The organism is Kineococcus gynurae, from assembly GCF_042433995.1.
GTDB lineage: Bacteria > Actinomycetota > Actinomycetes > Actinomycetales > Kineococcaceae > Kineococcus > Kineococcus gynurae.
Genome location: NZ_JBHLUI010000010.1, coordinates 168,756 through 226,426, shown reverse-complemented (window position 1 = coordinate 226,426; position 57,671 = coordinate 168,756). Strand labels below are relative to the sequence as shown.

General features: G+C 73.8%; 54 protein-coding genes (2 of these 54 cut by a window edge). 16 read left to right on the top strand and 38 right to left on the bottom strand.

Translation table 11 applies throughout. The annotated features are described in order from the left end of the window. The 8 genes from ACFFKU_RS14740 to ACFFKU_RS14705 all read right to left on the bottom strand — a co-directional run. On the bottom strand, positions 1-382 hold the start of the coding sequence (locus ACFFKU_RS14740) for a glutamyl-tRNA reductase (protein ID WP_380139363.1). The gene continues 935 nt to the left of window position 1, outside the view; the window shows 382 of its 1,317 coding nt (coding positions 1-382); it begins with the start codon at positions 380-382; the stop codon falls past the left edge of the window. 9 nt (positions 383-391) lie between these two features. Continuing rightward, positions 392-1,231 carry a redox-sensing transcriptional repressor Rex gene (locus ACFFKU_RS14735; RefSeq protein ID WP_380139063.1) on the bottom strand — a complete coding sequence of 280 codons (840 nt, stop codon included), beginning with the start codon at positions 1,229-1,231 and terminating at the stop codon, positions 392-394. A 226-nt stretch (positions 1,232-1,457) separates the two neighbouring features. Next, on the bottom strand, positions 1,458-1,739 hold the full coding sequence (locus tag ACFFKU_RS14730) for a glutaredoxin family protein (protein ID WP_380139061.1): 282 nt from the start codon (positions 1,737-1,739) through the stop codon (positions 1,458-1,460). Between the two features lie 130 nt (positions 1,740-1,869). Continuing rightward, positions 1,870-1,968, bottom strand: a complete 99-nt coding sequence (locus ACFFKU_RS14725) for a 30S ribosomal protein bS22 (RefSeq protein WP_012085056.1) — start codon at positions 1,966-1,968, stop codon at positions 1,870-1,872. A 137-nt stretch (positions 1,969-2,105) separates the two neighbouring features. Further along, on the bottom strand, positions 2,106-2,306 hold the full coding sequence (locus ACFFKU_RS14720) for a helix-turn-helix domain-containing protein (RefSeq protein ID WP_380139059.1): 201 nt from the start codon (positions 2,304-2,306) through the stop codon (positions 2,106-2,108). Positions 2,307-2,541: 235 nt separating this feature from the next. After that, entirely contained in the window at positions 2,542-3,726 is a 1,185-nt protein-coding gene (locus ACFFKU_RS14715) for an acetoin utilization protein AcuC (RefSeq protein ID WP_380139361.1), read from the bottom strand. Between the two features lie 188 nt (positions 3,727-3,914). Further along, positions 3,915-4,682 carry a pyrroline-5-carboxylate reductase gene (proC, locus tag ACFFKU_RS14710; protein ID WP_380139359.1) on the bottom strand — a complete coding sequence of 256 codons (768 nt, stop codon included), beginning with the start codon at positions 4,680-4,682 and terminating at the stop codon, positions 3,915-3,917. Positions 4,683-4,726: 44 nt separating this feature from the next. Continuing rightward, positions 4,727-5,692 carry a Ppx/GppA family phosphatase gene (locus tag ACFFKU_RS14705; protein ID WP_380139058.1) on the bottom strand — a complete coding sequence of 322 codons (966 nt, stop codon included), beginning with the start codon at positions 5,690-5,692 and terminating at the stop codon, positions 4,727-4,729. A 73-nt stretch (positions 5,693-5,765) separates the two neighbouring features. Here ACFFKU_RS14705 and ACFFKU_RS14700 point away from each other — a divergent pair, with 73 nt between their 5' ends. From ACFFKU_RS14700 to disA, 5 genes are all read left to right on the top strand, one after another. Beyond that, positions 5,766-6,614, top strand: coding sequence for a DUF3109 family protein (locus tag ACFFKU_RS14700; RefSeq protein WP_380139057.1), 849 nt, complete (start codon positions 5,766-5,768; stop codon positions 6,612-6,614). Beyond that, positions 6,611-7,327, top strand: a complete 717-nt coding sequence (locus ACFFKU_RS14695) for a class I SAM-dependent methyltransferase (protein WP_380139056.1) — start codon at positions 6,611-6,613, stop codon at positions 7,325-7,327. The genes ACFFKU_RS14700 and ACFFKU_RS14695 overlap by 4 nt, the downstream gene beginning before the upstream one ends. Positions 7,328-7,432: 105 nt before the next feature. Further along, complete coding sequence (locus tag ACFFKU_RS14690; RefSeq protein ID WP_380139054.1) at positions 7,433-7,798, top strand: hypothetical protein; 366 nt, start codon at positions 7,433-7,435, stop codon at positions 7,796-7,798. Positions 7,799-7,878: 80 nt separating this feature from the next. Next, complete coding sequence (radA, locus tag ACFFKU_RS14685) at positions 7,879-9,252, top strand: DNA repair protein RadA (RefSeq protein ID WP_380139053.1); 1,374 nt, start codon at positions 7,879-7,881, stop codon at positions 9,250-9,252. A gap of 73 nt (positions 9,253-9,325) precedes the next feature. Further along, complete coding sequence (disA, locus tag ACFFKU_RS14680) at positions 9,326-10,456, top strand: DNA integrity scanning diadenylate cyclase DisA (RefSeq protein ID WP_380139051.1); 1,131 nt, start codon at positions 9,326-9,328, stop codon at positions 10,454-10,456. 7 nt (positions 10,457-10,463) lie between these two features. Here the strand turns inward: disA and ACFFKU_RS14675 are convergent, their stop codons facing one another. Beyond that, entirely contained in the window at positions 10,464-11,165 is a 702-nt protein-coding gene (locus ACFFKU_RS14675) for a hypothetical protein (RefSeq protein WP_380139049.1), read from the bottom strand. Between the two features lie 192 nt (positions 11,166-11,357). Here ACFFKU_RS14675 and ACFFKU_RS14670 point away from each other — a divergent pair, with 192 nt between their 5' ends. Continuing rightward, positions 11,358-12,278, top strand: coding sequence for an iron-sulfur binding domain-containing protein (locus ACFFKU_RS14670; RefSeq protein WP_380139048.1), 921 nt, complete (start codon positions 11,358-11,360; stop codon positions 12,276-12,278). A 1-nt stretch (position 12,279) separates the two neighbouring features. Here ACFFKU_RS14670 and ACFFKU_RS14665 read toward each other — a convergent pair whose 3' ends face one another. From ACFFKU_RS14665 to ACFFKU_RS14575, 19 genes are all read right to left on the bottom strand, one after another. Then, positions 12,280-12,756, bottom strand: coding sequence for a gluconokinase (locus ACFFKU_RS14665; RefSeq protein WP_380139357.1), 477 nt, complete (start codon positions 12,754-12,756; stop codon positions 12,280-12,282). A gap of 23 nt (positions 12,757-12,779) precedes the next feature. Then, entirely contained in the window at positions 12,780-13,376 is a 597-nt protein-coding gene (locus ACFFKU_RS14660) for an amino-acid N-acetyltransferase (protein WP_380139047.1), read from the bottom strand. Between the two features lie 107 nt (positions 13,377-13,483). After that, positions 13,484-15,985 (bottom strand): ATP-dependent Clp protease ATP-binding subunit, encoded by a 2,502-nt coding sequence (locus ACFFKU_RS14655; RefSeq protein WP_380139046.1) that lies wholly within the window; start codon positions 15,983-15,985, stop codon positions 13,484-13,486. Between the two features lie 133 nt (positions 15,986-16,118). Continuing rightward, the gene (locus ACFFKU_RS14650; RefSeq protein ID WP_380139045.1) at positions 16,119-16,982 is read right to left on the bottom strand and encodes an oxygenase MpaB family protein; all 864 of its coding nucleotides are present in this window, start codon (positions 16,980-16,982) and stop codon (positions 16,119-16,121) included. Between the two features lie 139 nt (positions 16,983-17,121). Beyond that, complete coding sequence (locus ACFFKU_RS14645) at positions 17,122-18,534, bottom strand: FAD-binding oxidoreductase (protein ID WP_380139044.1); 1,413 nt, start codon at positions 18,532-18,534, stop codon at positions 17,122-17,124. Between the two features lie 132 nt (positions 18,535-18,666). After that, complete coding sequence (locus tag ACFFKU_RS14640; protein ID WP_380139043.1) at positions 18,667-22,209, bottom strand: ATP-binding protein; 3,543 nt, start codon at positions 22,207-22,209, stop codon at positions 18,667-18,669. 40 nt (positions 22,210-22,249) lie between these two features. Beyond that, entirely contained in the window at positions 22,250-23,704 is a 1,455-nt protein-coding gene (locus tag ACFFKU_RS14635) for an FAD-binding protein (RefSeq protein ID WP_380139042.1), read from the bottom strand. A 170-nt stretch (positions 23,705-23,874) separates the two neighbouring features. Then, complete coding sequence (locus ACFFKU_RS14630) at positions 23,875-24,702, bottom strand: ABC-2 transporter permease (RefSeq protein ID WP_380139040.1); 828 nt, start codon at positions 24,700-24,702, stop codon at positions 23,875-23,877. Then, a complete protein-coding gene (locus ACFFKU_RS14625) occupies positions 24,699-25,682 on the bottom strand; it encodes an ATP-binding cassette domain-containing protein (RefSeq protein WP_380139039.1) in 984 nt (327 codons plus the stop codon). Before ACFFKU_RS14625 ends, ACFFKU_RS14630 begins: the two co-directional genes overlap by 4 nt. 126 nt (positions 25,683-25,808) lie before the next feature. Next, positions 25,809-26,153 (bottom strand): histone-like nucleoid-structuring protein Lsr2, encoded by a 345-nt coding sequence (locus tag ACFFKU_RS14620; protein ID WP_380139037.1) that lies wholly within the window; start codon positions 26,151-26,153, stop codon positions 25,809-25,811. A gap of 78 nt (positions 26,154-26,231) precedes the next feature. Next, positions 26,232-26,405 carry a hypothetical protein gene (locus ACFFKU_RS14615; protein WP_380139036.1) on the bottom strand — a complete coding sequence of 58 codons (174 nt, stop codon included), beginning with the start codon at positions 26,403-26,405 and terminating at the stop codon, positions 26,232-26,234. Positions 26,406-26,449: 44 nt separating this feature from the next. Next, the gene (gene lysS / locus ACFFKU_RS14610) at positions 26,450-27,982 is read right to left on the bottom strand and encodes a lysine--tRNA ligase (protein ID WP_380139355.1); all 1,533 of its coding nucleotides are present in this window, start codon (positions 27,980-27,982) and stop codon (positions 26,450-26,452) included. A gap of 51 nt (positions 27,983-28,033) precedes the next feature. Beyond that, a complete protein-coding gene (gene panC / locus ACFFKU_RS14605; protein ID WP_380139035.1) occupies positions 28,034-28,885 on the bottom strand; it encodes a pantoate--beta-alanine ligase in 852 nt (283 codons plus the stop codon). Beyond that, positions 28,882-29,805: a Rossmann-like and DUF2520 domain-containing protein gene (locus tag ACFFKU_RS14600; RefSeq protein ID WP_380139034.1), complete on the bottom strand. Its 924-nt coding sequence runs from the start codon at positions 29,803-29,805 to the stop codon at positions 28,882-28,884. Before ACFFKU_RS14600 ends, panC begins: the two co-directional genes overlap by 4 nt. A gap of 99 nt (positions 29,806-29,904) precedes the next feature. Beyond that, positions 29,905-31,194 (bottom strand): NAD(P)H-dependent oxidoreductase, encoded by a 1,290-nt coding sequence (locus ACFFKU_RS14595; RefSeq protein ID WP_380139032.1) that lies wholly within the window; start codon positions 31,192-31,194, stop codon positions 29,905-29,907. Continuing rightward, positions 31,191-31,745, bottom strand: coding sequence for a dTDP-4-dehydrorhamnose 3,5-epimerase (rfbC, locus tag ACFFKU_RS14590; RefSeq protein ID WP_380139030.1), 555 nt, complete (start codon positions 31,743-31,745; stop codon positions 31,191-31,193). The genes ACFFKU_RS14595 and rfbC overlap by 4 nt, the downstream gene beginning before the upstream one ends. Next, entirely contained in the window at positions 31,745-32,788 is a 1,044-nt protein-coding gene (locus ACFFKU_RS14585) for an NAD-dependent epimerase/dehydratase family protein (RefSeq protein ID WP_380139028.1), read from the bottom strand. Before ACFFKU_RS14585 ends, rfbC begins: the two co-directional genes overlap by 1 nt. 48 nt (positions 32,789-32,836) lie before the next feature. After that, entirely contained in the window at positions 32,837-33,649 is an 813-nt protein-coding gene (gene rfbF / locus ACFFKU_RS14580; RefSeq protein ID WP_380139026.1) for a glucose-1-phosphate cytidylyltransferase, read from the bottom strand. Positions 33,650-33,853: 204 nt separating this feature from the next. Next, a complete protein-coding gene (locus ACFFKU_RS14575; protein ID WP_380139024.1) occupies positions 33,854-35,077 on the bottom strand; it encodes a glycosyltransferase family 4 protein in 1,224 nt (407 codons plus the stop codon). Between the two features lie 105 nt (positions 35,078-35,182). Here ACFFKU_RS14575 and ACFFKU_RS14570 point away from each other — a divergent pair, with 105 nt between their 5' ends. After that, on the top strand, positions 35,183-36,115 hold the full coding sequence (locus ACFFKU_RS14570) for a glycosyltransferase family 2 protein (protein WP_380139022.1): 933 nt from the start codon (positions 35,183-35,185) through the stop codon (positions 36,113-36,115). A 98-nt stretch (positions 36,116-36,213) separates the two neighbouring features. On the opposite strand, the gene ACFFKU_RS14565 is transcribed toward ACFFKU_RS14570, so the two are convergent. Continuing rightward, positions 36,214-37,344 (bottom strand): glycosyltransferase, encoded by a 1,131-nt coding sequence (locus ACFFKU_RS14565; RefSeq protein ID WP_380139020.1) that lies wholly within the window; start codon positions 37,342-37,344, stop codon positions 36,214-36,216. Positions 37,345-37,683: 339 nt separating this feature from the next. Next, positions 37,684-39,216 carry a malectin domain-containing carbohydrate-binding protein gene (locus ACFFKU_RS14560; protein ID WP_380139019.1) on the bottom strand — a complete coding sequence of 511 codons (1,533 nt, stop codon included), beginning with the start codon at positions 39,214-39,216 and terminating at the stop codon, positions 37,684-37,686. A 530-nt stretch (positions 39,217-39,746) separates the two neighbouring features. On the opposite strand from ACFFKU_RS14560, the gene ACFFKU_RS14555 reads away from it, so the two are divergent. Beyond that, entirely contained in the window at positions 39,747-41,060 is a 1,314-nt protein-coding gene (locus tag ACFFKU_RS14555) for an MATE family efflux transporter (RefSeq protein WP_380139018.1), read from the top strand. Positions 41,061-41,262: 202 nt separating this feature from the next. On the opposite strand, the gene ACFFKU_RS14550 is transcribed toward ACFFKU_RS14555, so the two are convergent. Together ACFFKU_RS14550 and ACFFKU_RS14545 are read right to left on the bottom strand one after the other, a co-directional pair. Further along, positions 41,263-41,391, bottom strand: a complete 129-nt coding sequence (locus ACFFKU_RS14550; RefSeq protein ID WP_380139016.1) for a hypothetical protein — start codon at positions 41,389-41,391, stop codon at positions 41,263-41,265. Positions 41,392-41,457: 66 nt separating this feature from the next. Beyond that, the gene (locus tag ACFFKU_RS14545) at positions 41,458-42,942 is read right to left on the bottom strand and encodes a Wzz/FepE/Etk N-terminal domain-containing protein (RefSeq protein WP_380139014.1); all 1,485 of its coding nucleotides are present in this window, start codon (positions 42,940-42,942) and stop codon (positions 41,458-41,460) included. Positions 42,943-43,276: 334 nt separating this feature from the next. Here ACFFKU_RS14545 and ACFFKU_RS14540 point away from each other — a divergent pair, with 334 nt between their 5' ends. After that, positions 43,277-44,692 carry a hypothetical protein gene (locus ACFFKU_RS14540; RefSeq protein WP_380139013.1) on the top strand — a complete coding sequence of 472 codons (1,416 nt, stop codon included), beginning with the start codon at positions 43,277-43,279 and terminating at the stop codon, positions 44,690-44,692. A 6-nt stretch (positions 44,693-44,698) separates the two neighbouring features. On the opposite strand, the gene ACFFKU_RS14535 is transcribed toward ACFFKU_RS14540, so the two are convergent. After that, complete coding sequence (locus tag ACFFKU_RS14535) at positions 44,699-45,865, bottom strand: glycosyl hydrolase (protein WP_380139011.1); 1,167 nt, start codon at positions 45,863-45,865, stop codon at positions 44,699-44,701. Between the two features lie 228 nt (positions 45,866-46,093). On the opposite strand from ACFFKU_RS14535, the gene ACFFKU_RS14530 reads away from it, so the two are divergent. Then, positions 46,094-46,831 carry a methyltransferase domain-containing protein gene (locus tag ACFFKU_RS14530; protein ID WP_380139010.1) on the top strand — a complete coding sequence of 246 codons (738 nt, stop codon included), beginning with the start codon at positions 46,094-46,096 and terminating at the stop codon, positions 46,829-46,831. A 7-nt stretch (positions 46,832-46,838) separates the two neighbouring features. Beyond that, complete coding sequence (locus tag ACFFKU_RS14525) at positions 46,839-47,015, top strand: hypothetical protein (protein ID WP_380139008.1); 177 nt, start codon at positions 46,839-46,841, stop codon at positions 47,013-47,015. Positions 47,016-47,018: 3 nt separating this feature from the next. Here ACFFKU_RS14525 and ACFFKU_RS14520 read toward each other — a convergent pair whose 3' ends face one another. The 5 genes from ACFFKU_RS14520 to ACFFKU_RS14500 form a co-directional block, all read right to left on the bottom strand. After that, a complete protein-coding gene (locus ACFFKU_RS14520) occupies positions 47,019-48,554 on the bottom strand; it encodes a PH domain-containing protein (RefSeq protein ID WP_380139007.1) in 1,536 nt (511 codons plus the stop codon). Continuing rightward, positions 48,551-49,039 carry a PH domain-containing protein gene (locus ACFFKU_RS14515; RefSeq protein ID WP_380139006.1) on the bottom strand — a complete coding sequence of 163 codons (489 nt, stop codon included), beginning with the start codon at positions 49,037-49,039 and terminating at the stop codon, positions 48,551-48,553. The genes ACFFKU_RS14520 and ACFFKU_RS14515 overlap by 4 nt, the downstream gene beginning before the upstream one ends. Positions 49,040-49,088: 49 nt before the next feature. Beyond that, positions 49,089-50,051, bottom strand: a complete 963-nt coding sequence (locus ACFFKU_RS14510) for an ABC transporter substrate-binding protein (RefSeq protein WP_380139005.1) — start codon at positions 50,049-50,051, stop codon at positions 49,089-49,091. Positions 50,052-50,137: 86 nt separating this feature from the next. Then, positions 50,138-50,890, bottom strand: coding sequence for an ABC transporter permease (locus tag ACFFKU_RS14505; RefSeq protein WP_380139003.1), 753 nt, complete (start codon positions 50,888-50,890; stop codon positions 50,138-50,140). Next, positions 50,890-51,576, bottom strand: coding sequence for an ABC transporter permease (locus ACFFKU_RS14500; RefSeq protein WP_380139353.1), 687 nt, complete (start codon positions 51,574-51,576; stop codon positions 50,890-50,892). Before ACFFKU_RS14500 ends, ACFFKU_RS14505 begins: the two co-directional genes overlap by 1 nt. A gap of 24 nt (positions 51,577-51,600) precedes the next feature. Between ACFFKU_RS14500 and ACFFKU_RS14495 the strand changes: the two genes are divergently transcribed. From ACFFKU_RS14495 to ACFFKU_RS14475, 5 genes are all read left to right on the top strand, one after another. Further along, positions 51,601-52,818 (top strand): ABC transporter ATP-binding protein, encoded by a 1,218-nt coding sequence (locus ACFFKU_RS14495; protein ID WP_380139001.1) that lies wholly within the window; start codon positions 51,601-51,603, stop codon positions 52,816-52,818. Between the two features lie 77 nt (positions 52,819-52,895). After that, on the top strand, positions 52,896-53,984 hold the full coding sequence (locus ACFFKU_RS14490) for an endonuclease/exonuclease/phosphatase family protein (protein ID WP_380138999.1): 1,089 nt from the start codon (positions 52,896-52,898) through the stop codon (positions 53,982-53,984). Positions 53,985-54,187: 203 nt separating this feature from the next. Then, complete coding sequence (locus ACFFKU_RS14485; protein ID WP_380138998.1) at positions 54,188-55,750, top strand: HNH endonuclease; 1,563 nt, start codon at positions 54,188-54,190, stop codon at positions 55,748-55,750. 648 nt (positions 55,751-56,398) lie between these two features. Then, positions 56,399-57,310, top strand: a complete 912-nt coding sequence (locus tag ACFFKU_RS14480; RefSeq protein WP_380138996.1) for an NAD-dependent epimerase/dehydratase family protein — start codon at positions 56,399-56,401, stop codon at positions 57,308-57,310. 16 nt (positions 57,311-57,326) lie between these two features. Continuing rightward, positions 57,327-57,671, top strand: partial view of a dihydrofolate reductase family protein gene (locus ACFFKU_RS14475; protein ID WP_380138994.1) — the 5' portion only. 219 nt of this gene lie beyond the right edge of the window; 345 of the gene's 564 nt are visible here — the first part of the coding sequence; it begins with the start codon at positions 57,327-57,329; its stop codon lies beyond the right edge, outside the window.

Genomic DNA, 57,671 nt, shown 5'->3' with positions numbered 1-57,671 from the left:
CGGCCTGCAGGTCGTGCAGGGAGGTCCGCAGCTGCCCGAGGATCTGGCTCTCGCCGACGGCCATCGAGTCCAGGCCGCAGGCGACCCGGAACAGGTGCTCGACCCCGGCGTCCTCGTAGTGGACGTAGAGCTGGTCGCCCAGGTCCTCCAGGGGCAGCCCGATCCGGCGGGCCAGGCTGTCACCGATGTCGGCGACCGCCCCGTGGAACCGGCTGACCTCGCAGTAGAGCTCCACCCGGTTGCAGGTGGACAGCACGAAGGCGTCGTCGACGTGCGGCGACGCCGCCAGCTCGGCGAGCACCTCCGCCCGCGCGGTCTCGTCCAGGGCGGCCCGTTCGAGCACTTCCAGCGCCGCGGTGCGGTGCGACAGACCCACGACCATCAGGGCCACTCAGACGACCTCCTCGACCAACCGCGGGGCTGGTCCTGGTGCTGCGACCGTCGACCGGGCGCGCGGGGCGGACCCCGCGGTCGGACCCGACCCGACGGCCTCGGTTGCCCGGTCCCGACGACGGGAGCGGAAGGACAGGATCTGCAGCTCCGAGGCGAGGTCGACCCGACGCACGTCGACGTCGGCTCCGACCCGCAGAGCCACGGGGGCGAAGTTCAGCACGCTGCGCACCCCGGCCGCGACCAGTTCGTCGCACGCGGTCTGCGCGGCCCAACCGGGCACGGCGAGCACCCCGATCGTGGCCCCGAGCTCGGCGACGGCGGCGCCGAGGCGGGAGACCGGCTCGACCCGCAACCCGGTGACGACCGTGCCGACGACGTCGGGGGCGTCGTCGAAGAGTCCGACCACGCGGAACCCGCGGGAGGCGAACCCGCCGTAACCGGCCAGCGCGTGGCCCAGGTTGCCGATCCCGACGATGACGACCCGCCGACCGGCGCGGTCACCCAGGCGACCGGCGAGCTGCGCGTGCAGCGTCGCGATGTCGTAGCCGACCCCCCGGGTGCCGTAGCTGCCGAGGTGGGAGAGATCCTTGCGGAGGGTCGCGGAGCCGACGCCCGCGGCGGCGGCCAACGCGTCGGAGGAGACCGTGCTGCGGCCCGACTCGGCCAGGGCCGAGAGGGCGTCGAGGTACTGCGGCAGCCGTCCGACGGTCGCGTCGGGCAGGTCGGCGAGCGTGGCGGCGTCCTCGGCCGGGTCCCGGGGGGTGCGCGGGGCCGGGTCAGGGGTGAGCAGACTGGCCGGGGCGTGCCCCCGGCCGGCGACCACTGCGTCATCAACCACGATTGCGGACCCGGCACCTCTCCGCGGGCGACGCCCCTCGGCGCGCGCGCTCCTCGACCTGCTCCTCGCCGACGGCAGCACCCGGCTCCCGCGGCGTTCGCCCCAGCAGCGTAGGCGCTTGTGAAGGCCCGCACAAAGTCGCCGAGGCCCGTCGTGACGGACATCTCCTCGACCCGGCGGGACGCACCTGACCTGCGGTGATGCGACCCTTCAGGTCAGGGTCGCCTCACCTCACCCGGGCCCGCTGCCACCACCGGCGGCCCTGCAGCGCCCGGCGCAACCGCTCCTCGTCCAACCAGCCGAAATCACGTTCGGCACCGTCGACCAGGACGACCGGCACCCGGTCGGTGAAGCGGCGGCGGAGCTCCGGGTCGGTGTCCACGTCGACCTCGACCCAGCCCACGTCCTCGGCGGCCGCGACCCGCTCGACCACCGCCCGCCCCTGCTCGCACAGGTGGCAGCCCTCGCGCGAGACGAGGGTGAGTCGGGGGGCGGTGCCGGCGGCCATGCCCGATGTCTACACCCCGCCCCCGACACGAAGCCCCACCCGAGCCCACCGCCGGGCCCATCACCGCGACGGGGGACGCAGAACGGCGGGCACCCCCACGGGGTGCCCGCCGTCCCGGCGGAGCGTCAGCTCACTTCTTGTTACGACGCTGGTGACGCGTACGACGGAGCAGCTTGCGGTGCTTCTTCTTCGCCATGCGCTTGCGACGCTTCTTGATGACAGAGCCCACGGGGGTCCTCGCTCACTCGACAGTGCTTCCGGTGCGTGCGCGTCGACGACGGCCCACGCGGAGGGATGAGTCTACCCGGCGGCACGACCTCCGCCGGACGCCCGGCGGACCCCACCCCGCCCGGGAGGCGGGCGGTCTCAGGCGGTGTCGATGAAGGACTGGCGCAGGTACTCGTGGACGGCGTCCTCGGGGACGCGGAAGGACCGTCCGACGCGGACCGCCGGCAGCTCACCGTTGTGCACGAGGCGGTACACGGTCATCTTCGACACACGCATCATCGCTGCGACCTCGGCCACGGTCAGGAACCGGACGTCGGACAGCGGGCGGTCCTCAGGCATCGCGGAAGCACCCTTCGGTAGCGCGCCAGCGACCCGCCGCCCCGGCGGACGATCTTCCTGGACGCGTTCTGTGTCCACTGTAGGGGCTGGCGAGACGTCTGTGGAAGATCTCCGCAACCGAATAATCACAGAGAGTCACAAATCAGAGCGTAGCGGATGCTCACGGAATGCAACGTCGGTCGCGTCGGGCGCCCGTCCGGGGCGGCCCGGGGAGCCGGTGGGACGCGGTGGCGCGTCAGTCGAACTCGGGGTCCAGCCCGTGCAGCGGGAAGGCCGCCCGCCGGGTCGCCAGGACCGCCCGGTCGACCGGATCGGCCGGGTCGTACCCACCCGACCACGGCTCGTACCCGGCGCTCACGCCGTCGGACATGGTGCGGGGGGCCGGTCGCCCGGTGAGCTCCTCGACGTGCCGGCGCCAGGACTCGGGGACGGCGCGACCGCGCTCCAGCGGCTGCCGGACGGCGATCGCCACCAGCTGCGCCCAGGTGCGCGGCACGACGTCGACCACCTCGTACCCGCCGCCGCCCAGGGCGAGCCAGCGGCCCTCGGACACCTCGTGCGCGAGGTCGTGCACCAGCGCGGCCGCGACCGCCTGCGCGTCCACCGAGACCGTGAGGTTGCCCAGCGGGTCCAGCGCGTGGGTGTCGCAGCCGTGCTGGGTGATGAGCACCTGCGGGGCGAACGCGCGGACCAGGGGCGGGGCGACCGCGGCGACCGCCCGCAGCCAGCCCGCGTCGCCGATGCCGGCGGGCAGGGCGAGGTTGACCGCGCTGCCCTCGGCGCCGGGACCGCCCAGCTCGTCGGGATAGCCCGTGCCGGGGAACAACGTCCGTCCCGACTCGTGCACGCTCAGCGTCAGCACCCGCGGGTCGTCCCAGAACGCCGCCTCGGTGCCGTCGCCGTGGTGGACGTCGAGGTCGATGTAGGCGACGCGCTCGCACCCCTGGTCCAGCAAGGCCTGGATGGCGACCGCGGCGTCGTTGTACACGCAGAACCCGGCCGCGGTGTCGCGCTTGGCGTGGTGCATGCCCCCGCAGAAGTTCACCCCGTGCCGGGCCTCGCCGCGCCAGATCGCGAGCGCCGTGTCGACCGTCCCCCCGACGATGCGGGCCGCCGCCTCGTGCATCCCGCGGAAGGCCGGGTCGTCGTCGGTGCCGAGCCCGTACTGCTCGTCGGCGCGGTGGGGGTCGGCCGAGGCGGTCTTCACCGCGGCCACGTACTCCTCGCCGTGCACGGTGCGCAGCAGGTCGTCGGAGGCCGGGGCGGCCGAGACGACGTCGACGTCGTCCAGCGCGAACAACCCCAGGTCGGAGCACAGCCTCGCGGTGAGCTCGAGGCGGACCGGCGACATCGGGTGCCACCGTCCGAAGTCGTAGCGGGTGAAGGACGGGTCCCACACGACCCGCGTCCGCTCGCTCACCGCGACCCCGCCCACGGAGACCTCCGGGGCCACCCCGGCGACCGCGGTCCCGGCGTCGGACCGGCAGTCGGCAAGGGCCTCGGCGCGCATGCGGGCACGCTAGCCGTTCGGGCCGTCGCTGGACATCGCATCACCCGAACTGCCGCCCGCCGGCCCCGGGCGACCACCCACCTGCCCCCGACCCCGCCTCAGCCGCCGGACAGCTCGCGCGAGCGGGCGTGGGCGGCCTCGACCGCCGAGACGAACGCGGCCCGCACCCCGGCGTCGTCGAGCCGGCGCAGGGCGGCGGCCGTCGTGCCCGCCGGGGAGGTGACCTGCTCGCGCAGGACCGTCGGGTGCTGCCCGGTCTCGCGCAGCATCGCCCCCGCCCCGACCAGGGTCTGCACGACCAGCTCGGTGGCGGTGGCCCGGGGCAGGCCGAGCAGCACGCCCGCCTCGACCATGGCCTCCACCACGTAGAAGAGGTAGGCGGGGCCGGACCCGGAGAGCGCGGTGACCGCGTCGAGGTGCTTCTCGGCCAGCACGACGGCGTGCCCGCACGAGCGCATGAGCTCCTCGGCCAGGGCCAGGTTCTCGTCGCTGCAGGCCGACCCCGCCGCGAGCGCCGCCATGCCCTCGTCGACCAGCGAGGGGGTGTTGGGCATGACCCGCACGACGGCCGTCCCGGGCGCCAACCGGGACTCGATGGCCGCCGTGGTCACCCCGGCGGCCAGCGAGACGACGAGCGCCTCGGGGTCCAGGTGGGGGGCGAGGGAGTCCAGCAGCCCGGCCAGGTCCTGCGGCTTCACCGCGAGGACGACGGTCGTGGCGTCGTGCACGGCGGTCGGGTCGTCGACGACGGTCACCCCGAAGCGTCGTCGCAGCTCCTCGCCCCGCCCCGAACGACGGTCGACCACGGTGACGCTGCCCGGGTCGCGTCCGGCGCGCAGCAGCCCGCCGAGCAGCGTCTGCCCCATGACCCCGGCCCCGACGAGGGCCAGCCGACCGGCCTGGTGGGCGCTCACCGGGAGATCCCCAGGGAGGGCAGCGAGGTCGACTCGGCCCCGATGGCGTCGAGCCGGCGCAGGATCAGCCCCTCGCGCAGGGCCCACGGGCAGATGAGGGCCTCCTCGACACCGAGCAGCTCCAGCGCGGCCTCGGCGACCATGGCCCCGGCCAGCAGCTGCGGGGCGCGCTCGACCGAGACCCCGGGCAGCCGGGTCCGGCCGGCCACGTCGAGCTTCGCCAGCTCGGGGATGCGGTCGGACAGGGCCCGCCGGTTCAGCACCCGGCGGACGGTGGGGCCCTCGGCGCTCGGGGCGGCGCCCAGCAGCCGGGCCAGGCTGCGGAAGGTCTTGCTGGTGGCGACGACGAGATCGGGCGTCCCCGCCCGGGACACGCTGCGCACGCAGCTCGCGACCTGCTGGCGCACGTAGCGGCGGACGTCGCGGATCGCCTCGGGGCTCGGCGGGTCGCCCGGCAGCCGGTCGCGGGTCAGCCGACCGGCACCGACCGGGATCGAGCAGGACACGTCGGGGACCTCGTCCAACCCGGCCGCGACCTCCAGCGACCCTCCCCCGATGTCGAGGACGAGCAGCCGGCCGGCCGACCAGCCGTACCAGCGCCGCACGGCGAGGAAGGTGACGTCGGCCTCCTCGTTGCCGGTCAGCACCTCCAGGCGCACGCCCGTCCGTCGCTCGACGGTGTCGAGGACCTCCTGACCGTTGGTGGCCTCGCGGACCGCCGAGGTCGCGAAGGCGAGCATCTCCTCGGCCCCGGCGTCCTCGGCGACCTCGACCGCGTCGGCCACGGCGTCGACCAGGACCTCCACGCCGACCGGCGTGATGGCCCCGTCGTCGTCGAGGTGCTCGGCCAGCCGGAGCAGGGTCTTGGTGGAGCTGGCCGGGATGGGCCGGGCCCCGGGGTGGGCGTCGACGACCAGCAGGTGGACGGTGTTCGAGCCCACGTCGAGCACTCCGAGACGCATGCGCGAAACCTACCCTCGCCCGGGCCGCCCCACGCCGGGATCCCGGGCCCCGGTCGCCACCTAGAGTTCCAGGGTGAGTGCCGAGACCCCGTTGGACTCCGCCCGCCTGTGGGTGGAGTTCCCCGAACCCGAGGACGTGGCCGACGACCCGCGGGCCACCCCGGAGACCGTCTACCGGGTCGACCTGACCTGGTTGACCTCGGACTGGACGTGCATCTTCGGAGCCGGTTGCCCCGGGATCTACGAGGACAGCCCCGACGTCGGGTGCTGCGCGCTGGGGGCGCACTTCACCCAGGACGCCGACGAGGACCGGGTCGCCGCGGCCGTCGACCGCCTGGACGCCTCGACGTGGCAGTTCGCCGCCGAGGCGGTCGAGGCGGGGTGGACCGAGATCGAGGACGGGGCCACCAAGACCCGCGTCGTGGCGGGCGGCTGCATCTTCGCCAACCGACCCGGGTTCTCCGGGGGGACGGGCTGCGCCCTGCACGGGCTGGCGTTGCGCGAGGGCCGGGAACCGCTCGAGCTGAAACCCGACGTGTGCTGGCAGCTGCCGGTGAAGCGCAGCTACCGCACGGTGACCCGGGGCGACGACACGACCTACCTGGAGGTGTCCCTCGCCGAGTACGACCGCCGCGGGTGGGGCGCCGGCGGGCACGACCTGGACTGGTACTGCACCGGGAACCCCGCCGCCCACGTCGGGACCCGGCCGGTGTTCCGGAGCATGGAACCCGAGCTGCGCGAGATGATCGGCGACCCGGCCTTCGAGGAGCTGGCCCGGCACTGCGAGTCGCTGCTGGCCCGATCCGGGCGCTCGCGCGCGACGGCCCACCGCCGGCTGCTCCCGCTGACCGTCCACCCGGCCGACCCGAGCCGGGCCCGTCCCGGCGGCGGGGTGGAGCCGAAGTACCGCGAACTGCCGTGACCCCGACGGGGGTCGTGCCGAGCCCCAACATCTGGGAGTTCCCCGCCGACTACGAGACCGAGAACCGGGCCCTCGACCCCGACGGGGCCATCGACGCGGCGCTGCGCGCGGTGCACGACTGGGCCGGCACCGACGTGCTCGACGTCGGCTGCGGCACCGGGTTCCACCTCCCCCGCCTCGCCGCGACGGCCCGGTCGGTGACCGGGGTCGAACCGCACCCGCCGCTGGTCCGGGCCGCGCGTCGCCGGGTCGCGGCGCTGGGGCCGACCCCGGCCGAGGTCCGCGTGGTGCACGCGGGCGCCGAGGCCCTCCCCCGCCCCGACGCCTCGGTCGACGTCGTCCACGCCCGCTTCGCCTACTTCTTCGGCCCCGGCTGCGAGCCGGGGCTCGCCGAGCTGGGACGGGTCCTGCGGCGCGGCGGGACCGCCTTCGTCGTCGACAACGACGCGTCCACGTCGACCTTCGGCGGGTGGTTCCGCCGCTTCCTGCCCCGCTACGACCCGGCCGCCGTCGACCGGTTCTTCGCCCGGCACGGCTTCGCGCGCACCGCGGTGCCCACCCGCTTCGTCTTCGCCGACCGCGCCGGGTTGGCCGCGGTCCTGCGCATCGAGTTCGGCCCGGAGCTCGGGGCCCGGTTCCTGGCCGAGCACGAGGCCGCCGGCGGTGGGCTGGAGATCGACCACGCGGTGGTCGTCCGGCACCGACGCGCCTGACCGCCCGTTCCGACCGGGACCCGGCGGAGGACCCCACGGAGGGCGCGAGGTGACGTGCCGCACCCGGTGTGGCCGATCACGGGCGGTTGCGTGGATGATGGGCCCATGAGCACGCACGCGCCGTCGCCGGCCCCCGCGCACGAAGAACGGGCCATCGCGCCCATCCGGTGGTCCCGACCCAACCGTGGCGTGGTCGTGGCCCTCCTGATCTGGCTGGTCGGCTTCCTGATCTCCTTCGTCGTCCCGCTGCTGCTGCTGGGCTCGGACCCCTACGAGGCGGCTCCCGGCGGGCGCATCGCCCTGGGGCTGGTGGCGACGCTCGTCGGCGCACTGGTGATGGTGTTCTCCGCCTACCTGCTCTACCGCAAGTCCAACAGCATCGGCGCGGCGATCCTGGCCTTCGTGCCCAGCTTCACCATGGCGACCTTCGGGATCCTCATGACCACGATGAAGTCGCTCTACGGCAGCTGAGCGCACCGCCGCCCCGACCGGGCGGCCCAGGTCGTCCTCGGGGGCGGGTCCGTGTCGGACCCGCCCTCTACGTTTCCCCCATGCCCCGGACCACCACCTCCCGCACCCGCCCCGGCTTCGTCTGCGCCGAGTGCGGCTGGCAGACGACGAAGTGGACGGGGCGCTGCGGGGAGTGCCAGGCCTGGGGCACGGTGGCCGAGGCCGGGGCCCCCACCGTGCGGACGACCACGGCGGCCGCCGTCCGCGAACCGGCCCGCCCGATCGCCGAGATCGACGTGGAGGCCGCCCGGGCCACCCCGACCGGGGTGGACGAGTTCGACCGGGTGCTCGGCGGCGGGCTCGTCCCCGGCGCCGTCGTGCTCATGGCCGGCGAGCCCGGGGTGGGCAAGTCGACGCTGCTGCTGGACACCGCCTCCCGGGCCGCCGCGCACGGTCGGACCGTCCTCTACGTCACCGCCGAGGAGTCCGCGGCCCAGGTTCGGCTCCGGGCCGAGCGGATCGGGGCGCTGCGGCCGCGGCTGCTGCTGGCCGCCGAGACCGACCTGGCGACCGTCCTGGGCCACGTGGAAGCCTCGGCCCCGGACCTGCTGGTGCTCGACTCGGTCCAGACGATCGCGTCGGGGGAGGTCGAGGGAGCCGCGGGCGGGGTCGCCCAGGTCCGCGAGGTCGCCGGGGCGGTCATCGCCGCGGCCAAGCGCCGGGGCCTCGCCACCCTGCTGGTCGGGCACGTCACCAAGGACGGCTCGATCGCGGGCCCGCGCACGCTCGAGCACCTGGTCGACGTCGTGTGCCAGTTCGAGGGCGACCGGCACTCCCGGCTGCGGCTGCTGCGGGCCGTCAAGAACCGCTACGGGCCGACCGACGAGGTCGGCTGCTTCGAGCTGGGCGAGGACGGCATCGTCGGGCTGGCCGACCCGAGCGGGCTGTTCGTCTCCCGCACCCCGGAACCGGTCCCCGGCACCTGCGTCACGGTGACCCTGGAGGGCCGCCGCCCGCTGATGGCCGAGCTGCAGTCGCTCGTCTCGCCCTCCCCCGCCCAGGGCAGCGCCCGACGGGTGACCTCGGGCCTGGAGTCGAGCCGCATCGCGATGATCCTCGCCGTGCTCGAACGCCGGCTGGGGTTGCCGGTGGCCAACCGGGACACCTACGTCGCCACGGTCGGCGGGGTCCGGCTGGCCGAACCCTCCGTCGACCTCGCGGTGGCGCTCGCCGTCACCAGCGCCGCGGTCGACCGTCCGCTGGCCCGGGGTCTGGTCGCCTTCGGGGAGGTCGGGCTGGCCGGTGAGGTGCGCCGGGTCGACGGGGTCCCCCGCCGGCTGCAGGAGGCGGGACGGCTCGGGGTGCGCGCCGCCATCGTGCCCGCCGGCTCGGCCGCCGGGGCCCCGGCCGGCATGACGGTGCTGGAGGCCGCCACCCTGGCCGACGCCGTCCGGCACGCCCGGCTGGACCCGTGAGCCGGGAGCCGCACCCCGCCGCCAGGTTGCGCCTGACCGCGCCGGGGTGGACCGATAGCATCCGCTCGACGGCGTGACACCGACCGGTTCCGGGGCGGGCGCGTCGGCGAGGGGAGTACCGGTGGCGACAGAACGCAGTCCCGAGGAGTTGCTCCGGGCCACCCTGGCCGCGGTCGCCCCGGGCACCGAACTCCGTGACGGCCTGGAGCGCATCCTGCGCGGGCGCACCGGTGCCCTCATCGTCCTGGGTTTCGACAAGACGGTCGACAGCCTCTCCACCGGGGGTTTCAGCCTCGACGTCGAGTTCTCCGCCACACGCCTGCGCGAACTGGCGAAGATGGACGGGGCGATCGTCTGCGACCGCGAGTGCGGACGGATCCTGCGCGCCGCCGTGCAGCTGGTCCCCGACTCCTCGATCGAGACCTCTGAGTCCGGGACCCGGCACCGCACCGCCGAGCGCGTGGCCAAGCAGACGGGTTTCCCGGTCATCTCGGTGTCGCAGTCCATGCGCATCGTCGCGGTCTACCTGAACTCCCGCCGGTACGTGCTGGAGGGTTCCGACGCGATCCTCGGCCGCGCGAACCAGGCGCTCGCCACCCTGGAGCGCTACCGCGCCCGGTTGGACGAGGTGACCGGGACCCTGTCGGCGTTGGAGATCGAGGACCTGGTCACGGTCCGCGACGTCAGCGCGGTCGTGCAGCGCATCGAGATGGTGCGTCGCATCGCCGACGAGATCGCGGGGTACGTGGTCGAGCTCGGCGTCGACGGCCGGCTGCTGTCCCTGCAGCTCGACGAACTGGTGGGCGGGGTCAGCCCGGACCGGGAGCTCGTGGTCCGCGACTACCTGGAGTCCACCCGGCACGAGGGGCCCCTGGAACAGGTCCTGGCCGATCTCGCCGACCTGGGTTCCACCGATCTCGTGGACCTGACCCAGGTGGCCCGCGTCCTCGGGTTCTCGGTCGGCGGTGACTCCCTGGACTCCGCGGTCTCGCCGCGCGGGTTCCGTCTGCTGCACCGCATCCCGCGCCTGCCGGGGGCGATCGTCGAACGTCTCGTCGACCAGTTCGGGGACCTGCAGAAACTCCTCGCCGCCGGCATCGACGACCTGATGACCGTCGACGGCGTGGGCGAGCAGCGGGCCCGGGCGGTGCGCGAGGGGCTGTCCCGGCTCGCCGAGTCCAGCATCCTCGAACGCTACGTCTGACCCCGGGTCAGCTGCCGGCGATCGAGAACGTCGCCCGACCGGCCTCCACGCCGGCCCGGGTCACGCTCACCGTGTACTCCCCCGGCGGCACGTCGGCGAGGTTCGAGGGGCACCCGGCCGCCGAGCGGGTGCGCGGCCAGTTCACCCGCGCCGAGGTGTCGTCGTCGTCCGACCCCTTGGCCTGCAGCGTCACCTCGGCGATCCGGCTGCTGGTCTGGCAGTCCACGTTGGACCAGACCCGCGCCCCGCTGGAGTCGGCGACGGTGAAGGTGACGTTGCCCGCCCCGATCTCGACCGTGCAGGGCGCCGCCCCGGCGTTGACCACGCTCAGCACGAGCTGGGGGACGGCCTGGGGGCCGTAGTTGCTCGCGGTGGTCGACACCGCCGAGGTGAGCCCGTCGGCCGGGCAGGCCGCACCCGCGGTCGCCGACGCCGACTCGGACGCCGACCCGGAGGGGCTCGCCGCCTCCGACGGCGACGCGTCGGGCGACGCGGGCGTCGACGGGGAGCCGCCCGCGTTCACCGTCGGCGACGTCGCCGTAGGGTCGAGGCGGGTGACGGCCGGGTCCTCCTCGCCCCCGCCGACCAGGGCGGTTACCCCCCACACGACACCGGCGACGAGCGCCACGAGGACGACCAGCACCACCACGCGTCGACGCCAGTAGGTGGAGCGGCCCTCGGGCCCCACAGGATGCAGCACGCTGCTCACCGGGGGAACGCTAGGCGGGCCCGCCGGACGATCGGGGCAGGCGCGCCGAGGCTCCCGGCCGCCCGCGCGCCCCCGACGAGACTGTCCCGCAACGACTCACGCTGGGTGACCGAGTCCTGACGGTTCGCGGTCCACCCGTCCGGGGCGCCCTCCCTGGGAGCGGCGCCGGCGGGGTGGCACGATGCCACCGCCATGCCCCACCGCCCGGATCCCGCCCCCGCCCCTCCGCCCGAGATCGGCGCGCTGCACGAGCGCGTGCTGCGCTTCTACGCGGAGCAGGCCCGCGACCTTCCCTGGCGCACCCCCGGTGTCTCTCCCTGGGGGGTCCTGGTCAGCGAGATCATGCTGCAGCAGACGCCCGTCCTACGGGTCCTCCCCCGCTGGCGGGAGTGGATGGAGCGCTGGCCCACGCCGGGCGACCTGGCCGCCGCCCCGCCCGGGGACGCGGTGCGGCACTGGGACCGGCTCGGCTACCCCCGTCGGGCGCTGCGCCTGCACGCGGCGGCGGTGGCGATCGTCGAGCAGCACGGGGGTGAGGTCCCGGCCGACCACGCGGCCCTGCTGGCCCTGCCCGGCATCGGCGTCTACACGGCCGCCGCGGTCGCGGTCTTCGCCTTCGGGCAGCGCCACGCCGTGGTCGACACCAACGTGCGCCGGGTGCTCGCCCGGGCGGTGACCGGGGACGCGGAACCGGCGCCCGCCCTGACCCGGGCCGAGTCCCGCCTGGCCGAGGAGGTCCTCCCCGACGACCGGCCCACGGCCGCCCGGTGGTCGATCGCCGTCATGGAGCTCGGGGCCCTCGTCTGCACGGCCCGTTCCCCGCGCTGCGACGCGTGCCCGATCGCCGACCTCTGCCGGTGGACCCGGCGCGGGCGCCCCGCCTCCACCGGTCCGGCGCGCCGCGGTCAGGCCTGGGCGGGGACCGACCGTCAGGTCCGGGGCCGCTTGCTGGCCGTCCTGCGCGAGGCCCCCGGACCGGTGACCCCCGACATCCTGCAGGCGGCCTGGACGACCGACCCGGTCCAGCGCGAACGCTGCCTGGACTCCCTCGTCGCCGACGGTCTGGTCGAACCCCTGGAGGACGGCACCTTCACCCTCCCCCGCACCCGCTGAGTCAGGGGAGGTGGGCGAGGACCTTGCGGAGCACCTCGTCGGGACCGCCGTCGACCAGCACGGTGAAACCGGGCTCGTCCTCGCCCAGGTCCTCGAGGGTGTCGAGCTGGCTGCGCAGCAACGAGGCCGGCATGTAGTGGCCCTGGCGGTGGGCGAGCCGGTCCGCGAGCACGGCGTCGGGCACCTTGAGCTCGCAGAACACCACCGAGGGGTTCTGCTCACGCAGCAGGTCACGGTAGACCCGGCGCAGCGCGGAACAGGTCACCACGACCGACTCCCCGGCCTCCTGACGCTCCGAGATCCAGCCGGCGATGGTCCGCAGCCAGGGCCAGCGGTCCTCGTCGGTGAGCGGGTGCCCCGACCGCATCTTCTCGACGTTGGCCTCGGGGTGGAAGTCGTCACCCTCGGCGAAGGGCCACCCCCGCTCGGCGGCGATGCCCTCGGCGACGGTGGTCTTGCCGCTGCCGGAGACCCCCATCACCACGACCGTCGTGGTTGCGTTCACGTCGTCCCCTCCGTTCCGGTCGCGGCAGCGACCGGGGCCGCGATCCGCAACATCCTCGAGTTGCCCAGGGTGTTCGGTTTGACCCGCGCGAGGTCCAGGAACTCGGCGACCCCCTCGTCGTGGGAGCGGAGCATCTCGGCGTAGACCTCCGGCGCCACCGGCGTCCCCTCGATCTCCTCGAACCCGTGCGCGGCGAAGAACGCGGTCTCGAACGTCAGGCAGAACAACCGGCGCACGCCGAGGTCGTCGGCCTTGCGCAGCAACGCGTCCAGCAGGCGGTGCCCGATGCCGGCCCCGCGCACCGAGCGGTCGACGGCCAGCGTGCGGACCTCGGCGAGGTCCTCCCAGAGCACGTGGACCGCCCCGCAGCCCACGAGTCGGACCGGGCCGGGGGCCGCCGCCTCGTCGGAGCCGTCGCCCCCGTCGGTGTCGACGAGGTCGGCGACGACGAACTCCTGCACCGACTCGTAGAGGGTGATGAGTTCCTTCGCCAGCAGGATGCGCTCGACGGCGTAACCCTCGACCAGGGCGCGGATCGCCGGGACGTCGCTCGTCCGGGCCGGGCGCACGCGGATCAGGGGTGCCGGGGACATCCCGCCGATCCTGGCAGACGTCGGCGCCCCCGGCGAGGTCACCCCGGACGCACGTCGGCCCGGCCCCCGCGTGCGGGGACCGGGCCGACGATCGGTGCGGTCGGGCGTCAGTCGTTCACGCCGTCGCCCACGGGCACGGTGACCGGGAGGTCCTCCTTGTCGGTGCCCTCGAAGGTGAAGACGGCGTCGGCACCCTCGCCCGAGGTGTCCACCGAGACGATCTGACCGGCGCGCAGGTCGCCGAACAGGATCTTCTCGGACAGGACGTCCTCGATGTCGCGCTGGATGGTCCGGCGCAGCGGCCGGGCCCCGAGCACCGGGTCGTACCCCTTGGTCGCCAGCAGCTGCTTGGCCGAGGGCGTGAGCTCGATGCCCATGTCCTTGTCCTTCAGGCGGCTGTCGAGGCGGACCAGGAAGAGGTCGACGATCTGGACGATCTCCTCCTGGGTCAGCTGCGGGAACACGACCATGTCGTCGACGCGGTTCAGGAACTCCGGGCGGAAGTGCTGCTTCAGCTCGTCGTTGACCTTGGCCTTCATCCGGTCGTAGTTCGTCTGCCCCGAGCTCGCCCCGGCGGCGAAGCCGGTGGAGACGCCCTTGGAGATGTCCCGCGTCCCGAGGTTGGTGGTCATGATGATCACGGTGTTCTTGAAGTCCACCGAACGGCCCTGGGAGTCGGTCAGGCGACCGTCCTCCAGGATCTGCAGCAGCGAGTTGAAGATGTCCGGGTGCGCCTTCTCGACCTCGTCGAAGAGGACGACGGAGAACGGCTTGCGGCGCACCTTCTCGGTGAGCTGCCCGCCCTCCTCGTAGCCGACGTATCCGGGCGGGGACCCGAACAGTCGCGAGACGGTGTGCTTCTCGGAGAACTCGCTCATGTCGAGCTGGATGAGCGCGTCCTCCTCGCCGAAGAGGAACTCCGCGAGCGCCTTGGCGAGCTCGGTCTTCCCAACGCCGGTGGGGCCGGCGAAGATGAACGACCCACCGGGGCGCTTCGGGTCCTTCAGACCCGCACGGGTGCGCCGGATGGCCTGCGAGAGCGCCTTGATCGCGTCGTTCTGACCGATGACGCGCTTGTGGAGCTCGGCCTCCATGTTGAGCAACCGCGAGGACTCCTCCTCGGTGAGGCGCACGACCGGGATGCCGGTGGCGGTGGCGAGGACCTCGGCGATCAGCTCCTCGTCGACCTCGGCGATCACGTCCATGTCGCCGGCCTTCCACTGCTTCTCGCGCTCGGCCTTCTGCGCCAGCAGCTTCTTCTCGTTGTCGCGCAACGAGGCGGCCTTCTCGAAGTCCTGCGCGTCGATCGCGGACTCCTTGTCGCGGCGCACGTCGGCGATGCGCTCGTCGAACTCGCGCAGGTCCGGCGGTGCGGTCATCCGACGGATGCGCAAGCGGGCCCCGGCCTCGTCGATCAGGTCGATCGCCTTGTCCGGCAGGTAGCGGTCGTTGACGTAGCGGTCGGCCAGCGTCGCCGCCGCGACCAGGGCGGCGTCGGTGATCGAGACCCGGTGGTGGGCCTCGTACCGGTCGCGCAGCCCCTTGAGGATCTCGATGGCGTGGGCGAGGTTCGGCTCGGGCACCTGGATCGGCTGGAAACGACGCTCCAGGGCCGGGTCCTTCTCGATGTGCTTGCGGTACTCGTCGAGGGTCGTCGCCCCGATGGTCTGCAGCTCACCCCGGGCCAGCATCGGCTTGAGGATGCTGGCGGCGTCGATCGCGCCCTCGGCGGCACCGGCCCCGACGAGGGTGTGGATCTCGTCGATGAACAGGATGATGTCGCCGCGCGTACGGATCTCCTTGAGGACCTTGCGCAGCCGCTCCTCGAAGTCACCGCGGTAGCGGGAACCGGCGACCAGCGCACCGAGGTCGAGGGTGTAGATCTGCTTGTCCTTGAGGGTCTCCGGGACCTCGCCGCGCACGACGGACTGCGCGAGGCCCTCGACGACGGCAGTCTTCCCGACGCCCGGCTCCCCGATGAGGATCGGGTTGTTCTTGGTGCGGCGGGAGAGCACCTGCATGACCCGCTCGATCTGCGGGTCGCGACCGATGACCGGGTCGAGCTTGCCCTCGCGGGCGGCCTGGGTGAGGTTGCGCCCGAACTGGTCGAGGACCAGCGAACCCGACGGGGTGCCCTCCTGGGGACCGCCGGCGGTGGCGGGTTCCTTGCCCTGGTAGCCGCTGAGCAGCTGGATGACCTGCTGGCGGACCCGGTTCAGGTCGGCGCCCAGCTTCACGAGGACCTGGGCGGCGACGCCCTCGCCCTCGCGGATGAGGCCGAGCAGGATGTGCTCGGTCCCGATGTAGTTGTGGCCGAGCTGCAGCGCCTCGCGCAGCGACAGCTCCAGGACCTTCTTCGCCCGCGGGGTGAAGGGGATGTGGCCCGACGGGGCCTGCTGGCCCTGCCCGATGATCTCCTGGACCTGCTCGCGGACCGCGTCCAGCGAGATGCCGAGGGACTCCAGGGCCTTGGCCGCGACGCCCTCGCCCTCGTGGATCAGGCCGAGCAGGATGTGCTCGGTCCCGATGTAGTTGTGGTTGAGCATCCGGGCCTCTTCTTGGGCCAGGACGACGACCCGTCGGGCGCGGTCGGTGAACCTCTCGAACATGCGGCGCTCCTCGCGGGTGGTCGGGTCCAGGGGGCGCTCCCCCAGCGGACCATCCCGATGCTAGTCCCGGGTGCGACGGACGTGCTTCCCCACGACCGTCGCCGCGCCGGGGGGAGCCCGCCCGGGGCACCCGTCACGAGGTCCAACCTGCGCCTGACCTGCGGTGTTCCGCCACTCCGTTCGCCGTGGGCGTAGTGCCGTCGGGGGGACCCGAGCCCTCCCCCGCCGCGATCCGCGACCGCGCCCGCGCCCGGTGCGGGAAGCAGCGCAGGGACTCCGGCAGCAGGGGCAACCCGGCCCGGGTCAGGGCGCTCGTCACCCCGGCCGCGCGGCGCCGGGCCGGGGTCGGCGCGCAGCCGAACTCCGCGGCCAGCCGGGGCGGGAGCAGGTCGGCCACGAGCATCCGCTGCACGGGCCCGGCCGGGACCGGCGGGCGGGTACGCACCGCCAGCAGGTCGGCGGCGATCCCCCGGGCCGTGGGACCGACCACGAGACCGTCCCGGGTGCGCAGGAACCAGTCGTGGAAGGTCGCGAAGTCGGTGTCGAGGTCGCGGGCCCGCACCCCGAACAACCGCCCGAAGGGCGCGGTCTCGCGCCAGTACCGCTCCCGGGCCGCGTCGTCGAGACGCAGCCCGATCCAGCGCCGGGCGACCTCCAGGCCGGTGACCACCAACGTCGCGTGGACCCAGCGGGCCAGCTCGGGGTCCTGGGCCCGGTAGGGCACCCCCTCCGCGCTCGTCCCGCGGACCCGCGCGTGCTGGGCCCCGACGCGACGGGCGACCGCGTGCGCCTGGTCGGTGTCCCCGAAGGCGATGGTCAGCACCGCGTCCATGGTCCCCAGCAGGCGCCGGGCCGGGTCGAGCGCGTAGGAGGAGTGCCCCGCCACCCCGGCCGCCACCAGCGGGTGGGCCACCTGCAGCAGGATCGCCGCCGTGCCGCCGAGCAGGACCGCCCGTTCGGCCGTCACCGCCCAGTAGGGCCCCTCGACGGGCGTCACCCCCGGATCGCCCGGGCGCCCGACGGGCGGCGGGGGCGGGAACCCGGCGGTCAGGGGGAGGCGGGGTCGCCCGGGCGCAGCCACGCCGGAACGCTCGCACCCCGGTTGCCGGTGGACAAGCCGGCCGGGACCGACCGGCTCAGCGCACGGCCAACCCGGTGCGGAAGACCCCGCTCGGGTCGTGCTGCTGGGCCAGCGCGGCCAGGCGGCGACGGGTCTCGGGGTCGTAGGTCCGCTCGAGGCGCTGCGGGTCGGTGGCCGCCCCGAAGTTCGGCAGCATGCCGCCGGTCGACCAGGGGCCGAGCGCGGCGACGACCCGGGCCCCGTCGGCCGGGACGGCCGCCGTGGCCGGGCCCACGGGGACCCCGACGGCGAGCAGGCTGTACGCCGCGTCCCGGTGGCAGTACGCGCTGGGCACCTGCGGCGTCCGGGCGACGGCCCCACCCAGTCGACGCAGCTCCACGACGGTCTGCAGGCAGTCGGAGCCGGGTCCGGCCACGTCGAGCAGGGCCGTGACGGCATCGGCGGGGAGGCCGTGCAGCAGGGTGTGGTGCTCCAGGCTCGGCATCGGGTCGACCGGGTCGGCGTGGATGGCGCCGATGGCCGTGTAGGGCATCCGGGCGACGCCACCGAGGACGGGGGTCGCCGCGGCCAGGACCGGGGCCAGGTGGGCCGCCCCGGACGCGTCGTCACCCGTCCAGGCGTACCGGACGGCCACGGTCGTCCGACCGGCCAACGGCTCGGGCACGCCGGGCATCGGGGGGAGCCGCACGAGCGCCACCGACGTCGTCCCCGCCTCGGGCAGGTCCTCGGCCATCCGCCGCCAGGCCTCGAGCACGACCGGCGCGTCCGCCCCGTCGAACCAGACGCACCCGCCGAACAGCTCGGGTTGCGCCACCAGGTCGAACTCCACCGCCGTCACCACGCCCAGCGTCGCCTTGCCGCCGCGCAGACCCCAGAACAGGTCGGCGTTCTCGGTGGCGGTGGCGCGCCGCAGCTCCCCGCGGCCGGTGACGACCTCGATCGCGGTGACCCGGTCCGAGGACACCCCGTAGGTCCGGGCGACCGGTCCCAGGCCCCCGCCGGTGAGCATGCCGGCGACCCCCACCCCCGGCGCCGAGCCGCACAGCGGGGCGAGGCCGTGCGGCGACGAGGCGGCGAGGACCTCGTCCCACACCACGCCCGCACCGACCCGGGCGGACCCCAGTGCCGGGTCGACGGTCACCGTGCCCAGGCCCTCGGTGAGCACGAGCACCGTGCGTTCCCCGACCGGGACACCGGCGTGACCGGTGCGCTGCACCGCGACGGTCCAGCCCTGCCGCCTCGCGAACCGGACCACCTCCACGACGTCGTCGGGACCGGTCACGGCGACGACGGCGGCCGGGCGCACGTCGGCCGCCCGGTTCCACGGTGCGGCGGCCGCGTAACCGGGTTCACCGGGCAGGGCGACCGTCCCGCGCACCCGACGGCGCAGGCCCGCCGGCGAGACCGGGCGCCGGACCCGGGACAGGAAGGGCAGGCGGGCCGCGGCGCGGCCGTCGACGATGGTCATGGCAGGTCCTCTCGGGGGTCCCGGGCTCGTCCCGGGAAGCGGTGCCAGCCTGCGCGGAACCGCTTGCGGCTCCTCAGCGCTGCGCTTGGACCCCGCTTGGCGGACGGCGCGCGACACCGGCGCGCGACCCCCTCAACCCTCCAGCAGGGACCGCGCGCGGCGGGCCACGTCCCCGGCCCCGAGCTGCTCGGCCTCCCGGACGATCCCCGACAGCTGGGCCTCCCGCCGGTCGGCCGGCTCCAGCCGGGCCAGCACCAGCCGGCAGCGGAGGGCGGAGATCCGGCCGCCCTCCCGTCGGCACAGGTCGAGCGCGTCCCGGACCAGGGCCCGGCCCCGCTCCTCGTCACCGAGGGTCAGGTGCAGCTCGCCCAGGGCGAGGTCCACGGGTCCGACGACCCCCACCTGCCCGATCGCCGCCAGCATCCCGGTGAACGGTGCGAGCCGGGCCAGCAGGGTGCTCGCCGCGGACCGGTCGCCCACCTCGGCCGCCGCGTGGGCCAGCAGGACCTGGTGCGCCAGCGTCGTCCACCAGAAGGGGGTCACGACGTCGACGAGCTCGGCGAGCCCGGCCCGCACGGCGTCGAGCTCGCCCCGCTCCTGGGCGGCGACGAGCCGCCACACGGCCCCGTCCCCCAGCCCGGCCGGCAGGTCCGACCGGGCCGCCAGGTCCCCGACGTCCCGGTGGATCGCGGCGCCGATGTAGGCCGTCGTGCCCCCGTCGTACAGCTCGACGGCACGGTGCAGCTCGCTGGCCCGCCGGGCCAGGGCGGACGCCTCGTCGAGCTCGCCGCGCCAGTGCGCCAGCGTCGCGGCCATCCAGCGCAGCTGCACGCGCGTGGCGGGCAGCCGCAGCCGGTCGCCCGCGCGGACCCCGTCGCGCAGGTGGGCCGCGGCCCCGACGGCGTCACCGAGGTTCAGCAGCTCCATCGTCAGCGCGTTGTGCCGCAGCACCTGGTCGTACGGCGACCAGGCATGGTCCAGGGACACCAACCGCTCGAGCAGCCGCACCCGTTCCGCGCTGCTCGCGGCGCACCCGACGAACGTGAGGACACGACCGGTGAGCGCGTCGGCCAGGGCCGCGTCGTCACCGGTGGCCTCCGCGATCTGCACGGCGCGGCGGCTGAGCCCGTCGGGGACGGCCGGATCGGGGTTGTAGCAGTCCCCGACGGCCCGCGCGGCGAGGACCCGCGCCGCCGCCACGGGGTCGGGGTCCACCACGGGTTGCACCGCCTCCAACCGGGCCAGCAGCACCCCGGGGTCACGCCCGTAGACCGACCACGGCCAGGCCCCGCTGCTGCGCAGCAGCCCGGCGGCGAGCCGCCCGATGGTCCGCGCCCGCCCCTCACGGGCGGCACGCTCGAGCGCCGCGCCGACCACCTCGTAGACGGTCTGCCCCCGCCCGGCCCGGGCCAGCGCGAAGACCCGTCTGGTCAGCAGGTCGTCACGTTCGTCCTCGCGCTCGGGGGAACCGGGCAGGCGGTCGAGGGCGGTGAGCGCCTGCTCGAGCCGGCGGGCGGCCGTCTCGGCGTCCCAGCGCTCGTCGGCGTCCGCCGCGGCCCGCCGGCAGGCGTCCACCACCAGGCGGGCGTCCACGAGGGGTTGGGCGGCCACCAGGTGCTCGGCCCAGCGCTGCAGGGCCCCGCCCGGACCGGGGCCCGCCACCCCGCCCAGCGCCTCCGCGAGCAGTCCGTGCAACCGCCGGCGACGCGGGGCCGACAGCTCGGCCAGCACCTGCTCGCGCAGCAGGGGGTGGGCGAAGGCGAAGCTGGCGCCGTCGCGCTCGGCGCTGAGCAGGTGCTCGTCGGCGGCGGCGTCGAGGGCGTCGAGGACGGCGTCGACGTCGGTGCCCAGCGCCCGGGCCAGCACCTCGGGGTCCAGGTCCCCGGCGACCGCTCCCACGCGCAGCACGACCAGCGCCTCCGCGGACAGCGCCGCGAGGCGGCGACCCAGCACGGTGCGGACCGCGGCCGGCACCACCCCCGCCCGCTCGGCCCGCGGCAACCGGGCGTACTCGCAGACGAAGAGCGGGTTGCCCCCGGTCCGCGCGGCCAGGTCCAGCACGTGCTCGCGCGCGACGGGCTCCCCCGCGATCCCGGTGAGCAGCTCGCCGACGGCGTCGACGTCCAGGGGCGGGACCGGCACGGACTGCACGCCCCGGGCCCGCGACAGCGTGCTCAGCAGGACGTCCAGGTCGGGGGAGCTGGTCCCGTCGCGCAGGGTCAGGACGAGCAGGACGGCGGCGTGGCGCAGCTCCCGGGCCAGGTGGGCCAGGCAGCGCAGCGAGACCGGGTCGGCCCACTGGACGTCGTCGACGACGACCGCGACGGGCCCGTCCTCGGCCGCCCGCCGCAGCTCCTGGAGCACGCGCTCGTAGACGGTGAACCGGGCGGCGTCGGCCCCGGCCTCCGGCGGGGGCACGAGCACCGTGTCGGGGTCGCTGCCGAGGCTGCGCAGCACCTGCCGCCACGGCCACCAGGAGGGGACCGACTCCTCCTCCGGGCAGCGCGCCCAGATCTCGCGGCCCCCCGCGGCGAGCAGACGGGCGCCCGCCTCCTCCGCGAGCCGCGTCTTGCCGATGCCCGGCGGTCCGGTGAGCACCAGCCAGCGGGCGCGCCCCTGCCGCACGTCGGCGACGAGACCGGCCAGCACCTCGGTCTCCCCCGCCCGCCCGACCAGGGCCGCGTCGGCATGACCGGGTGCCACGGTGTCGACCGCCCCGGTCACCGCTGCACGAGCGACCTCGGGGGACGCGGGGGCGTTGGCCGTGTCCGCGTCGTCCGCGACCGGGTCGTCGTCGGCCCCGTCGTCGGCCCCGTCGTCGGCCGCCTCACCGTCGCCGAGCACGACGTCGCCCGCACCGGGGCCGGACCGGGCGAGCGGGCCGTCGCTCGCCGGTCCGGGCCAGGAGTCCAGCTCGGGATCCTGGGTGAGCAGCTGGACCTGGAGCTGGCGCAGCTCGGGGCCGGGGTCGATGCCGAGCTCCTCGCCCAGGGCCCGGGCGTGCTCCCGGTGGGCCTCCAGGGCCTCCGCGGTCCGGCCCGAGCGGTGCAGGGCCAGCACGAGCAGCCAGGTCGCACCGTCGGAGAGCGGTCGGTCCAGGACCAGCTGCCGGGCCGCGGTGAGCGCCTCGGTGGTGCGCCCGAGCCCGAGCAGCGCCCGGACCCGCAGCTCGGCGGCCTCCGAGCGTTCCTCGGTCAGCCGGACGGCCCGCGGGACCACCCAGTCCTGCCGGGCCAGGTCCGGCTGGTCGGCCAGCAGCGGACCGCGCCACAGCTGCTCCGCCGCCGTCGCCGCGGCCAGCGCCCCGTGCCAGCCGCGTCCGCGGGCCGCCGCCCGGGCCCGGTCCAGCGCGGAGCGGAACAGGTCCACGTCCACGTCGCCGTCCTCGACCCGCAGCCGGTACCCGGGGGCACGGCGCTCCACGAGCGCGGTCCCCCGCAGCACCCGACGCAGGTTGGAGACGTAGGCCTGGAGGCCGGCCAGGGCCCGCGCCGGCGGGGTCTCGCCCCAGACGGCGGTGAGCAACCGGTCGGTGGAGACCACCTCACCCGGTTCCAGCAGGAGGGCCCCCAGGACCGCCCGCTGCTTGGGCGGGCCGAGGTCCACCCGCCCGCCCCCCACCTCCACCGGGCCCAGGACACCGCACCGGGCCCGGGGGACGAGGGACGTCGACACCCCAGGAACCCTAGGGCTCGATCCGGCCGCGGTCGGTCGATCAGCGGAAGATCCCGTCCGGGTCCACGGAGCGCCGCACGCGGTCGAGGTCGCGACGCTGGGCCGGACTGCGCAGGTCGTCGTGACGACCGGGGTCGGCCAGGTTGAGCGGGCCCGGGCAGGACCACGGGCTCGCCGCGCCCATGACCCGGTCCAGCGCGGCGGGGACCTGACCGGCCGCCGGACCCGCCAGCACGCCGAGCGCGAAGAGGGAGAACGCCGCCCCCCGCCCGAGCACCATGTCCGGCACCCGCGGGGGCCCGGCGAGCGCCCCGCCCATGAGACGCAGCTCGACCGAGGCCAGCGGGGACCCGCTGCCGGGCCCGGCGGCCGCCACGAGGGCGTCGACCGCCTCGGTCGTCAGCTCGCGCAGCCCGGTCCCGCGGTGCGTCGAGGGGGTCGGGTCGGTCGGATCGCCGTGGACGGCGTCCATGGCGGTCCAGGGCAGCTCACCGACGGTGTCGAGCAGCAGCGGCGCCCAGCCGCGGGCGGGGGCGAGGAGCGCGTCGGCGGCGGCGGGGTCACCGGTGTGCGACCAGCGCAGGGCCACGACCGACTTGCCGCGCAACGGCTCCGGCAGCTGGGGCAACGGCGGGAGGTTCTGCAGGGCCACCGAGGTGGCGGCCTCGCGGGGCAGGGTCGGGGCCCACGTCCGCCAGGCCCGCAGCACCGCGCCGGCGCTCTCGCCGGGGTAGAACAGCGTCCCGCCCCGCAGGCGGGTCACCGGCACCAGCCCGACCGTCGCCGACGTCACGACCCCCAGACCGAACTTCCCGCCGCGGAGCGCCTGGAAGAGGGCCCGCTCGTTGCAGGCGTCGGCGGTCCGGAGCCGCCCCTCGCCGGTGACGACCTGCAGGCGCCGGACCTGGTCGGCGGCCCAGCCGTACTGCCGGGAGAGCAGCCCCGTGCCACCCCCGAGGCTGTAACCGACTGCGCCGACCGCGGAGGAGGAGCCGACCAGGGGGGCCAGCCCGTACGCGGCGGCCGCATCCATCACCTCCCGCCACCGCACCCCGGCGCCCACCGTCGCGGTGCGGGCGACGGCGTCGACCCTCACCCCGGTCAGGGCCCGGGTGGAGACGAGCACCGTCCCGCGCAGGTCGGAGTCCAGACCGTGCCCGGTGGCCTGCACGCTCACCCGACGGCCCGTCGCCCGCGCGAAGACGACGGCCGCCGCGACGTCGGCGGGGCGGACGGCCCGGACGACGAGGGCCGGGGCAGCGGTGACCGCCGTCTGGAACCCGGCGACCTCCGCCGTGTAGGCGGGGGTGCCCGGCAGGAGCACCCGGCCCGGGCAGGAGGCGCGCAGCGCACCGAGGGCCGCGGTCGGAGTGGTCGGGTCGGCCGCGGCCGTCCGGGATGCGGCCAGGGCGGGCGACGCGCCCGCCGGCAGCACGCCGGCCCCGAGGCCGGCGAGCGCCAGTCGCAGGACCTGGGCGCGGGAGAGGTGGTTCACGGGAGTTCCTCCGTCGGGTCGGGCTCGGTCATGGCGCTCGGGAGAGCGCCTCGAGACGTCACCGACGGTGCCCGCCGCGGCTTGCGCGGCGCTTGCGGTCGACGTGGTGCGGACTTGCCGGGCAGGTCAGCGCCCCACCCGGCGCGTCCGCCGTCGCGTCACCCGTGCCGTCACACGTCCCGGCGCTTGACCAGGACCGACCCGATCCCCAGGAGGGCCAGCACCCAGACCGCGAAGACCAGCACGCCCTCGCCGGCGGGCAGGTACCCGGACTGCTCGACCAGCGACTGCGCGTTGGTCATGGCGTTGGAGAACCAGTACTCCCGGATGGTGTCCCCGCCCCAGCTCTCGGGCACGAGCATCAGGACGAGGGGGACGACGAAGATCGCCGCGAGGACCGTGCAGATCGCCCCGGCGGTGTTGCGCAGGATCAGCCCGAGCCCCATCCCGGCCAGCGCGCAGCCGACCAGCGAGCCGACCGTCCCGGCGAGGGCGGCCACCACGCCGTCGTCGGTCAGGGAGTGCCCGGCACCGTAGGAGTCGAGGATCGCCTGCCCGCCCAGGAACGCGAGCAGGACCGAGACCGCACCCACGACGGTGACGACGAGGGCGAGCACGATCGCCTTGGCCGCGACGACGGGCAGCCGGGCGGGGGCGATCGCGAACGACGTGCGCACCATGCCGGTCGAGTACTCCCCCGCCACGACGATCACGCCGACCGCGGCGAGGACCAGGGTCGCCATCTGCGCGCCGGCCATGGAGATGGACAGCGTGTCGGGGGCGGGCGCGCCCTCGGGGATGGAGCCGAGCTGCGAGCCCACCCCCCAGGACAGCAGCACCCCGAGCCCGACGACCAGCACCGCCGCGACGGCGGTGGTGAGGGTCAACGACCGGACGCTGGTGAACTTGATCCACTCCGAGCGCAGCAGACCCGCGAAGGTCGTGCGCCGTTGGGTGGGGACGTAGCGGGGCCGGGCGTCCTTCTCGAGCACGCTCATCGGGCCACCTCCTGCAGGGTGCGGGGGTCGGTGGTCGGGCCGGACGCGACGCCGGGGGCCGACCCGGGGGTGGTGGTGCCGTGCGCCGCGTACTCCACGGCGTCGGCGGTCAGCTCCATGAAGGCCTCCTCCAACGAGGCCCGCACGGTGGTCAGCTCGTGCAGCGCGATCCCGGCGGTCAGCGCGCCGTCGCCGATCTGCTCGGCGGTGAGGCCGCGGACGTCGAAGGCGCCCTCCGGGGTGGCCGAGATGGTCCCGCCGGCGGTGTGGACCAGCTCGGTCAGCTGCTCGACCTGCGGGCTGCGGACGGTGACCCCGCGGGGCCGGACCCGGTCGATGAAGGTCTGCACGCCCTCGTCGGCGATGAGGCGGCCCCGGCCGATGACCACGAGGTGCTCGGCGGTCAGCGCCATCTCGCTCATGAGGTGGCTGGAGACGAAGACCGCGCGCCCCTCCCGGGCGAGGCTCTTCATGAGGTTGCGGATCCAGAGGATCCCGTCGGGGTCCAGACCGTTGACGGGCTCGTCGAACATCACGGTCGAGGGGTTGCCCAGCAGGGCGGAGGCGATGCCGAGCCGTTGCCCCATCCCGAGGGAGAACCCGCCCGCCCGCCGCTTGGCGACGTCCTGCAGCCCGACCAGCTCGACGACCTCGGCCACCCGGGACCGGGGGATGCCGGCGGTCGCGGCCATGGCCCGCAGGTGCTTCTCGGCGCTGCGACCGGTGTGCACGGCCTTGGCGTCCAGCAGCGCCCCCAGGGACGAGAGGGGGGCCTCGTGCCGCGCGAACGGCCGGCCGTCGACCAGGACGCTGCCCGCGGTGGGACGGTCCAGGCCGAGGATCATCCGCATCGTCGTCGACTTGCCCGACCCGTTGGGGCCCAGGAACCCGGTGACGATGCCGGGTCGGACGGTGAAGCTGAGGTCGTGCACGGCCACCTTGCGGCCGTACGTCTTGCGCAGGCCCATCGCCTCGATCACGACCGGCTCCTCTCGCTGATGTCTGCCATGACCCCAGCGTGGGTGGGCGCGCGGCCCCCGGTCATCGGCCGCGGGGTGCTCCGTCGGTCATCCCGACGGAGCGACCCGCATCGGCCGAGAGTTCCCTCAGTGGGCGGCGGCGTAGGCCTGCAGGACCTCCGCGGAGATCCGACCGCGGTCGGAGACCTTCAGGCCCTGCTCCTTGGCCCAGGCGCGCACGGCGCCCGTGTCGTTGTCCGAGCCGGCGGGCCGGGCCGCGCGGGGGGCCGGCGCGGGACGACGGGCGGCACCCCGGCCGCCGACCTTGCGGGCGTGCCCCACCCAGTGCCCGAGGGCCTCGCGCAACGCGGTGGCGTGCTCCTCGGAGAGGTCGATCTCGTAATTGACGCCGTCGAGCGCGAACGTGAGGGTCTCGTCCGCGTCACCGCCGTCGATGTCGTCGACGAGAAGGACCTGGACTTTCTGCGCCATGAACAGCACCTTCCACCACGGTCTGAATGTCCGGCGAATCCGCCGACGTGGGGATCGTGACCCAGGAAAGGCTCTCTGTCAAAAAGGCTTCTCGGTCGGACCGGGCGCTTCTTCGCTTTTCGCGACCCGTTCGGAGCGGGTCCGGGCGAGGGCCGCGCGCTCCCGGCGGTCGGCGTGCAGGATCGACCGGACGAGGATGACGAAAAGGACCAGCAACCCCGTCGAGGGGAGGAGAGCGGCGAGGACGTCCACGGGAGCAGTTTACGTCGCCCCGCCCCCGCCCCCGCCGGGGCCGTTCAGCGCTGCTTGACCAACGGGAACAGGATGGTCTCGCGGATTCCCAGACCGGTCAGCGCCATGAGCAGCCGGTCGATCCCCATGCCCATCCCGCCCGAGGGCGGCATCGCGTGCTCCTGGGCGCGCAGGAAGTCCTCGTCGATCCGCATGGCCTCCTCGTCGCCGAGGGCGCCGAGCCGGGCCTGCTCCTCGAAGCGCTCCCGCTGCACCACCGGGTCCACCAGCTCGGAGTACCCCGTCGCCAGCTCGAAGCCCCGCACGTAGAGGTCCCACTTCTCCACGACACCGGGGATGCTGCGGTGCGAACGGGTCAACGGGGACGTCTCCACCGGGAAGTCGCGCACGAACGTGGGGGCGTGCAGGGTCCGGGTCACCAGGTGCTCGAAGAGCTCCTCGACCAGCTTGCCGTGGCCCCAGCGGACCTCGTCGACGGGCATCTCGACGCGGGCGGCGAGCTCGCGCAGGCGAGCCACGGACGTCTGCGGGGTGACCTCCTCCCCGAGCGCCGCCGACAGGGCCGGGTACATGCTGACCGAGTCCCAGGAACCGGAGAGGTCGTACTCGCTGCCGTCGGCGAGCGTCACGACGAGGGACCCGAAGGCCGACCGGGCCGCGTCCTGGACGAGGTCACGGGTCAGGTCGGCGATGGTGTCGTAGTCGCCCCACGCCTCGTAGGCCTCGAGCATCGCGAACTCCGGTGAATGCGTGGAGTCGGCCCCTTCGTTGCGGAAGTTGCGGTTGATCTCGAAGACCCGCTCGATACCGCCGACCACGCAGCGTTTCAGGAACAATTCCGGCGCGATGCGCAGGTAGAGGTCGGTGTCGAAGGCGTTGGAGTGCGTCACGAAAGGACGGGCGGCGGCCCCGCCGTGCAGGGTCTGCAGCATCGGGGTCTCGACCTCGAGGAAACCGCGACCCTCCAGCGTGGCGCGCACCGACCGCATCACCGCCGAACGGGCCCTCACGGTGCTGCGCGCCGATTCCCGCACGATGAGGTCGACGTAACGCTGCCGGACCCGGGATTCCTCGGAGAGTTCCCGGTGCAGGACGGGCAGCGGCCGCAACGCCTTGCTGGCGATCTGGAAGGAGTCGGCCAGGACGGACAGCTCACCGCGCCGGGAGGAGATCACCCGGCCGTGCACGAACACGTGGTCGCCGAGGTCCACGAAGGACTTCCACCGGGCCAGCGCCTCCTCGCCCACGCCGTCGCGCGACAGCATGGCCTGCAGGCGGGTCCCGTCGCCCTCCTGCAGGGTGGCGAAGACGAGTTTCCCGGTGCCGCGCAGGTAGACCACCCGACCGGTGACCCCGACGAGGTCGTCGGTCTCGACCCCGGTCTCCAGCTGCGCCCAGCCCGAACGCACCTCGGCCAGGGAGTGCGTGCGCGGCACCGAGACCGGGTAGGCCTCGATGCCCTCGGCCAGCAGACGGTCGCGCTTGTCGCGCCGCACCCGGACCTGCTCGGGGAGGTCGTCGAACTCCTCCGCCGCCGTCGCGTCGGGGTTCTCGACGGGGTTCTGCGCGGTCGTCAGGTCGGTCGGCTGGTTCTGCTCGGCGTCCACGACGAAAGGTTAACGGCGGGCTCAGGGCCGGCCGACGACCACCGGGGCGTTGTCGATCAGGCGGGTGGGCCCGACCCGCGCGGCCAGCGCGAGCAACGCCTCGCCGCGGAAGTGCTCCGGCACGTCGGCCAACGTCACCGGGTCGACCAGGGCCAGGTAGTCCACCCGGGCGGCCGGTTCGGCCCGCAGGACGTCGCGGGCGGCGCGCCGCACCGCGCTCGGCCCCTCGGGGCCGGCGGCCGACCCGGCCGACAACGCCCGGTTCAGCACCAGCGCGACCTCGCGGTCGAACGGGCTCAGGTAGCGGTTGCGCGAGGACAGCGCCAGTCCGTCGTCCTCGCGGACCGTGGGCACGGCCACCACGTCGACGCCGAGGTCGAGGTCGCGCACCATGCGCCGCACCAGCAGCAGCTGCTGGGCGTCCTTCTGCCCGAAGTAGGCCCGCTCGGGGCGGACCAGGTTCAGCAGTTTCGCCACGACGGTCAGCACCCCGTCGAAGTGCCCGGGCCGGCTGGCCCCCTCCAGCACCTCGCCCAGCGGCCCGGCGCTGACCCGCACCAGCGGGTCGCCGTCGGGGTAGACGACGTCCGGCCCCGGGGCGAACACGACGTCGGCCCCCGCGGCCGCGGCCAGTTCGAGGTCGGCGTCCAGCGTGCGGGGGTAGCGGGCCAGGTCCTCGTTCGGTCCGAACTGCAGGGGGTTCAGGAAGACCGTGAGGACCACCGAGGCGTTGTCCCGGCGGGCCTCGGTGAGCAGGCGGGCGTGCCCGGGGTGCAGCGCGCCCATGGTCATCACGACGGCGACGGGCCCGGGCAGCGCGGCCCGGACCTCGGCCAGCTCGGCCCGGGTGCGCACCAGGCGGGGGTCGGTCACGGGAGTTCTCCTCCGGTCGGGTCGGTCGTCGCGGACGGGGCGGGGGTCGCGGCGGGGGACCGCACCGCGTCCTGCAGGCGTTGCGCCACCTCGGGGGCCAACCGGTCGTCGTCGGCGGCGCGGCGGGCGGCCACGGCGGCCAGGGTGGCGTAGACGAGGGCGGTGTCGGTCCCGGCCCGGGCCTCGAGCACGTCGAGGTGGCGCACCACGGTGCCCACGTCCCCGCGGGCGACGGGGCCGGTCAGCGCGGTCGTCGGGGACGTCAGCGCGTTGTCCAGGGCCGCGCTCAGCAACGGGCGCAGCAGGTCCGGGGCGGCCTCGCCGACCACGGCCCGGGCGGCGTCCAGCGCCTGGGTCACCAGGGTGACGAGGTGGTTCGCCCCGTGGGCGAGGGCCGCGTGGTAGAGCGCCCGGTCGGTCTCGGCCACCGGCACCGGGGTCGCCCCCCACTCCCGGACCAGCGAGTCCGCGACCGGGTGCAGGACCGCCGGGGCGGTGACCGCGACCACGGCCCCGTGCAGGCGTTCGCGGTCCAGGGAGGTCCCGGTGAAGGTCATCGCCGGGTGCAGGGCCAGCGGCAGGGCCCCCCGCTGCGCGGCGGGGGCGAGGACGTCGAGACCGTGCAACCCGCAGGTGTGCACGAGGAGCTGCCCGGCCCGCACGTGCGGGGCGTACCGGGCGACGAGGGGGCCGAGCACGTCGTCGGGGACCGCGAGCAGGACGAGGTCGGCGGCGAACGCCTCCTCCACCTCGATCCAGGGCACGTCGGGCAGCAGCGCGCCGACCCGGTCGGCCCCGGCCCGCGAGCGGGCGGCGACCCCGACGACCCGGTGCCCGCCGGCCCGCAGCGCGGCGCCCAGGACCGGACCGACCCGCCCGGCCCCGACGACGGCCACGTCCAGACGTCCGGCGGAACTCACCCGAGGAAACTACCGGGAACCCCCCACGACGCAGGAACCCCGGTCAGGGCGGACGTCTCCGTCCACCCGACCGGGGTTCCGCGAACGAGCCGTCCGGGATCAGGCCCCGAGGATCGCGGCCTGCTCGACGCGCAGGGCGTCGATCAACCGCCCCCCGGGCAGGATCACGTCGTCGTAGGTCAGGACCTGGTCCTTCGTCACGTCTTTCTTGAGGACGCAGCCCTCGGCGACCCCCATGGGCAGCAGGTTCTGCGCCTTCGTGACGTCGTAGCGCTCGCACACGCCGTAGGAGTCGTACCCGCCGAGGCGGTCGATCTCCTTGCCCGCGGCCAGGTCGGTCTTGGCCGTGGTGACCACCTCGACGGTGACCCGGTCGCTCGGCACGATCGCCGCGTCGGCGAACAGCACCGCGCGGGCCACGGTCAGCGGCACCTCGAAGTGGCACAGGTGGTAGGGCGTGTAGAACGAGTACAGCGGCCCGGTGCCGAGCTTGTACAGGTTCAGGTAGTGCTGCTGCTTGGGGTCGTCGTGCGTCCCCAGGACGTAGACACCGGGGCCGGGCTTGGACCCGACCACGTAGTCCACGACCCCGCCGAGCTCCTTGAGCGCGTCGACGTCGTACAGCTGGGTCAGCTCGTCGACGTGACCGCGGTGGTCGGCCCCGCGCATGCCGCGCTTCTCGACCGAGAACCCGACCGCGTTGGCGACCAGCGCCTGCTCGAAGGAGACCTTCGTGCCGTCGGCGAAACTCGTGACCATGTAGGGGTCCTGCCCCCACTGCCTGGCGAACCCCTCCTGGGTGGTGGGGTTGCGGTACTCGTCCTGCAGGCCCTTGATGTTGCCCGAGACCAGCGGGGTGAGGCCGATGGACTTCACGAACCGCAGCAGGTTCATCTGCACGCCGGGCTGGTCGCCGTCGCAACCGGTGTAGATCACGCCGGCCTTCTCGGCCCGCTTGCGCAGGGCGAGACCGGCGGTGCCGTCGACCTCGGCGTTCAGCAGCACGATGTGCTTGCCCGCCTCGATCGCCCGGATGACGACGTGGGCGCCGTACTCGGTGTTCCCGGTCGCCTCGACGACCGCGTCCACCTGGCCCGCGTCGACGACGGCCTCGTAGGAGGCGGACACGACCGGGGTCCCGGCGGCGATGGCCTTCTCGACGCCGGCGACGTCGTCGGCCTCGACGACGCCGGTCACGCCGGCCTCCTCGAACGCGCGACGGGCCTTGGCGACCGTGCGGTTGGCGATGGCGACGAGCTCCATGCCGGGCACGGAGTTCACGACCTGGTTCACGAACCCGCGACCCATGAACCCGGCGCCGACGAGGGCGACCTTGATCGGGTGCCCGTCGGCCTGACGCTGCTGCAGCGCCTTGTCGACGATGATCACGTGAGGGTCTCCCCCACGGCGCCGTCGGCGAGCAGGGTCCAGCTCGCGTCCTTGTCGCTGATCTCGGCCACGTCGCGGGCCCACGGCAGCGCGAGGTCGGGATCGTTCCAGCGCAGCCCGCGCTCGACACCGGGGGTGTAGGCCTGCGAGACCTGGTAGGTGACCTCGGCCCCGTCGGTCAGGGTCAGGTAACCGTGGGCGAAGTACGGCGGGACGTAGAACGAGCGACGGTTCTCGGCGCTCAGCTCGACGGCGACGTGCTGGAAACGGGTCGGGGACCCGGGCCGCAGGTCGACGATGATGTCCTGGATCGCCCCGCGGGTGCAGCGCACCAGCTTGGCCTCCGGCGCCGGGTCGATCTGGTAATGCATCCCGCGCAGCGTGCCCGCCGCGTGGTTGAAGGAGATGTTGCACTGCTCGACGGCGGGCAGCAGCCCGTGGTCGAGGAACTCCTGGCGGCAGAACGACCGGGCGAAGAACCCGCGGTCGTCGCTGCGCTCCTCCAGCTCGAGGATGGCGACGCCCTCGATGGGCGTGGTGATGAACTTCATCAGGCGATCCCGGTGGTCGGCTTGCTGCTCCAGAACAGGTCGGAGTCGAGCTGTCCCGTCTTGATGAGGTACTCCAGCTGCTTCAACCGCGTGTGGCCGCGACCGGTGAAGGTCTCGGTGTCGAGGTCGATGGCCTTGAACACCTCGACGAGCTGGGTGGCGCCCTTGTCGGCGTCCCAGTCGCAGGCGAAGCCCGGCAGCGTGGAGTGGATCTTGTCGAAGTTCACCTTGTAGCTGCGGTTGTCGCCGTTGGCCTGACCGAAGGTGATCTCGGCCTCGGGCAGCGCGCGGCCGACGGCCTCGGCGATCTCGCGGACGCGGTAGACCTGCTTGGAGTCGCCCACGTTGAAGATCTGGTTGTGCACCAGCTCGCGCGGGGCGTCCAGGACGGCGCGGATCGACTTGGCGATGTCCAGGCCGTGGACCAGCGGGCGCCAGGGCGAACCGTCGGAGGTCATCGCGATCTTGCCGGTGGTGAAGGCCAGACCGGTGAGGTTGTTGAGCACGATGTCGAAACGCTGCCGCGGCGAGGCGCCGTAGGCGGTGGCGTTGCGCATGAACGTCGGCGAGAAGTCGTCGTCGGCCATGGGCGCGAGGTCGCGCTCGACCATCGCCTTGCACTCGGCGTAGGCGGTCTGCGGGTTCACCGCCGAGGTCTCGTCGACGGTGTCCTCGGCCACCCCGTAGACGGAGCAGCTCGACATGTAGACGAAGCGCGAGACGCCGGCCTTCTTGGCCATCTCGGCCAGCCGCACCGACCCCAGGTGGTTCACGGTGTAGGTGACGTCCGGGATCAGTTCCCCGAGCGGGTCGTTGGACAGCTCGGCCATGTGCACGACGGCGTCGGCCCCGGCCAGGTCCTGCTCGGTGATGTGCCGGATGTCCTTGGCCAGCGTCTCCACGGTGGCGGTCACGCCGTTGTAGAGCCAACCGTGCTTGTAGTAGCCGGTGTCCACCCCGAGCACGGAGTGCCCGGACTCGACGAGGGTGGGGGCGAGCAGGCAGCCGAGGTAACCCTCGGTCCCGGTCACGACGATCTTCACGGTGCGTTATCTCCTAGTTTCGACCGGTGAGCAGGCGGGCGCGACGACTCAGTCTTCCCACTTCTTCCACGGCGCCTGGCCGGAGTCCCAGAGCTTGTTCAGCTCGGTCCAGTCACGGAAGGTGTCCATGCCGAGCCAGTAGCCCTCGTGCGAGGACAGGGTGAGCTGGCCGTCGCGCGCGACGCGCTGCAGCGGAGCGGACTCGAGCATGACCTCGGGGTCGTCGTCGAGGTACTTGTCGACGAACTCGCGGTCGAAGACGAAGAACCCGCCGTTGACCCACCCGTCGGCCAGGGTCGGCTTCTCGTTGAACTCCACGACGGCGTCGCCGTCGACGTGCATCTCGCCGTAGCGGCTGGAGGGGTGGACCGCGGTGACGGTCGCCATCCGGTCACCGGCGGCGTGGTCGGCCAGCGTCTTCGCGATGTCGACGTCGCCGATCCCGTCGCCGTAGGTGAGGCAGAACGTGTCGGCGTCGAGGTGCTGGGAGACGCGCTTGATCCGGGCCGCGGTCGCGGTGGTCAGCCCGGTCTCGACGAAGGTGATCTCCCAGTCCTCCTGCACCCCGGAGGTGTGGAAGGTGGGGGCCTCGTGCGAGGAGGGGTTGAGGGTGAAGTCGCCGGCGTTGATCCGGTAGTCCAGGAAGTACCGCTTGATCATGTCGCTCTTGTAACCGAGGCAGAGCACGAACTTCCGGAACCCGTAGCTGCTGTAGAGCTTCATGATGTGCCACACGATGGGACGGCCACCGATGTCGACGAGCGGCTTGGGCAGCTTCTCGCTCGCCTCGCGGAGCCGGGTCCCCATGCCCCCGCAGAGGATGACGACCGGGATCTCGGACACGGGCGTGGATGCGCTCATCTGTTGGCTTCCCTCACTCAGACGTTGGTGCGACCGTCGGCTCGTGGGGGTCGGCCGGCTGCGGACGGAAACTCCCCCGGTGGCGTGTGGACCCCCCACGAATCGACGCCACCGTTCCCGTCGTGCTGCGACCGCGAGGCTACTACAGGCAACTCGTCACTGACTGTGAACGTAGCCCGTTAGGGGGCCCCTTCCACGGGAAACTCACATTTGGTGACGGATCTTTTGCAGCAGGTCACGCAGCGCTTCCATGGACGACTCCCACGAGAACGTGGCGGTCCGTTCCCGGGCCGCCGCACCCAGTTCCCGGGCCGTCGCCGGGTCGGTCAGCAGCCCGGCCAGGGCGGTCGCGAACGCCTCGGCCCCGTCCGCGACGCGGACCACGTCGCGGTGCTCCTCCAGCCCCTCCAGCCCGAGGCTCGTGGTCACCACGGCCCGGCCGCGGGTCATGGCCTCGACCAGCTTGATCTTCGTCCCGCCCCCGGAGAGCAGCGGGACCACGCAGACGTCGGCCGCGGCGTAGTAGGGGTCCAGCGAATCCACGTCGGAGGCGAACTCCGCCCCCTCCGGTTCCCCCGCGGGCCGGGGGTGGCTCCCGGCCAGACCACGCCCGACGGCCGTGAACCGGGCCTGCGGCGCCGCGACCCGCACCCTGGGCCAGACCTCGTCGAGGAACCAGCGCAGGGCGGCCTTGTTGGGGCCGTAGTCCATCGCGCCGACGAAGATCGCGCGCCCCTCGCCCGGCGCCGGCGGCGCGGGCTGCTCGGGCACGACGACGCCGTTGGGTACGAACGTGCTCGGGACACCCGCCTCCCGCAGGACCTCCTGGTCGAGGCGGCTGCACGCGGTGACGTGCACGGCCCGGCGCGCGGCCGACAGCTCGAACCGGGCGAACCGCGCGACCTCGGGGGCGAGCAGGCGCCCGAGGAGGCCGTGCTCGGTGCGCAGCCGCCGTCGCAGCAGGTCGGCCTCGATGTTGTGCAGGTCGAGCACGTCGATCCGCACGTCGGCCGGGACGTTGACCGCCATCTGCGGGAAGTCGACGTGCAGGACGTCGAGACCACGGACCTCGGCGGAGAGCAGGGCGGCGATCTCCGGGGAGTACCACTTGCCAGCGAAGACCGAGGACCGCAGGACCGCACCCGGGGTGGGCCGCGGGGCGTCGATCTCGTGCACCTGCACGTGCGGCGGGAGGTCCTCGCGCCAGGTGGGCCAGCGGTCGAACCCGACCACGTGCACCTCGTCGAACACCGCGGCGTAGGCGTCGAGGGCCGCGCGCGAGCGCTGCCGCCCGCCCGAGTCGGCCCGTGCCGGGAGCTGCTTGAGCAGCACCCAGGCGCGGGCGCGGCCACCGGTCGGACGCCCGTCCGGCCCACCTCCCGTCCGGGGGCCGGGGGCGGTCGCGGGGTCGGTCGTCTGGTCGGCCACGGGCCCTAGTCTCCCCCAGCCGGGGCCTCCTACCGGCCCCCCGACCCCGTCGCTCACCCCATCGGGGGCTCATCCCCGGCCCCGTCGCCTCGTTACCCTGAGTTCGTGCCTGCCGATCCCGAACTGCCCTACGACGTCGAACTCGTGCTCGTGAGCTACAAGAGCGCCCACCAGATCGGCCCGCTGCTCGACGGCCTCCCCGAACAGCTCCGGGTGGTCGTCGTGGACAACGCCGGCGACGCCGACGGGGTGCGTGCGGTCGTCGAGGCCCGCCCCCGGGGGCGCTACGTCGACTCCGGCGGGGGCAAGGGTTTCGCGAAGGCCGCGAACCTCGGGGCCCGCACCAGCGACGCGGAGTTCGTCGTGTTCGGCAACCCCGACAGCCGCCCCACCTGGGACACGTTCGCGCAGCTGCTCGCCGACGTCGCCGGGGACGAGACCTGCGCGGCCAGCGCGGCGACCATGGTCGGCACCGACGGGCAGGTGGAGCTGGGGGTCGGCGGGTGGGAACCCACCGTGCTGCGTTCCCTGGTCCACTCGGCCGGTCTGCACAAGCTGTTCCCGCGCGCCGGGCTGTACGCCCGCCCCCGCCCGCACGAGCAGCTCGCCGTCGACTGGACCACCGGCGCCTGCATGGCGGTGCGCCGCAGTCGATTCCTCGAGCTCGGCGGGTTCGACGAACAGTTCTACGTCTACAACGAGGACATGGCCTTCGGTCGGGCCGCGCGTCGCGCGGGCCTGCACGAGAAGTTGCGCACCGACGTCCTCGTCCCGCACTCCGCGGGGGGTTCCGGCGCCCCGTCGTTGGAGATGCTGCGGCTGCGCGGCGCGTCGATGTCGAAGTACCTCTCCCGGCACCACCCTCCGCTGGCCCACCGGTTGCTGACCACGGCGTTGGCCAGCGGGTACGCGGTGCGGACCGCGCAGCGCAAGGTCCTGCGCCAGGACGACCTGGCCGCCCAGCACTGGGCCTACGTCAAGGGCGTCACCACCGGGCGGGCCAGCGTCGCCGGGCGCGAGGTCGTCCGCCCGGACTGACCGTGTCCGGGCTGGTGGTGGCCCCGCAAGCACAGAACGCCCCGCCCGGGGTTCCGGGCGGGGCGTTCTGCGTGCTGCCGGTCGGCCGTCGGGCCGGGTCAGCGGGCGGGCTTGTCCCAGCGCAGCACGCGGTCGCCGCGCAGGCACCGGCGCATCCCGCCGAAGGCCACGATCTGCAGGTAGAGGACCTGGGCTGCGATCCGGCCGGGCAGCGGCACCGGTCGGTCGTGCTGCTGGGCGACGAGCGCGGCGCCGGCCACCGCGTGCCCGGCCAGGAACAGACGGGCGGTGCGGCTGCGCCGGGCCGAGGCCAGCGCGACCCCGAGCAGCGCGGCGTGGCTGAGCGGCCCGACGGTCGAGCGCCAGAGCTTGTGCCCCCACACCTGCGTGGCCACGGCCCGCCGGCGGGAGTCGAGGACCGAGGCCGGACCGAGCATGGCCCGCTTGCGCCACATGACCCAGAGACCGCCACCCAGCACCCGGGTGCGTCGCTCCCAGGACAGCTTGAGGCTGCCGATGGTCTCCTCGCGCATCTGCGCGCGCGGCTCGTACCCGACGTGCCAGCCCCGCTCCATGAGGTCCAGGGCGATCCAGAAGTCGTCGTTGGAGATGTCGGTGGGGATCGGTTCGTAGGCGGAGCGACGGATCGCGAACAGCCCGCCGTCCAGACCGAGCGTGGTCCCCAGCCGGGCCTCGTTGCGCTTGATCCAGCTCTCGAAGCGCCAGTAGGCGAGTTCACCCCCGGTGCCCTCGAGCTTCTCGCCCGCGACCGCCCCGTTGTGCTCGGGCAGCAGCGCGGAGACGAGGTAGCCGATCGCGTCGTACTCCAGCTCGGAGTTCGCGTCGGAGATGACGACCAGCTCGTGGCTCGCCGCGGCCATGCCCTTGTTGAGCGCCTGCGACTTGCCGTGCCGTTCGGTGAGGTGCAGGACGCGTGCCCCGGCGGCCTCGGCCACCCGGGCGGTCTCGGCGTCCCCGTCGGCGACGACGAGGGTCTCGACCTCGCCCTGGTAGCCGTTCTTGGCGATGTTGTCGATCTTGTCGGCGATGACCCCGGCCTCGAGGTAGGCCGGCACGAGGACGGTCACCGGCGGCCAGGCGGCCGGGACGGCCACCGGGGCCGGGCGGCGGCGGCGGGCCACCGCGTCGAGGGCGAGGGGGTAGATGACGTGACCGACGGCGGCGGAGACCCCCAGCGCCAGCGCGAGAGCCGTTCGACGACCTGACATGTGAGACAACCCCCGCCGAATCGGCCCCCGGTACTCGTCGATCGACGCGCACCCCGGCCCCCCCAGGCCGGTGGCAGCAAACTAGCCGCCCCAGCAGCCCGTTGCGACCCGTCGACCCAGAGTTTTAGGCAATCACGGGGTTCTTCACCGAAGTTCCTCAGGAGAATGACGCGGAGTTGTGAGATCACTACTCTCAGTTCGTGATTGACTCCATGTGACGAACGCCTCATGTCTCACCCCGGTTCTCACCTCTCGTGTTGGATCTGTCACTCAAAGTAAGAAGCCCGGGCGGTCCCGATCCGTGGATCGGAACCGCCCGGGTTCGTGGGGGGAGTGGGATCAGAACAGGTCGCGGTACTTCGCGGCCGCGTTCGGCTGGCGGGTGCCCGAGGTGAGCAGCCAGCGGCGGTTGTCCTTGTCGACGTTGAACTGCACCTCGTAGAGCAGCTTGCCCGCGCCGGTGCCGCCGTTGGCCTCGAAGAAGTCGTGCATGCCCTGGACGAAGGCCGGGGAGTCACCCGCGTCGGCGTTGCCGGACCACTCCGACACCGACAGGGGCAGCCCGACCGACTTCGCGAACTCCAGGTGCTTGGCCAGGCCCTTCGGCGCGCCCCAGGCGTCGGTCTGCTGCGCCGCCGAGTCGAACTGCCCCTGCGTCGCGACGTAGGGGTACTGGTTGTAGTAGTCGACCCCCATGACGTCGACGTAGGCCGCACCCGGGAAGCTCAGCCGCCAGTCGAAGCCGGTCGAGACCGACTCGCGGTTGACGTTGAAGACCATCTTGGCCGCGGGGAAGATCTCCTTCTGCAGCGCGCGGTACCGCTTCCAGCTGCTCACGAAGTCGCGGTAGTTGTTCTTGTCGACCGACCAGGGGTACCAGTTGCCGTTCATCTCGTGGGCGAAGCGGATGTACACGGTCCCGCTCTTGCCCGCCCGCAGGTCGCGCAGCTTGGTCAGCGACTGCCGCCACCGGGCGTCGTAGGCGCCGTTCGCGCCGGCCGCCCAGGACTCGCCGGGGCCGATGCCGCCGACGGCGACGTCCAGGTCCTTGTTCCAGTTGCCGTACTCGCCGCTGGAGTTCAGCTGCCAGAAATTGGCCGCCGCGGTGTTGTTGTCCGACCAGGTGGAGGAGACGGTGACCTCCGAGCCGCGCCAACGGCCGAAGTCGCCGTTGGTCACGCCGGTGCCCGAGGCGCCGGACTTCCAGGGCCCGGCGGTCGAGGCCGGCGGGGTGCTGGGCGCCGGGGTGGGCGTCGGGGTCGGGGTGGTGGTCGGGATGGTCGGCGTCGGGTTGGTGGGACGCGGCGTGGGGGTCACGACCCCGGTGTTGCTGGTCACGGAGCGGACCAGGATGCCGGCCGCCTTGGCGGAGTCCTTGGTGGCGCTGAACCCGAGGTCGAGACGACCGTCGGTCACCGACACCCGGAAGGTGCGGTCGACGGCCACGTTCTTGCCGGCCACGGCGACGAGGTCCAGGTTCGAGACGACCGCACGGCCCTCGGCGGTGACGCTGAAGACGCGGGTGGACGGGGTGGAGTACCAGGTCTCGGCCTGCTTCAGGGTGACGTCGTAGTCACCGTTGGGGACGGCCGCGCTCCAGGAGCGGACCCCCCAGCGCTCGGTCTGGTAGAGCCGGTCGTCCGAGGTGCCCTTGATGTCGGCGCTGGTGGTGCGGTCGACCTGGGTCCCGCCCACGAAGGCGGAGCTGGGGGACCAGGTGTTGCCCGCGGAGTCCTTGACGGCCGAGGCCGCGGTGGTGACCCGCAGCACGGTTCCGGCCGCGTCGGCCTCGGCGGCGGTGACGGTGGTGAGACCACCGGCCAGCGTCGCGGCGGCAGCCGTGGACAGCAGAACCTTGGGGAGGGTGCGCATCGGGTGGATCGACCTCGCTGACTCGTCAGTGGCGGGTCGCGGATCGACCGGCGCCGGCTGGGGTGCGTTCGGGGTGACACCACTGACTTCGGGCTCCGGGGCGGAGACCTTGAGGAAAAAGTTCGTCGAAACCTGTAACGCCCGGTGGGTCGGCAACGATCACGCGCCCTCACCGGAGGAGCCCCGTGCTCCGATCGGGTGGACCTGACCCGAGGCCGCCGACGGCGACCCCGCCCCGACCCCACCGCGGCGCGGGGCGGCCCCCCGGCCCGTCCCGGACGCGACAGGGCCACCCGGGTGACGCGTCGGGACGGTTCCGCCGACCGGCCCCGACCCGACCCCGGTCCGGCGCGCGCGACGGGCGGCCGGGATCTCCCACCGTCACGGCAGATCACGGTCCGTCGCCCCCGGGGACCTCGCGACGATGCTGAGAGAGAACTGCGAAGCGCGTCGACGCCGTCGGTGGCCGGGGTAGATTTGCGCGGCACCGGGGAACTCACGGTGCTGTCGATGGAACGGACAGTGGTGCTTTGACTGAGGGAGATCGCGGGCCGGCCTGGCGCCGGGTCCTCTGGAACATCACCGACCAGGGCGTCTCCAGCCTCAACAACTTCCTGCTGCAGTTCATGGTCGCCCACGCGGTCGCCCCGGACCACTTCGGCGCCTTCGCCATCGCCTTCGCGGTGTACTCCGTCGTGGTGGGCCTCTGCCGGGCCCTGGCGACGACCCCGCTGGCCATCCGCTTCGCCGACACCACCGACGAGGAGTTCCGCGTCGCCGCCCGGGCCGGCACCGGGGCGGCCGGCGCCCTCGGCCTCTCGGTGGGCGTGGTGCTCGCCGGACTCGGTGGCGCGATGTACGCGCTCGCCGACAGCCGGGACTCCAGTCTCGGTCTGACCGGGACCGGGCTCCTCGCCCTCGCCGTGGTCATCCCCGGCCTCCTCCTGCAGGACGCCTGGCGGCAGGTGCTGCTGGCCCGACGTCGTCCCGCGGCCTCCGCGGGCGTGAACGTGGTGTGGACCGCGATCCAGACCGCGGCCGTGGTGGTCCTGCTCCTGCAGGGCGCCGACTCCGCGATCCCGTTCATCCTCGCCTGGGGCGGTTCGGCCTTCCTCGCCTCGCTGCTCGGCGTGAAGCTGCTGCGCGGGTGGCCGCGCCTGCGCAGCGTGCCGGGCTGGATCCGCGAGCAGTGGAGCCTCACCCGCTACCTGCTGCCCGAGTTCGCCGTCCTGCAGGGCGGGGCGCAGCTCTCGGTCTTCGTGGTCTCGCTGGTCACCGCCTCGACGCTGGCGGCGGGTTCGCTGCGCGGGGCGAACCTGCTGATGTCGCCGATCATGATCCTCTCGACCAGCTTGCTCAGCTTCGTCGTGCCCGAGCTCGCCAAGCGGCGCAGCCACATGGGCGTGAAGGCGTGGCGACGCGCGGCCTGGCTGGTCTCCCTCGCGGTCAGCTGCACCGGGACGGTCTGGGGCGTCGTCTTCCTGCTGCTGCCGGACTCCTTCGGCCAGGCCCTGCTCAACGAGACCTGGGACGGCACGCGCGACGTGCTGCTGCCGATCGTCGTGGCCCAGGCCGGCTCCGCCGCCGCGGTCGGGTTCGCGAGCGTCCTCTACGCCATGGATCGCGCCCCGGTCACCCTGCGCATCCACATCGTCTACGCAATCCTGCTCGTCGTCCTCACCACCGGCGGCGCCTTCTGGGACGGCGCCCACGGCACCGCGGTCGGCAGCGCCATCGCCTTCTGGGCGGTCATCCCGTTGTGGATCGTCGCCGTCCGGCGCGAGTCGACCCGGGTGGTCGCGAACCGCGAGCGGGAGGCCGCCGCGGCCACCGCCGCGCCCTGATCCCGCGCCCATCCGGCGTCCTTCCCGCGGGACCCCCTCGCACCGACCCCCGTCACCGCACCGCGGTGCGGGGGTCGTCCCGTTACCGCAGGCCGGCCCCTCCCAGCGGCCCCTTCCCCTCCCCACGTCCCTCCCCGTGATCAAGGAATTGTCGGCCGGTCGGTTCTCGTCGGGACCGCGCGACCGGGCGGAGATTCCTTGATCACGGCAGGTGGGTCCGGGCCGGCGGGTGGGTCCGGGCCGGCGGGTGGGTCCGGACCGGCGGGTGGGTCCGGGCCGGCGGGTGGGCCCGGGCCGGCAGGTCGATCGGCAGGTCGGTCGGCGGTCGCACGGGGGACGGGAACGACGACGGCGCCCCCTCCGAGGACGGAGGGGGCGCCGTGGGACGCGGGTGGGATCAGCCCTGGTGCAGCTGTTCCGTACGACCGCGCGCGTTCTCGGAGCGGCTGTGCGCACCGGTCGGGCGGGGTTCGGCGCTGCGGACCTCGCCGCTGGAGCCGGAGGGGTCCCGCACGACGACCTGGGCGACGACGGCCGGGGCCGCGATGGACAGCTGCGCCATCGTCGTGCTGACCGTCTGGGCGCGGGGATCGGCCTCGACCTGGACCAGCACCGCGTCGACCTCGCCCGCGACGGCGAACGCGACCGGGCTGGAGGTCACCGCCCCGCCCACGAAGATGACCAGGTGACCGGCCTCGACGAGCTGCCGGATGCCGGCGCCGACGACGTGGGGCTGCAGCGAACGGGCGTCCAGGGGCAGCACGCCGACGATGGCACCGCCGCCGATGACCCAGGGCCGGACCTCCTCGTTCCAGCGACCCTCGGGCAGGGCCACCGAACGGCGGGAGGAGACGGGGGCGCCGAGGGCGGCCAACCGGCTGCCGGCCTCGTCGGCGTCGACCAGCACCACGCGCCGACCGGCACGGGCGGCGGAGGCCGCCAGCCCGGTGGCCAGGGCGCCCGCACTGCCGCTGGTCGCGGTGACCAGCACGCTGGCCACCTCCAGCCGGGGGGTACGCAGGTGCCCGAGGTGCTGCAGACCGACCAGCACGACCCCGGCGCTGCGGCTGGCGGCGCTCAGCGGGTCGGACAACGAACGACCCGAGGGCAGCGAGGACCAGCGGGCGAGCTCGGCGACCCCGGTCAGCGGGGCCGCGGTCACCCGCTGCTTGAGGTGGGCGCCCCAGACGACCGCGCCGCCGGCCAGCAGCAGCCCGACCAGGCCGCCGACGACGGCGATCTGCCACGGGTAGGGCGCGGAGGCCGCGGTGGGCGGGTCGGCGAGGTCGATGCTGGCGACGCCGGAGCCGTAGGTCACGGCCGAGAGGTTGATGCTCGCCCGGGCGTCAACGGTGTCGACGGCGGCCAGCGCCGCCGCGACCCGGGCGTCGACGGTCGCCTGGGCGGTGGTCTGGTACGCCGTCGCGATGGCGTTCGCGGTCTGCGCGGCGTCGGCGGCCGTGGTCCCGGTGGCGGTGACGGTGATCTGGTTCGTCTCGGTCGAGGCGGTGATCGTCAGCAGGTCCTTGAGGTCCTCGCGGGCGTCGACCGGCACGGCCGGGTCGGCGGTCGCGGCCTGCGCGGCCTCGAGCACGACGCTGGACTGCACGACCGCGGCCTGCAGCGCCGCCCACTGGGTGGAGTCACCCAGCTGCGCGGAGTTCCCCCCGTTGCTGGCGGCGGACGGGTCGAACGGCCGGTCCTTGCTGAGGGTGATCGTCGCGGTGGCCGAGTAGGTCGGGGTGAGCAGCTGCCCGGCGGCGAACCAGCCGAGGACGGCCATGACGATCCCGACCGCCAGCACCGTCCACTTGTGCCGGAGGACCGCCCCCCAGGCGCTGACCCCATTGCGTTGCGCGGATACTTCCGGTGTCGCCGCCACGAATCTCCTCCTGATCGGCCGGTGTTCCCGGCGGGCGGCGCTTCGCCACCGTTCTGCGCCGTCATCCTTCCATCGCCGTCGCGCCGCGTACCGTGCTTGCACCCGGCCGGCCCAGACCGCCACCCCCGTGGAGCAACGACGCGTTGGGCCGGACGTGTGGTGCGGTCGTCCACCGCCCCCCGACGGCCCTACGACCCACGATGACGCCCCCCGACGCATCCCGGCGCGCCTACCATGACACAGGAAGGTCCGTCCGTCCGACCGACCGTGACCGTTCTTACGGCCCTGTCCCGGGCCTTCACCCGATCTCCATGAACCGCCGCGAGGAGCTGTTGTGACGCCTGCCGCACCATCTGCGACGACGCCCGACGAGGCCCCCGCGAAGTCGCGGATGCTCCTGGCCGCGGCCAGCAACTCCATCGCCGACCGGCGCGTCATGGCCGTCGTCACGATCTGTTTGATCTCGGTCACGTTCCTGCAGCGATTCGTCGTGCCGCTCGGGCCGTTGTTGTCGCTGTCGGTCCCGATCGTGCTGCTCGGACTCGCCTACCTGCTGTACCAGGGCGACGCGGTGGAGAATCCGGCCGCGACCCGCTGGTTCCTCGTCGCGGTCGCGGTCTGTTCTCTCGCAGCGGGTCTCGCGCTCCTGCTGAACCGCTCCGGCAGCCTGACGTCGCTGCTGTACCTGCCGGTGATCTGGGTCGCCTTCGCGATCCGGCTGCACCCGGAACGGTGGCACCTCTACCCGCGCGTGCTGCGCCGGTTCGAGTCCCTCATGGTCTTCTTCGGCGCCCTGGGGATCCTGCAGACCCTGACCCAGGCCCTCGGCGTCTGGACCTACCAGGACTACGTGCTCTCGGTCGTCCCGGAGAACTTCCTGTTCACCGGTTACAACACGTCGTACCCGGTCGAGTACGGATCGCCGATCATCAAGGCGAACGGGTTCTTCTTCAACGAGCCCTCGATCTTCGCGCAGTTCCTCGCGGTCGCCCTGCTCAGCGTGCTGGTCCGCCGGGGCGGCGTCGTGCGCGGCCTGGTCCTGGCCGCGGCGCTGGCCTGCACCATCTCGGGGACGGGCCTGCTGTTCGCCGTCTTCGGGATGGGCGTGCTGGCGCTGCGCCGGGGCGGGCTGTGGACGCTGCGCATCGTCGTCGCGGCCGTCGTCGTCGGCGTCGCGGTGCTGCTGTCGCCGTTCGGTCAGATCTTCCTGAAGCGCTCCACCGAGACGTCGTCGACGAACTCCAGCGGCAACCTGCGCTTCGTCCTGCCCTACGAGGAGATCGGCCGGATCTGGTCGGAGCAGCCCGTGACGATGCTGCTCGGCAAGGGGGCGGGGTTCGCCGACGCCCTGGCCAACCAGATCCTCGAGCTGACGAAACTGCCCATCAACTTCTCCGGGGTCGCGAAACTCGTCCTCGAGTACGGGATCCCCGCGGCCGTGCTGTTCTGCGTCTTCGTGGCCCTCGTCTGGGTGCGCCGCTGCCCCTCGCCGACGCTCGGCTGGTCGGCGGTCTTCGGCAGCGCCCTGCTGACCGGCAGCCTCCTGCAGCCGCAGGTGCTCTACGTCTTCGTGCCGCTCATCTCGATGTTCATCGGCCACCGCTTCGAGCAGGTGCTCGACGACGAGCGGCGCGAGGCGATGCGGGCGGCGCCGACCGCCCCCGTGGACGCGGGGGCGGCGGCGACCGGGGTCACCGTCACCCCCGCCTCGCCCAACGGCGTCGACCCGGGACGCTCCCGGGCCCGCTGAGCAGCGTCAGGCGTCCGTGGGCGCGGCGTCGCCGCCGGGCCCGAAGCGCTCCCGGAAGGCGGCCGCGCCGCGCGGGGCGTCGCTCAGGGTCATGCCCACCCCGCCGTCCGGGACGTCGAAGTAGGCCTGGTAGCGGACCGGGTTGCCGGCGATGACGTCGGCCATCTGGTCGATGAACTCGGGGCTGTCGCCGCCGCCCTGGGTGTCGCCCTCGGCGACCATCGCCCATTCCGGGAAGCTCAGCGGCTTGTTGCGCTCGGCGGCGAAGCGCACCACCTCGGCGACGCTGTTCATCTTCTCGCCCTTGGCCTGCCACCGGGCGTCCGGGTCGATCGGCGCGATGTAGGAGTCGTAGACGTCGACCCCGATGATGTCGACGTACTCGTCGCCGGGGTAGAGCTCGGAGATGTCGACGGAGTTCTGCGGCCCCTCGGCGATGCAGAAGTCGATCTCGAAGTCGGAGCCGGGCACCTCGACGGCCCGCACGATCCGGCGGAAGTAGGCCTTCCAGGCCTCCCGCTGCTCCTCGGACTCCCCCACGTAGTGGTTCTCGTACCAGGTGCCGTTCATCTCCCAGCCGAGGCGCAGGATCGAGGAGCCGAGCCCCAGCGAGACCAGGTTCTCGCCCAGGTCCACCCAGTAGGAGTCGTACTCGCCCGCGGCGCCGCGCTCGCGCCAGTCGTCGTCGGGGTCCTCGGGGGCCAGGTGCACCGCGATGCTGAGCTTGCGGCTGTCCGGGGCCTCCCGGACCCACGCGCCCCAGTCCTGCCCCTCGGGGGCGTCGTTGGCGAACCACGGGTGGGTCAGGTCGTGCCAGTCGGTCTGGGAGGTGAAGACCACCCCGACCGCGACGGGCTGGGAGACGAAGTCGCCGAACTGCTCCAGGTCGACCACGTCGTGGCTGCGGTAGGTCCCGATCCACTTGCTGTCCAGGTCCACGGCGTCGGCGGGCTCGCGAGGGGCCCACTCCCCCGTCGACCCGGTCGCCCCCGGACCCGTGGACGGGGAGGCCGTCGGCCGTCCGTCGCGGTCGGAGGCCCACCAGGCCACCCCGGCACCGCCCGCCACCACCGCTGCGCCGGCACCGATCAGCCAGCGCCGGCCCGGGCCGCGGGGCCGCCGCGGCGGCTCGGGCGCCGGCTGCGCCTGGGCGCTCTGAGTCGTGTCCACCACCGGGTCGTCCTCCCCTGTCATCACGTCGTCGACCGGTCCACCCCCGCGGAGCCGACGGGCCCCAGCGTAGGCCGGTTCCCCGAAACCCTCTCGCCGCGTCAGGGTCCGGTCACCCCGACGGACGACCGGTCGGACCGATCGGTTCCCAGGGTGCGCCCCGGGCGCTGAGAGGTCCCTGAGCCGCGCCTCGCCGAGGCGTCGGTCCGGGCAGGCCCTAAGGTCCGTGACGTGGGACGTTTCGACAACGTCGCGGCGCTCGCGGCCCCGGCCGCCGGTGCCGTCGCCGTCGACCTCGGCTGCGGCAGCGGTCGCAGCACGCGCGCCCTCCTGGCGGCCGGCGCCGGGACCGTGCACGCGGTCGACGCGGGTTCGGTCCTCGACGACGACCTGCTCCTGGACCCCCGGGTGCGGGCGCACATCTCCCCGCTGGAGTCGCTCCCCCTGGCCGACGGCGGCGCCGACGTCGCCGTCTCGGTCAACGTGCTGGAGCACCTCGACGACGACGGGGTGGACGCGCACCTGGGCGAGATGCACCGCGTGCTGCGCCCGGGCGGGGTCGCGGTCCTGACCCATTCCGACTGGGACACCGCGTTGTTCACCGCCGGGGACGACAGCCTGACCCGCGAGCTGCTGGACCGGTTCGTCGCCGCGCCGCCGCAGGCGGGGGTCCGGGTCGACGGGTTCGCCGGCCGCAAGCTGCTGCGGCACGCGGCCCGCAGCGCCTTCCGCCTCGAGGCCGTGCACTCCTGGGCCGACCCGCACCGGCGCTTCGACGAGGGCTCGGTGGCCTGGAAGGTCGCGACCGGCATCCTCGCCGCCGTCCGCGACGACACCCGTCTGGCCGCGCGGGCCGCCGGGTGGGTCGAGGACCTGCGTTCGGCCGCCCAGGCCGGGGAATTCCTCTTCGCGGTCACCGACGTCGCCCTCGTGCTGCGCCGGGAACCGGACGGGGACGAGGGGCGTTGATCGGGCCGTGGCGAACCTCATGGGCAAACTGACGTCGTTCCTCAACTCCCCGAAGGGCCAGAAGGTGGCCGGTCAGGTCACCCGCAAGGCCCAGCAGATGGCCAGCGACCCCAACACCCGGCGCAAGATCGACTCCGGTCTCGCCCAGGTGCAGAAGCGGTTCAAGAAGAACCCGCCGCGCTGACCGTCAGTCCCGCTGCGCCCCGTCCCCGGGCGGGGCGGGCGCGACGCTCGGCCGGTGGGGCGACCGCATCCAGCGCTCCGGTCCCGCCGCGGCCCGGGCCGCCCGCGACCGGCGCCCCTGCTCCTCCAGCAGCGCGGCGGCCACCTGCGCGTCGAGGTGGTCCACCCGCGGGGTGACGGGACCCGGGGTCGAGTGCAGCAGGAAGCTCGCCAGGCCCAGCCGGCGCTGCACCGGCCCCTGCCGCAGCCCCAGCGACTGCGTGCGCTCGTTCGGGACCACGACGAGGGACCGCACGAGCCGACCGCTGCGGGCCAGCAGGGCCCCGTCGGTCACGAGGAACCCGTGGCGCCGCCAGGCGACCGGGTCCAGCCACCGGGCCGGGCGCGGGGCGGGGGTGAACCCGCCGTCGGTGCCGGTCCCGTGCAACCCGGCCCGCAGCACGTCCGCCGAGCGCCGCTGCTCTCCCGACGCGGGAGCCGAGGCGTCCACCGCCGCCCCCGACTCGGGCACGACCTCGTGGAGACCGATGCCCGGCAGGACGACCGCCAGCACCCGGCCGAGGTCCTCGGTCGTGCCGACCGGCAGGAGCACCGTCCCGCGGGTGCCCTCCTCCCCCGAGGACCCGGAACCGGCGTAACCGGCCACGTTCACCGACACCGTCCACCACCCCGCCCGTCGCCAGAGCAGCGGCTGGGAGATCCGCAGCGCCTGCACCCGCCCCGGCGGGACGGTCTGCGCGCGCTGGGTGAGCAGCCCGTGGCGCAGCCGCAGCCCGTCGGGCGACTCCGCGACGGAGAAACCGAAACCGTTCGAGAACCGCTGCCACACCACGGACACCAGGCCGATCGCCGGGGCGGCGATCCCGGTCAGCGGCGCGAGGCTGCGGGTCCACACCACCGCGACGACGGCCCCGGCCACGACCAGGAGGGCCAGCAGGGTCCACCCGCTGGCCAGGGTCGAGGCCACCAGCCGACCCGGCGGGACCTCGGCCACGGCGCGCTGCGGGGCCTCCGGGACCTCCTGCCCGGCCTCGACGCGCACCCCCGCCGCAGCGGCCAGCAACGCGTTGCGCACCCGCTGGGCCTCGGCCTCGGTGAGGTAGGCCAGGGACATGCGGCTCCCGGTACCCCCGGCGACCTCGAGCTGGAGCTCGGCCAGTCCGAAGATCCGACCCAGCAGCGGACGCACCACGTCGACGGCCTGCAGGCGGTCGAGCTGGGCGCTGCGGGCCTGGCGCCAGAAGACCCCCTGCTCGAGGCGCACCGCCTCGTCGTCGATCCGGTAGCGCGTCCGCCGCCAGGCGACGGCGCTCCACCCCGCCCCGACGAGCGCGAGCAGCACCAGCCCCCCGAGGACCGAGACGAGCAGCAGCCAGCCGGGCAACCGCGCCCGGAGGAGGTCGTCGAGCCCCTGCTGCGCCAGCAGGACGAGGCCGACCGCCAGGACCTTCCACGCCTTCAGCACCGGGGTGATCCGGTGCAGCCGACGCCACCCCTGGTCGGCCAGGACCGCGCGGGTCGGGGCGTCGAGCTCGCTCACAGCCCCGCCAGCCTCGCCTCGCCGCGCGCCGCGAGCCGGTCGCGCAGCCGGGCCGCCTCCTCCGGCACCAGGCCGGGGATCAGGGCGTCGGTGGCCGGGGAGGCGGTGTGCAGCTGCACCTTGGCGATGCCGAACCGACGGTCCAGCGGGCCGGCCTGGACGTCGACGAACTGCAGCCGTCCGTAGGGGACGACGACCAGGGAACGGAACAGGATGCCCTTGCGCACCAGCAGGTCGTCGTCACGCTCGGCGTACCCCCAGGCGCGGGCCTGGCGACCCACCAACCACCACTGCCACCCGAAGAACGCGGCGACCGCGACCAGACCGGTGGCGATCCACGGGGTGAGCAGCGCGGCGAGGACGACGAGCACCACCGTGACCGCCCCGCAGACGATCGCGAGCACGATCCGCTCGACCGTCGCCAGCCGGGGGGACACGGCGTGCCACCGGACGTCGGTCGGGGCGAACGGTTCCGCTGGTTCCATGCCCCCCAGCCTGCCCCACCCGGGGGCGGACCGACCCGCTGACCGGCCCTCAGACCAGGCCCTTCTCCTCCAGCCACTCCTTGGCCACGTCGGCCGGGCGCTCGCGCTGGGCGTCGACCTTGAGGTTCAGCTCGGCCAGGTCCTCGGTCGTGAGGACAGGGGCCAGCTTGTTCAGGGCGTCGGCGATCTTGGGGTCGGACGCCTTCTCGGTGTTCACGATCGGCACCAGGTTGTCCGCGGCCTGCAAGTTCTTGTCGTCCTCGAGCAGGACCAGGCCCAGCGCGTCCAGCGTGCCGTCGGTCGTCCCGGTCTCGCCCAGCTGCGCGGCCCCGTCCACGACCTTCTGCTTGGCCGAGGCGCTGCCGTAGGGGTCGCCGGTGAGCGAGGAGATCTGCAGCCCGTAGACCCGCTCCAGGCCCGGCTGGCAGAACGTGTTCTCGCGGCAGTCGTCGCCCGCGGCCAGGACGACGGGCTGGTTGCGGGCGGCGAGCTGGGACAGCGTCGTGACCCCGTTGTCGTCGGAGAACGTCTTGGTGACGTAGAACCCGTTGGTGTTCTGGGCCTGGGCCGGGGTCAGCACCGTCAGCCCGGCGGCCTCGGCCAGCGGGGTCATCGCCTGGATGGTGGTCGAGGCCTCGTTGGTGGCGATGGGGGCCGCGTCGGACCCGTTCGCCGTCCGGTTCAGGTACTCGGCCATCGACGCGGCGTATTCGGGGACGACGTCGATCTCGCCGGACTCCAACGCCGGGGCGTAGACCGCGCGCTCCCCGGCCGACTTGATCGTGACCGTGTACCCGGCGCCCTCCAACAGGCCCGCGTAGATGTTCTGCATGATCTGCATCTCGGAGGCGTCGGACCCGCCGACCACCAGGGCCGTGCCCTCGGTCCCACTCCCCGCACCGGTGGTCGTCGGGGCGGAGACCTCGTCGGGGCTGGAGCAGGCGCCGACCAGCAGGAGGCTGGAGGCGGCGAGGGCGAGACTGCGGCGCCCGAAGGATCGCGGCTGGGGCATGGTGGCCACCTTCTGTGTCCCGTGGGGTCGCCCCCACGCGTGTCCGGCGGCCCGCCGACGGGTCCCGCCCGCGGCCGCTCTCTCGGTCAGATGGCAGTAGACCCCACGGGTCCGACATCGGCATCCGCATCCGGGCGCGTGTCGGGATCCGGCGTCCGGTCCCGGCGGCCGCGCGAGCGCCGGGCCGGGTCCGCCCGACGCTGCAGCAGCGCCAGCAGGGCCTCGGCCGCGAGGGCGAGGACGGCGATCAGCAGGGCGCCGGAGAGGTAGCGGCTCGGGTCCTGGACGGTGAACCCCTCGCTGACGATGCGCCCCAGCCCGGGCCCCCCGACGATGCCGGCCACCGAGGCGGTCGCGATCGTCTGCAGGGCGGCCAGCCGGATGCCGGTGAAGATCAGCGGGGCGGCCAGCGGGACCTCGACCCGGGTCACCAGCTGCCGGGCCGACATCCCCATGCCGCGGGCCGCGTCGACCGTGGCGGCGTCGACCCCGCGCATCCCCACGTAGGTGTTGATCAGCAACGGGGGGACCGAGAAGAGCGCCAGCGCCAGGACCACCGACACGTCGTTGGCCCCCAGCGGGGCCGGGAGCAGGAAGAACAACGCGATGAGGGCGAGGACGGGGACCGCCCGACCGATGTTGCCCAGGGCGATCGCGAGCCCACCCCCCTTGCCGACGTGCCCGAGGAGGATCGCGACCGGCACGGTGACGACGACCGCCAGCACGATCGCGAGCAGCGAGAGCCCCACGTGCTCCCCCAGCCGCAGCCCCAGACCGTTGGGCCCGCGCCAGCTCGCCGGGTCGCCGAGGTAGGAGGTGACGAGCGTGATCCATTCCATCAGGCGTCCACCTCCACCGCGGTCCGGGCCCGGCGGCGCGGGCTCAGCGCCCGTTGCACCGCGAGCAGCAGCAGGTCGAGCACGAGGGCCAGGACGACGACGGCCACCGCGGCGGTGAGGACCTGGGCGTTGAAGAACGAGCGCTGCCCCTGCAGCAGCAGGTTCCCCAGGCCCCCGAACCCGACGAGGGACCCGATGGTCGCCATCGCCACCGTCGACACCGTCGCGATGCGGACCCCGGCCACGATCGCCGGGAGGGCCAGCGGCAGCTCCACCGACCAGAGCAACCGCCCCGGCCCGTAGCCCATGCCTCGGGCCGCGTCGAGGACCGCGGCGGGCACGGCGTCGAGGCCCGCCAGGATGTTGCGCAGCAGGACCACCAACGAGTACAGGATCAACGGCACGACGACGGTCGCGAGGCTCAGCCCCGTGAAGGGCACCATCGCCGGGATGAGGGCCAGCGAGGGGATCGCGTAGAGGACCGTCGTGGCCCCGAGCAGCGCCCCCTTCAGGACGCGCGTCCGGCGCACGAGCAGGGCCAGCGGGAACGCGACGACCAGCCCCACCAGCACGCTGATGACGGTGATCTCCAGGTGCTGGGTCGTTGCGGTCAGCAGCTCGTCGGAGCGCGACGTCACGTAGTCGGAGCAGATCCAGTCGTTGCGCGCGAGACAGTTGCCGCTCAGGCCGCTGTGGGCGAGGCTTCCCAGGTGAGCAGTGATGAGTCCGGTCCCTCCGCCGATCTCCTCGGGACGCGGAGCCGCGCCACCGATCCGGACGCTACCGTCGAGGCCGGCGTCGAGCGTGACATCGTGATCCGCCTCGACGGCGTCGGCAAGCGGTACCCCGACGGCACCGAGGCCGTCCGCGACCTGACGATGGAGGTCCACCGCGGCGAACTCATCGCCCTCGTCGGTCCCTCCGGGTGCGGCAAGTCCACCATCCTGCGGATGGTGAACCGGCTCATCGAACCCACCAGCGGCAGCGTGTGGCTCGACGGGCGCGACGTGACCCACGCCGACGTCGTGCAGCTGCGCCGGGGCATCGGCTACGTGATCCAGGCCGGGGGTCTGCTGCCCCACCAGGACGTGCGCACGAACGTCTCGACCGTCCCCCGGCTCCTGGGCTGGGAGGCGAAGAACGCGCGCCGCCGGGCCGACGAGCTGCTCGACCTCGTCGGCCTGCCGCCGGGGCAGTTCGGCTCGCGCTACCCCGGTGAACTCTCCGGCGGGCAGCAGCAGCGGGTCGGCGTGGCCCGGGCGCTCGCCGCCGATCCGCCGGTGCTGCTCATGGACGAACCGTTCGGGGCCGTCGACCCGCTGGTCCGGGAGCGCCTGCAGACCGAGTTCCGGCGGATCCAGAACGAGCTGCAGAAGACCGTGCTGTTCGTCACCCACGACCTCGACGAGGCGGTGCGGCTCGGCGACCGGATCGCGGTGTTCTCGACCGGCGGGGTCCTCGAGCAGTTCGCCGCGCCCGACGAGCTGCTGGCCGACCCGGCCTCCGACTTCGTCGTCCGCTTCATCGGTTCCGACCGCGGACTGCGGCGGTTGTCGGTGACCCCCATCCGGGTCGACGACCTGGAGAAACCGACCACCCTCACCCCAGGGGACGGGATCGCCTACGCAGCAACGGCTCTGGAACTCGACTCGCGGTCCTGGGGAGTGGTGCTCGACGCCACGTCCGGGACGCCGCTGGGCTGGGTGCCGCGCGGCGTGCTGACCCAGGCCAGCCGGAACGGGGGTCAGGACGGCCGGGTCGGCGACCACCTGCAACCCTTCGAGAACTCGGTGCAGAGCAGCGAGACGTTGCGCACCGGGTTCTCGACGCTGCTCGCGCAGGAGCAGCGGTTCCTGCCCGTGCTCGACGGCGACCGCTACCTCGGCGTGCTCACCCCCGACGTCGTGCACACCGCCCTGCGCCGCTGAGAGGGCACTGAGGCGGGTCCCCCGTCCCGTCCACCGGACGGTCGGACGGCGGTCGGGCCGTCGGGCACGATGGCCGGGTGCGTGCGGCGATCCGGGTCCTCTGCGGGGCCTACGGACTCCTCGCCACGCTCGCCGTCCTGCTGGTCGCCGTTCTCGGGGACCGCAGCGCGATCAGCTACACCGCAGGGTTGCTCGCGTTCTGGTGGCTGCTGCCCGCCCCCGGTGCGGCGCTGCTGCTCGCGGCGACGTTCCTCGGGCGGCCCGAATCCGGAGCCCCGGACCGGGTCCGCCACCGGACCCGCGGCCGTCGCCGTCGCCGTCGCGGGCTCGTCCCGGCGACGACCCTGCTGCTGCCGGTGCTCGCCGCCGGGTGGCTGCTCGGCCCCTACGTCGTGCCGGGCCGCGGGTCCGACGCCCCCGCCGACCTCGTGGTCGGCGCCTTCAACACCTCCGGCGGAGCCGGGCTGCGGGCCCTGGCCGACATCTCCGCCGGACCCGAGCGACCCGACGTCTGGCTGCTGCAGGAGGTGACGGTCTGGACCCGCCCGGTCGTCGACGAACGCCTCGGCGGGGAGTACCCCTACCGCGTGTACTCCCCGGACGAGAACGAGGTCGACGGCTGGGCCGTCCTCTCCCGCTACCCGGTCCTGTCGTCGGAACCCGTGACGGGACTGCCCGAGGGTTCGCGCGGTGCCGGACTGGTCACCCTCGACGTTGACGGCCGCGAGGTGGACGTCGTCTCGATCCACCTCGCCTCCCCCTGCCTCGGTTGCGCCGGTGACGCCGTCGAGCGCAACCCGGCCGGCCGCACCGGGGACGCCGCCCGCGTCCGGGTCGAGGAGGCCCGCCGGCTGGCCGAACTCTCCCGGGCCGCCGACGCCCGCGGGCGGCCCGTCGTCATCGGCGGCGACCTGAACTCCTCGGACCTGAACCAGCCCCTGCGCATCCTGACCGGCGGGGTGCTGGACACCGGCGCCGGGGACGGTGGCCTCGTGGACACGCACCGTGCGGTCGGGAACCGCCCGCAGCTGACCCGCGGCCAGAACCCCGGTTTCGCGCGGGTGGACGTGCTGCTCGTCGCCGGCTTGGAACCGTTGCGCGACGCGGAGGGTTGGGCGGGGCGGAGCACGCACTCGCCGGTGATCGGGTGGTACGCCTGGGCGTAGGCGGTGCGCCCCGTCCACAGGTCGAACGTTCAATGCTGGTTCTCCACAGTTCTGGGACGTCGGGTCGACCGGGGTGCGAGAGTCCAGAAGTATTGCTGCACAACGCTTGCTGCTCGGTCTTGGGAACCCGTGGTGGTGACGAAACTCTGGACGCGAAGATCGTTCTAGTCTAGAATCGAACAGACGGACGAGGGGGTGGAGCAGTGCTCGAGATCGACGAACTCGACAGCGCGCTCGCCCTTCTCACCCGTCCCGGGAGGGGCGGGACGGCCACCGGGGTGGAGACGAGCGCACTCACCGACGGCCGCCTCGTCGACGTCATCGCCGGGTTGGAGAAACTCAAGCGGCTCGCCTGCGCCGTGCAGGCCGAAGCCACCGCTGCCCTCACCGCCTCCGTCCGTGCCGCCGACGCCGCGCGGGGAGTTCCCGCCGCCCGTCGGGGTCGCACGGTAGCTCCGATGGTCGCCCTCGCTCGCGGGGTCTCCGAAACCCTGGGTTCCCGGCACGTGGGTGCCTCGACCGCTCTCGTCCACGAGATGCCCCGTACCCACCAGGCGCTGCGGGAGGGACGGATCGAGGAATGGACCGCGCACCAACTGGTCGCCGCGACCGCCTGCCTGTCCGTCGAGGACCGGGGGCGGGTCGATGAGGCGTTGACCAAGGAGCTCACCCGGCCCGGGCAGGCCGGCCACCGTATCGCCGGGGCGGCCCGCGCCCTTGCCCAGCAGCTCGACCCCGCCGCTGCCGTCGCCCGCGCCCGACGCGCCGAGACCGAACGCCGCGTCACGTTGCGACCTGCTCCCGACGCGATGACCTACCTGACGGCTCTGGTCCCCATGAAGGACGGCGTCCGCGCCAAGGCCGCCATCGACCGAGCCGCGACCGCTGTCCTCGGGTCCGGGGACCGCGCCGAGGGGGACGAACGAACGCACGCCCAGATCGGTGCCGATCTCTTCGTCGAACGCCTCACCGGTTCGAACCCGGTCACCGAACCCGCCCCCGTCACCATGAACCTCGTCATGACCGACCAGACCTTGCTGGGGGGCGACGCTCCGGCCGTCGTCCCCGGTCTGGGTTCCGTGCCCGCCGAGCTCGCCCTAGAGCTGTTCTCCGGCGCGGTGGTCGAGGACCAGGCCTGGGTGCGGCGGTTGTGGCTCACCACCGACCGCACCCGCCTGGTCGCGATGGAGTCCCAGGCGCGGCTCTTCCCAGCCGGCCTCGCCGACTTCATCACCCTGCGCGACCAGCGCTGCGCGGCCCCGTTCTGCGGGGCGCCGATCCGCCACCTCGACCACGTCGTCCCGCACGCCCGCGGCGGGCCGACCACGGAACGCAACGGACAAGGGCTCTGCGTCCGGCACAACCAGACCAAGGAACTCCCCGGGTTCACCGTCACCCGCGACCACGAGAACGCCGTCACCACCTGGTCGACGCCGACGGGACAGTGTTACGCCACCACCGACCCACCACCCCTGGGGTACCCCGAACTCCCGCCCGACCCGTCGTCCAGCGTTCCGGTCATGGACGGTCGAGGGCGAAGCCTGCCCGGAGGCGGCGCCGATCAGGCCGAGCGCTCTTCAGGCCCTCTCAGGGTGAGGGCGGCTCGGGCGAGCTCGTCGACCGTGAGCACGGCGCGGTCCGCCTCGTTGCGGAACTGGGTCAGGGCCACGGCGACCCCGTCGGGGCGGACGGAGAACACGGTCGTGCCCGGGATCCCGTCGGCGGCGGCCATGGAACCCGGGTACTCGGCCACCACGACGGGGTGACCCTCGACGTCGAGCACCCGACAGGTGTCGCCGGCACCGGCGCTCGGTCACCGCTGACGCCGGCCATCCCGAGCACGGGTCCAGGTCGAGGGAGGCCAGGTCCGGGCCCGGTGCCCAGACGGCGGAGGTGAAGACGCCGCCGGACCGGGCGTAGGAGAGGCGCCCGTCAGCACCGAAGCGGGCCCCGACCTCCTCCGCCCACCCGCCCCCGGAGACCCGGTCGCGCACCTCGCGGTCCCACGCCTCGACCGACGGGGCAGGAAGCTCCTCCGCGCCGTCCGCCGAGGTGGTCCACCGGTCTCCCCGGGCCGGTCCGCGCCAGATGACCGTGGTGCCGTCCTGGTAGGTCACGGTGACGGCTCCCACCGGCGCCCCCGCGGGCGGGCTGGACGAGGTGGTGGTGGGCGAGGTGGTGGTGGTCGCCGACGCGGCCGGGGCCGGCGCGGGAGCCACCGCGGCCGGTGAATCGGCCGGGGGATCCCCGGGCCCGCACGAGGCCAGCAGCGGAAGAACACCCAGCAGCACCGCGGGGCGCAGCGATCGGAACGTTCCGTGGTCCGTCATGACGGTAGGACGATCACGAGGCCCCTGAGGTTGCACCGGTCGCCCGCCCTGGCGGGACGGGGAATGGGTGGTTGGCTGGACAGCATGCGCATCTTCTTCACCGGCGGCAGCGGCAAGGCCGGTCACCACGTCGCGCCCTTCCTCGCCTCGCAGGGACACCAGGTCACCAACGCCGACCTCACCCCGCTCGGGCACGACGACGTCACCGACCTCCGCGTCGACCTCACCGACGCTGGTCAGGTCTACTCGGCCATGGCGGGCATGCCGACGTTCGACGACCTCGACGCGCCGGGCCACGAGGGTGGGTCGGCCTACGACGCCGTCGTCCACTTCGCGGCCATCCCCGCCGTCCTCATCGCCCCCGACGCGACGACGTTCGCGACGAACATCACCGCCCACTACAACGTGCTGGAGGCCGCGACCCGCCTCGGCGTCCGCAAGGTGATCTTCGCGTCGTCGGAGACGACGTACGGGATCTGCTTCGCCCACGGCGAGCGCAAGCCGCTGTACCTCCCGGTGGACGAGGAGCACCCGGTCGTGCCCGAGGACTCCTACGCCATGTCCAAGGTGGCGGGCGAGGTGATCTCCCGCTCGTTCCACGCGCGCACCGGCGCCGACGTCTACGGGTTCCGGATCAACAACGTGATCGAACCGCACGAGTACGCCGAGAAGTTCCCCGCGTTCCTGGACGACCCGGCGCTGCGGCGGCGCAACATCTTCGCCTACATCGACACCCGCGACCTGGGCCAGATGACGCTGCGCGCGCTGGAGACCGACGGGCTCGGGTTCGAGATGTTCAACGTCGCCAACGCCGACCTGTCGGTGGCCGCGACCACGGGCGAGATCATCGAGACGTTCTACGACGGCGTCGAGGTCCGCAAGGAGATGGGCCGGGACGAGACCTTCTACAGCATCGACAAGGCCCGGAACCTGCTCGGATACTCACCGGAGCACTCCTGGCGCGACGTGCTCGAGGACCCTCGAACGAAAGCCTGACCTGAGGACGGACGCGATGCGACCGCTGCGGTACTCGATCAACACCACGCTCGACGGGTGCTGCCACCACGAGGCGGGGCTCGGTCCGGACGCGGAGTCCATGGCGTACTGGACCGCGCAGATGTCGCGGGCCGATGCCCTCCTGCTCGGGCGGGTGACGTACCAGATGATGGAGAGCGCCTGGCGGAAGCCGCCGGCGGGAGACTGGCCCGACTGGATGGGCGCGGACGACCGGCCCTTCGCCGAGGCCATCGACGGGGCCCGCAAGCACGTCGTGTCGAGCACGCTGGACCGGGTCGACTGGAACGCCGAGCTGCTGCACGGCGACCTGGAAACGGCGGTCCGTGCCCTGAAGGAGGAG

Coding starts and splice junctions, on each gene's coding strand:
- ACFFKU_RS14730 (WP_380139061.1), bottom strand. CDS start 1,739: ATGGCCGCCGGCACCGCCCCCCGACTCACCCTCGTCTCGCGCGAGGGC.
- ACFFKU_RS14720 (WP_380139059.1), bottom strand. CDS start 2,306: ATGCCTGAGGACCGCCCGCTGTCCGACGTCCGGTTCCTGACCGTGGCC.
- proC (WP_380139359.1), bottom strand. CDS start 4,682: ATGGGGCAGACGCTGCTCGGCGGGCTGCTGCGCGCCGGACGCGACCCG.
- ACFFKU_RS14705 (WP_380139058.1), bottom strand. CDS start 5,692: ATGCGTCTCGGAGTGCTCGACGTGGGCTCGAACACCGTCCACCTGCTG.
- ACFFKU_RS14690 (WP_380139054.1), top strand. CDS start 7,433: ATGAGCACGCACGCGCCGTCGCCGGCCCCCGCGCACGAAGAACGGGCC.
- radA (WP_380139053.1), top strand. CDS start 7,879: ATGCCCCGGACCACCACCTCCCGCACCCGCCCCGGCTTCGTCTGCGCC.
- ACFFKU_RS14670 (WP_380139048.1), top strand. CDS start 11,358: ATGCCCCACCGCCCGGATCCCGCCCCCGCCCCTCCGCCCGAGATCGGC.
- ACFFKU_RS14665 (WP_380139357.1), bottom strand. CDS start 12,756: ATGGGGGTCTCCGGCAGCGGCAAGACCACCGTCGCCGAGGGCATCGCC.
- ACFFKU_RS14660 (WP_380139047.1), bottom strand. CDS start 13,376: ATGTCCCCGGCACCCCTGATCCGCGTGCGCCCGGCCCGGACGAGCGAC.
- ACFFKU_RS14655 (WP_380139046.1), bottom strand. CDS start 15,985: ATGTTCGAGAGGTTCACCGACCGCGCCCGACGGGTCGTCGTCCTGGCC.
- ACFFKU_RS14645 (WP_380139044.1), bottom strand. CDS start 18,534: ATGACCATCGTCGACGGCCGCGCCGCGGCCCGCCTGCCCTTCCTGTCC.
- ACFFKU_RS14630 (WP_380139040.1), bottom strand. CDS start 24,702: ATGAGCGTGCTCGAGAAGGACGCCCGGCCCCGCTACGTCCCCACCCAA.
- ACFFKU_RS14620 (WP_380139037.1), bottom strand. CDS start 26,153: ATGGCGCAGAAAGTCCAGGTCCTTCTCGTCGACGACATCGACGGCGGT.
- rfbC (WP_380139030.1), bottom strand. CDS start 31,745: ATGAAGTTCATCACCACGCCCATCGAGGGCGTCGCCATCCTCGAGCTG.
- rfbF (WP_380139026.1), bottom strand. CDS start 33,649: ATGAGCGCATCCACGCCCGTGTCCGAGATCCCGGTCGTCATCCTCTGC.
- ACFFKU_RS14565 (WP_380139020.1), bottom strand. CDS start 37,344: ATGTCAGGTCGTCGAACGGCTCTCGCGCTGGCGCTGGGGGTCTCCGCC.
- ACFFKU_RS14560 (WP_380139019.1), bottom strand. CDS start 39,216: ATGCGCACCCTCCCCAAGGTTCTGCTGTCCACGGCTGCCGCCGCGACG.
- ACFFKU_RS14515 (WP_380139006.1), bottom strand. CDS start 49,039: ATGGAACCAGCGGAACCGTTCGCCCCGACCGACGTCCGGTGGCACGCC.
- ACFFKU_RS14510 (WP_380139005.1), bottom strand. CDS start 50,051: ATGCCCCAGCCGCGATCCTTCGGGCGCCGCAGTCTCGCCCTCGCCGCC.
- ACFFKU_RS14505 (WP_380139003.1), bottom strand. CDS start 50,890: ATGGAATGGATCACGCTCGTCACCTCCTACCTCGGCGACCCGGCGAGC.
- ACFFKU_RS14480 (WP_380138996.1), top strand. CDS start 56,399: ATGCGCATCTTCTTCACCGGCGGCAGCGGCAAGGCCGGTCACCACGTC.